Below are 50,358 nucleotides of genomic sequence, written 5' to 3' on the forward strand. Positions count from 1 at the left end.
ATAGAGAAGCGGCACTAGAATCATTAAGGTTTGCTAGTGCCCATAACTTTCCGAAGTTCGTGAAAGGTGCGGGCTGAGCTGCTGTAACACGAACTTCGGAAAGTGGGCACTAGGGGTTTGACCTTTTGACTTGGCGGTGGCTTGCTGAAGGTGGGCCAACCAAAAAGAAGCTTGACGATGGAAACGACCTACGAAATCCACGCACTCCGCTATGCGACGATGTCGCCGCGCACGCCTCACATGAACTACATCACACCGGACCCGCACGAGACCGCGGCGTCTGATCTCGACTATTTCGTCTGGCTGGTCCAGCGGGCCGGCCGCAACATCCTCGTCGATACCGGATTCAATGCGGAAGAAGCAGCGGTGCGAAGCCGCAGGCTCACGCTCAACCCGGCAGAGGCGCTGACCCGCTTCGGGGTCCGCCCGGAAACGATCGATGACGTGATCGTCACCCACCTGCATTATGACCATGCCGGCAATCTCGACCTGTTTCCGAAGGCGCGTTTTCATCTGCAAGATCGCGAGATGAGCTATGCCACCGGGCGGTGCATGTGCTTCGGCCATCTGCGCCATCCGTTTTCGATCGAGCATGTGACGCTGATGGTGAAACATGTCTACGGCGAGCGCGTCACCTTCCATGCGGGCGACGGCGAGGTTGCGCCCGGCGTCACGGTGCATCATGTCGGCGGTCATTCCGACGGATTACAGGTCGTTCGCGTCGCGACCGCGCGCGGCCCGGTCGTTCTGGCGTCCGATGCGGCGCATTTCTACGGCAACCTGCATCGCCGCAACCCGTTTCCGATCGTCTACAATATCGGCGACATGTGCGCGGGGTGGGAGACCGTTGAACGGCTGGCCGGCCATCCCGACCGCGTCATCCCCGGTCACGATCCGCTGGTCGCCGAGCTTTATCCGCGCGCCAGCGACAAGGTCGATGCCTTCGCGCTGCACCGGGCGCCGTCGCGTTCTTTTGCAAAGTAATTCGCGCGATGGCTGCCTATAGCAATCTCGGCTTCGTTGGCCTCGGCGTGATGGGCGAGCCGATCTGCCGCAATCTCGTTCGAAAGAGCGGCGCGCGTGTGACGGTGTTCGATCTTGCGCCGGAGCCGCTGGCGCGGCTGAAGGCGGATGGCGCCGCCATTGCTGCTTCCGTGGCTGAAGTGATCGGCCAATGTGAGGTTCTCTTCATTTGCCTGCCCAGCGCAAAGCATGTGCGTGACGTGTTCGAAGGCGATGGCATTCTGAAGAACATTGGCAAAGGCCAGGTCGTCGTCGATCTCGGCACCTCGTCCGTGAGCCAGACGCGCGATTTCGCCAGCCGCGTGAAGACAAAGGGCGCGGTCTGGGTCGATGCGCCGATCGCGCGAACCCGTCAGGCCGCGCAGGACGGCACGTTGAGCGTCATGGTCGGCGCGACGGCGGAGCTGTTTGCGGCGCTCAAGCCGTTGATCGGGTGCTTCGCCACCGATGTCACGCTTTGCGGCGGCACCGGGGCCGGGCAGGTGACGAAAATTCTCAACAACATGGTGTTGTTTCAGACGGTTAATGCGCTGTCCGAAGCGGTTGCACTCGCCAAACGCAACGATGTCGATCCGGCATTGCTGCTCGACACGCTCTCGAAAGGCTCGGCGGACAGCTTCGCGCTCCGCAATCACGGCATGAAGGCGATTGTGCCCGGCAATTTCCCGGAGCGCGCTTTCTCGACCGAATACGCGCTGAAGGATTTGTCCTACGCGCTTGAGCTCGCGTCGGATGCGGGTTTGAGGATCCGCGGTGCGGAGCTAACCGGCAAAATCCTGCAGGAAGCGGTCGATGCGGGTTCGGGCGGCGCTTACTTTCCAGTCATCGCCAAACATCTCGATGGAGACAAGCGCGCCATGATTGATCGCTTCGCTGGTCTTACGCCGACGCGCAGTCGTGCGGTGGTTCACGACGGCCTGGTACTCACCGTCGCGGTCGCCCCCGATCCCGTGACGCCATCGATGTACGAGCAAACCAGAAAGGCGCTGGCGCGGATAGACGAAAGCCTCGCGCTATGCGGGACCGACAAAGCCAAGATACTGTCGGCCATCGTCTACATCAACGGCATGGCACTGAAGGGCGAGATGAATCGCGCCTGGGACGAATGGGTCGATAAGGCCAATCCGCCTATGCGGGCCTGCATCGGGGTCGAGCTGGAACCGCCGCACATCGTCGAGATCGTCGTAACCGCGGCGAAATAAAGTGCGCGGCGGCGTTTGACGCGCTTTAGAGCGTTTTCGAGCGAAGTGGGAACCGGTTCGCGTGAAGAAAACGCATCACTAGAATCTAGAGCCTGGTTTTGATTCAATCAAAACCAGATAGGCCTTTAGTAGCCGCCGGCTTTTGCGGCCTCCCCGATCGTCTGGGCGAGCCCAAGGCTCTGCTCGATCTTGCCCAGCGCGGCTGCGAGTTCCTTGCGCTCTCCCGCCGACAGGCACGAGAGAATTTCCTGTTCCTTGCGGAGCAGCCGCGGGATCAATTCTTCGTAGAGCTGGCGGCCTTTCGGCGTGAGCTGGAGCGCAAATTCGCGGCGGTCGTCTTCGTTGGCGACCCGCTCGATGATCTTGCGCTGCATCAGCGCCGTGACGGCACGGCTGATCGTCGATTTATGGGTGCGGGTGCAATGAGAAATATATTGAGCGGTGCAGGCGCGCTCGCGGAAGCCCAGCGTTGCCAGCACCCTCCATTCCGGAATGTCCAGGCCATAACGCTCGCGATATTCGACCGATAAGGCCGCGCTCACCTCCGCCGCCAGGCGGTTGAGGCGGAACGGCACGAAGCGGAACAAATCGAGCTGTGTCCTTGCCAAAATGGCTCCAATGCGGGTTGCGCTCGCGGCGCGGCGGGTTTAAGATAGTTGCAAGTGAAACTAATTTAACAGGGCCGGATCGTTCTGGCCAGAGCCTAAGCGCTAGTGAAGTGGATTTGACATTCGCTCTCATCTGGCCGCGGGCTCGCAATGCGAATGTCAAATCCTAAACTTCACTAGCATCTAATATTTGCCAGTGATCCTATGATTCTAACATTCGCAAAAGTAGCCGCCGCGAAGGGATGCGAATGCTAGAATCGGAGCACTAGATGTCGCAGGGCAATAGCCAGACCGACACCCGGGGCCGGACCCGGTTCGGCTATCATCGCCATGCCGACCAGGATCGCGCCGGCAGTGGCATCGCTACCCATCCCGTGGTCGTGGTTGGCGCGGGGCCGGTGGGGCTGTCGCTTGCGATCGATCTGGCGCAGCGCGGCCAGGCGGTCGTGCTGCTGGACGATGCGGACCGCATCGGCGAAGGCTCACGCGCTATCTGCTTCTCGAAGCGCTCGCTCGAATTCTGGGACCGGCTCGGCGTCGGTCAGCGCATGGTCGACAAGGGCGTGGTCTGGCAGGTCGGGAAAATCTTCCACGGCGCTTCGCTGCTCTATCAGTTCGACCTGTTGCCGGAGCAGGGACACAAGCGGCCCGCTTTCATCAATCTTCAGCAGTTCTATGCAGAGGCCTATCTGGTCGATCGCGTCAGTGAATTGCCCGCCATTTCCTTGCGGTGGTGCAACAAGGTCACGGGATTGGAGCAGCGCAACGACCACGTCGTTCTCTCCGTCGAGACGCCGGACGGGCCGTATCGGATCGCTGCGAGCTACGTCGTTGCCTGCGACGGTGCGCGTTCGACGCTGCGGCAAATGGTGGGCGCCGAGTTTGCCGGCCAGGTGTTCGAGGATCAGTTTCTGATCGCCGACGTCAAGATGACAGCGGAATTTCCGACCGAGCGCTGGTTCTGGTTCGATCCGCCGTTTCATGCCGGCAGGTCGGCCTTGCTACACAAGCAGCCGGACGATGTCTGGCGCATCGACCTGCAGCTTGACCGGAACGCCGACCCCGTCGCCGAGAAGCAGCCGGAAAATGTGCGGCCGCGGATCGCGCGCATGCTAGGCCACGACCATTTCGATTTCGAGTGGATTTCGCTTTACAAGTTCCAGTGCCGGCGCATGGCGCGCTTCCTCCACGGCCGCGTGGTCTTTGCAGGCGATGCGGCACATCAGGTTTCGCCATTCGGCGCGCGCGGTGCCAATTCGGGCCTGGAGGACGCCGAAAACCTCGGCTGGAAGCTCGACCGCGTTCTGCGCAAGACCTCGCCGGAAACCTTGCTGGAGAGTTATCACATCGAGCGCAGCCAGGCAGCTGACGAGAATATCCGCGAGTCGACCCGTTCTACCGATTTCATGGCGCCAAATTCGTCTTACGAGGCGCGGCTGCGCAAGACGGTATTGTCGCTCGCCAAGGAAACGGAATTCGGCAAGCGAATGGTCAATGGCGGCCGGTTGTCGGTTCCTTCGATTTATCAAACCTCGCTGTCGACCGTGGATAACGAGGACTGGCGCGGTGGCCCGCGTCCCGGCGCCTCGATGGTCGATGCGCCCATCACGGGATCTATCGGCGAGACCGTCTATCTCACCGATGCGTTCGCGAAAGCAGGCCGGCGCTTCGCTCTGCTCGTCTTCGTAAATGGTGGGGCCATGGACCTTCCCGACGATGTCGCGCTGATCCCGGTCGGAGGCGCGGAATTTTCCGACGCTGCCGGCCATCTGGCCTCACGCTACGATGCGAGGGCTGAAACCGCTTATCTGGTCCGGCCGGACGGCTACGTCGCCGCGCGTTTCCGTCATCCGACGCGAGGCGCCATCGAGGCCGCACTTTTGCGCGCAGCCGGCAACATCTGAGGTGGCTATGGCGTTGGTGACCCGATCGAACTTCGAAAAGCCGGACGATGCGTTTCGCGCCGTCATCGAGGCGCATCGCGGGCTAGGCGACGAGGCGAGCGCCGATCTTGACGCGGCGCTGGTTCTCATTCTCGCCAACCATATCGGCGATCTCGACGTCCTGCGTGAGGCGATCGATCTCGCCAAGCGGCGAATGCTGGAAGCGAGCCAGCAGCAGCAGCAACAACAACAGCAGCAATAACCAACAGGATTGAAGCGATGGCCGAAGGAATTGCAAAGGGATTTGCGTCCACCACCGACATGGCCGAGAAGAAGGTCACCTTCTCCGAGATCGGCACTGACCTTTATGCCTTCACCGCGGAAGGTGACCCCAACACAGCGGTCATTGTCGGCGAAGACGGCTGCCTGGTGTTCGATGCGCAGGCGACGCCCGCGATGGCCAACAAGGTGATCGAGCGTGTGCGCAAGGTCACCGACAAGCCGATCAAATATGTCGTGCTGTCGCATTACCACGCGGTGCGGGTGTTGGGCGGGTCGGCCTACAAGGCGCAAGCCGTGATCGCCTCGCAGGAAACCTATCGGTTGGTTGCCGAGCGCGGCCAGCAGGACTGGGATTCCGAATATGGCCGTTTCCCGCGCTTGTTTCAGGATGCAGAGAGCATTCCCGGGCTGACCTGGCCGACGCTCACTTTCGAAGGCGAGATGTCGATCTATCTCGGCAAGCGCGAGGTGCGCCTGATGCAGCTCGGCGCAGGCCATACCTCGGGTGATATCGTCGCCTGGGTGCCGGATGCGGAAGTGATGTTCTCCGGCGACCTGATCGAATACCACTCGGCCTGCTATTGCGGCGATGCGCATTTGCGGGAGTGGCCAGCGACGCTGAACGAAATCCGCGCCTTCAATCCCAAGGCAATCGCGCCGGGACGCGGCGATGCGCTGAAAGGACTGGCAACCGGGCGAGATGCCATCGCGATGACGCGCGACTTCGTCACGACGCTTTATGGCGCCGCGGAATCTGCGGTCGCCAAGGAACGCAGCCTGAAGGATACCATGGCCGTTGCGCGCGAAGTGATGGATCCGAAGTTTTCGAGCTTTGCCATTTACGAGCACTGCCTGCCGTTCAACGTCTCGCGCGCGTTCGACGAAGCGTCGGGGATCGATGACCCCGTGATCTGGACCGACAAGCGCGACCGGGAAATGTGGGCTTCCTTACAAGGAGGATGATGATGAATATCAATACCTCACCCGGTGCGGTCAGCCGTAGCTCAGCCAACATCACGCCGGGCTACATGTCCGGCTTCGGCAACAGCTTTGAGACCGAGGCGCTCCCCGGTGCTTTGCCGATCGGACGCAACTCGCCGCAGCGTTGCGCCTACGGGCTTTATGCCGAGCAGCTCTCCGGTTCGCCCTTTACTGCGCCGCGCGGCAGCAACGAGCGCTCCTGGCTCTATCGCATTCGTCCCTCCGTTCGGCATTCCGGCCGCTTTGAAAAGGCCGATATCGGGCTGTGGCGGACCGCGCCGTGCCTAGAGCATGAGATGGCGATCGGACAATTGCGCTGGGATCCCGCGCCGATTCCGAAAGCCGAGGTGACCTTCCTGCAAGGCATGCAAACGATGACGACCGCCGGCGACGCCGGCACGCAAGCAGGCATGGCGGCCCATGTGTTCCTGATCACCAAATCTATGGTCGACCAGAATTTCTATAATGCCGATGGCGAAATGCTGTTCGTGACACAGCAGGGCGCCTTGCGCTTCATCACCGAGTTCGGGCGCATCGATGTCGAGCCCGGCGAGATCGCCGTCATTCCGCGCGGCGTGAAATTCCGCGTTGAACTGACCGCAGGCCCGGCGCGTGGTTATGCTTGCGAAAATTACGGCGGCGCCTTCACGCTGCCGGAGCGCGGGCCGATCGGCGCCAATTGCCTTGCCAATGCGCGCGATTTCCTCACACCTGTTGCGGCCTACGAGGACAAGGACACGCCGACCGAATTGTTCGTGAAATGGGGCGGCGCGCTCTATGTGACGAAGCTGCCGCATTCGCCCATCGACGTGGTGGCCTGGCACGGCAATTACGCGCCTTACAAATACGATCTGCGAAGCTTTTCGCCGGTCGGCGCGATCGGGTTCGACCATCCTGATCCGTCGATTTTCACCGTGTTGACCTCACCGTCGGAAACCGCCGGTACCGCCAATATCGACCTCGTGATCTTTCCCGAGCGATGGGCCGTTGCCGAAAACACCTTCCGGCCGCCCTGGTATCACATGAACATCATGTCGGAGTTCATGGGCCTGATCTATGGCGTCTATGACGCCAAGCCGCAGGGGTTCACGCCCGGCGGCATCAGTCTGCACAACATGATGTTGCCGCACGGTCCCGACCGCGAGGCGTTCGATCACGCCAGCAATAGCGAATTGAAGCCGGTCAAGCTGGCGGGCACGATGGCCTTCATGTTCGAGACGCGGTTTCCGCAGCGCGTCACCGCGCATGCGGCGAAATCGGCGACGTTGCAGCATGATTACGCGGATTGCTGGAAAGGCCTCGAGAAGCGGTTCGATCCAGCCAAGCCGTAGTTTTGAGTGCTCGTCATCGCCGGGCTTCACCCGGCGATCCATCGCACTTTTTGAAGGGTGGATGCCCGAGTCATCTAGCGCGAAGACGCGCTTCGCGCTTTTGCCCTGGCATGACGATTTTTCCGATTGGAGAGCTAACTTGTCCCACCCCAACGATCCCGCGCTTCGTTCCTTCATTCCTGTCGATCCGGAATCGGATTTCCCGATCCAGAACCTGCCCTACGGCGTGTTCTCGACGGCGGCGTTAGCTGCGCCGCGGGTCGGCGTTGCGATCGGCGAGTATATTCTCGATCTCTGGGAGCTCGAACAGGATGGCCGGTTGAATTTCGGCGTCGGTCCGGGCGTTTTTGCTGGCAGATTTCTTAATCACTTCATGTCGCTGGGGCCGAAGGTGTGGGCCGCTACGCGCGCGCGGATCAGCGAGCTTCTGCGGCATGACACTGACGAACTGCGCGACAATGAAGCGTTGCGTAAACGTGCGCTGGTGCCGATGAAGGAAGCCAGACTGCACATGCCGATTATGGTTTCCGGCTACACCGATTTTTACGCATCGAAGGAACATGCGAGCAATGTCGGCATCATGTTCCGCGGCAAGGACAATGCGCTGCAGCCGAACTGGCTGCATATGCCGATTGGATATAACGGGCGCGCTTCGACCGTCGTGGTGTCCGGCACCAAGGTGCGGCGGCCGCGCGGGCAATTGAAGCCGCCGGGCGCCGACCTTCCCATCTTTGGGGCCTGCAGGCGGCTCGATTTCGAACTCGAAATGGGCGCCGTGGTCGGACAGGCGTCAGCGATGGGCGAGACTCTGACGGAAGCGCAGGCCGAAGCGATGATCTTCGGCTTTGTGCTGCTGAACGACTGGAGCGCGCGCGATATCCAGCAATGGGAATATGTGCCGCTCGGGCCGTTTCAGGGCAAGGCGTTTGCGACTTCGATCAGTCCATGGGTCGTCACGTCGGCGGCGCTGGAGCCATTCCGCCGCCACGGGCCGAAACAGGATCCGGCGCCGCTGTCCTATTTGCAGCAGATCGAGCCCAACAATTACGACATCGAGCTTGAAGTCGGCTTGCGCGCGGCATCGATGAACAAGCCGGCGCGCATCAGCCGCACCAATTTCAAGTACATGTACTGGTCATCGGTGCAGCAGTTGCTGCACCACGCTTCGTCCGGCTGCGCGATGAATATCGGCGATCTCTTGGGCTCCGGTACGATCTCGGGGCCCGAGAAAGGTCAGCGCGGCAGCCTGCTCGAGATTTCCTGGAACGGCACCGAGCCGGCCGAGATTGCGAGTGGCATCACGCGGACATTTCTCGAAGATGGGGATTCGCTGGTCATGCGCGGCTGGTGCGAGGGCGAAGGCTATCGCGTCGGATTCGGCGAGGTCGAAGGCACGATCATGCCGGCTTGAGCCGTCATTCCGGGTCTGGTCCTTCGGACCATCCCGGAATGACGTACCTCAGCTCACCGTTGTTCCGGCGGGATATCGCGAATCCGCAGCGAGTGTGCGGCGATATCCTCGCGCTCATATTTGAGATGCACGCGCTTGTTGGACGGCGGTTGTTTTGCGACCGAGACGCCCGGCCGCCATTCGCGGGCAGGGCGGATCGGCCGCGGGACAAATCCGCCACCGCAATTCGGGCACACGTTTTCGAGCTTGTTCTGCGCACAGTCCGCGCAGAAGGTACATTCATAGCTGCAAATGCGTGCGTCCGTCGAATGCGGCGGCAGATCGATGTCGCAAGATTCGCAGTTCGGCCGAAGTTGCAGCGCCATATCCTGTCTCCGTGAGAGGCGAGGGATCATCGCAAGCCGCGCCTCTTTTGCGGATGACGGATTTCCCTCGATTCCAGACAATCGTCCTTGGCCGGTTGTGGCAATTCTATCGGGCGGAAGCATCCTTGCCTTGCCACGCTCGGACGAGATCGGCGATATCCGCCTGCGCCGGCTCGCGGATTGCCGACGGGGTGCGCGAGAAGCGCGGCGCCGGCGCCGGCTGCGTGACGCCGTGGCGTTTGACGAAGGTTTTCCGCGCCCTCATGTGAGAATGCTCCGGCGCCTCAGTGATCGTCAGCACCGGTGCGAAGCAGACGTCGGTGCCCTCCATGATCCGGCACCATTCGTCGCGGGTCTTGGTCCTGAAGACGTCAGCCAGTTTTTGGCGGAGGGAGGGCCAGGCCTCGCGTTCCATCTGGGCGTCAAAGGCGGATTCCGACAGCCCCGCGAGGCGGCGCAACAATTCATAAAACTGCGGCTCGATCGAGCCGATGGAGATGAAGTGGCCGCAGCTACATTGGTAGACGCCGTAGAAATGGGCGCCGCCGTCGAGAAAATTGCTTTCCCGTTCGCCGGTCCAGCGACCGATCGCCGCGAAATCGTAAAACATCGACATCAGCGAGGCTGCGCCATCGCACATCGCGGCATCCACGATCTGGCCCTTGCCGGATTTTTTCGCTTCCAGCAGCGCTGCGAGCACGCCAACGACAAGATAGAGTGCGCCGCCGCCGAAATCGCCGACCAGGTTGAGCGGCGGGACCGGCCGCTCGGTGGTGCCGATCGCGGCCAGTGCACCGGTCACCGATATGTAATTGATGTCGTGGCCGGCGGCCTGGGCCAATGGCCCATCCTGCCCCCAACCGGTCATGCGGCCGTAAACCAGCCGCGGGTTTCTGGCGAGCACCACGTCGGGGCCGAGTCCAAGCCGTTCCATCACGCCGGGCCGAAACCCTTCGACCAGAGCATCTGCGTGTTCGAGCAGATCGAGCGCCTGGCCTGTCGTAGCCTCGTTCTTGAGGTCGATCTCGACCACCTTGCGTCCACGCGCCGCCGCCGATTTCTGGTTTTTCGTGACGCCGGGGCGGTCGAGCGTGACGACCTCGGCCCCCATGTCGGCCAGCATCATGCAGGCGAATGGTCCTGGTCCGATGCCGGCAAATTCGACGATGCGGAAGCCGGTCAATGGACCCATGGTCGGCGTCTTGGAATCCGGCGTGTCGGGCACTCGTTTTTCCTTGCTGGCCGGGTGGAGTTGGTTGGCGAGTGTCCGCCAAACGCCCAATATCCGTCAACCGAGCAGATCAGCCGGTTCGCCTACGATGGCACCGTCGGTTCGGCTGAGACCGCTACCAAATGCCGATATCACGGCGCTCGGACGGCCTTCCCCCGGTTTACGAGCTCTTATTCATTCTATTCTAGGTTCCTCGGCACCCGAGGTTCACGTTTCGACGGACCGCCGGGATCTTGGTGTGGCAGGGGGTGGCGGTGAAATTTTTGCAACGTATCAAGCTGGCGTCGTTCAAGCTGCCCACCTTGCGATTTCGCGGTAAAATCAGCCTCGGCTTTGCCATTGTACTTGCGATTTCAGCCGCCAGCATGGGTGTCGCCTATCTTGGCTTCGAGCGCGTTTCGAATGGCGTCACCGCCTATCGGGCGAGCGTGTCGCAATCCGATCAGGCCCAGAACATCGATCGCGATCTGATCGCGTACCGGGCGTTGGCCAAATATTATGTGGTGACCGGCAAGGCGGACGACTCCAAGGCCGCCCTGACGGCGGAAGGCGCGTTGCGCAACGCCATCGGTCAGGCGATGAAGAGCGTCGATATGAATAATAATGAGCGCACCAAGCTGATCGCGCGCCTGCATTCGGAGTTTCACTCCTTCACCAAGGTCTTTGCCGACGTCGTGAGGATCAAGAATGAAAGCGAGCTGATCAGCCAAAACGAGCTGATGCGGAACGGCAACCAGCTGCGCTACAAGCTCGATGACCTGCCAAGCGGGGTCGAAGACGATTCAACGCTGGCCGCCGTCACCATAGCCAGCAAGAAGGCGGCCGCGCTGTTCCAGACCGCGACCGCGCTTGTCGGGACCTTCGTGGTCAATGCCGATCAGTCGATCGCCACCGGCGCTCTCGCCCGGTTGAAGTTCGTCGAGGCTGCGCTGAAGGCCATTCCCGCCGATGAGCCGAAGGTCGCACAAGCAGTGAAGGACGCCTCCGGTTACCTCGAGGATTATCGCAAGTCGGTGACCAAGCTGGTCGACAATGCCAAGGAACTTGACGAGCTCTCGATCGAGATGGCGGACTCTACCGTTGCCATCATGAAGGCATCGAATGCGATGAAGGCCGATCTGCTCGCCGACCAGCAGCGGCTGGATTCCGAATCGGTTGCGACCATCAGCCAGACGCAACGCCTCATCGTTATGCTCGCGATCGGCGGTTTCCTCCTGGGCGCGGTGCTGGCGGTGTTCCTGGGAACGGGAATGTCGCGCCCGATGATTGCAATGTGCAAGGCGATGCGCGAGCTTGCCGGCGGCAATTTCGACGTCGTACTGCCGGGTCTCGGCCGCAAGGACGAACTCGGCGAGATGGCTTCCGCCGTCGAGGAGTTCAAAGTACAGGCAGTCGCGAAGGCCGAACGCGACGCAGCCGCTCTCGACGAACAGAACAGGGCCGCTGCTGCGGGACGCCGCGCCGAACTGATCCGCTTTGCCGATGAATTCGAGGCAGCCGTAGGCAGCATCGTCGCCAATGTTTCGGCTTCGGCCGAGCAGCTCGAGGCGTCCGCGGGCACGCTGACGCGCACGGCGGAGACTACCCAGGATCTGTCAGGTCAGGTGGCCGGCTCATCCGAGCAGGCTTCCAGCGACATGCAATCGGTCGCCGCGGCAACCGAGGAGCTCTCGTCTTCGGTCGGCGAGATCGGACGGCAGGCCCAGGAGTCCAACCGGATCGCCGAGGCGGCGGTGCTCCAGGCCCGGCAGACCGACGGCCGCATCGGCAAGCTCTCGCGCGCCGCGCAGGAAATTGGCGATGTCGTCAAGCTGATCACCGCCATTGCTGAGCAGACCAATCTCCTGGCGCTCAACGCGACCATCGAAGCGGCCCGTGCTGGTGATGCCGGGCGGGGATTTGCCGTCGTCGCCTCCGAAGTCAAGTCGCTGGCGAGCCAGACCGCCAAGGCGACCGACGAGATTTCGACACACATCGCGGGCATGCAGGGCGCTACGCAGGAATCGGTCGCCGCGATCAAGGAAATCGGGGGGACCATCGGGCAGATCTCGAACATTGCCTCGGCAATTGCGAGTGCCGTCGAGGAGCAAAGTTCGGCGACGCAGGAAATTGCGCGCAGCGTGCAAAATGTAGCCGAAGGAACCAGCCAGGCCGCCGTGAATATCATGGAGGTCAACCGGGGCGCGGCGGAAACCGGCTCTGCCTCAACCAACGTTCTGGAAGCGGCGCAGTCGCTGTCTTCCGAAAGCACGCGGCTGCGGGAAGAGCTCGACCGCTTCATGGCCAATATTCGCGCCGCCTGATCTCAACCTGACAGCGCTGGGGGTGTGGCGCCAACGTTCACCTAATTTCTGCAGCTAATCTCTGCCGAATTGACGCTTCAGCTCGACCTTCGCCCGGTTCAAGCGTGGCCGGCAATACGGTTCCTCCTTGCCCATGCGGGGAACCCCATTGCCCGGACGGACGTTAATGGTCTTGGCTGATGGCCTTGCACGCTTGGTGCGGAAAAGGCCTTCTGTTCTCCCGGCAATTCCTGATCGGTTCGGCTCCATGGGTTTGCGGCGACGGCAGGGCGATTTGGACGCTGCGGCCGAGCCTGCGCCAGCGGACGACCCCTCTGTCGTCGAAACCAGCATCCCCTTCCGGCTCGACGCGCTGCGCTGGAGCGGCTTCCATACCCGCGTCGTGCTCGCGCTCGGGATTACCTGGGTGCTCGACGGGCTGGAGGTCACGCTGGCGGGCGCCTTGTCGGGGGCGCTCAAGCAAAGTCCGGTGCTGCATTTCTCGAATTTCGAGGTGGGCTTCGCCAACAGTTGTTATCTTGCCGGCGCGGTGCTTGGCGCGTTTGGCTTCGGCTGGCTGACCGATCGCATCGGCCGCAAGAAGCTGTTCTTCATCACGCTCGCGCTTTATCTCGCCGCCACCGCGGCGACGGCGTTGTCATGGAGTATGGCGAGCTACGCGCTGTTCCGTTTTCTGACGGGCGCGGGCATCGGCGGCGAGTACACCGCGATCAATTCGACCATTCAGGAACTCGTGCCGGCGCGCTATCGCGGATGGACCGACCTTGTCATCAACGGCAGCTTCTGGATCGGCGCAGCGCTCGGTGCCGCCAGCGCCATCGTGCTGCTCGATCCGAACTGGATCGGCGTCGACCTCGGCTGGCGGCTCGCCTATCTCACCGGGGCCTGTCTCGGCCTTGTCGTGTTTGTGATGCGGATATGGATTCCCGAAAGTCCGCGATGGCTGATCATTCACGGCCACCCCGATCAAGCCGATGCGATCATGCGCGGCATCGAGAGTTCGGTTGCGGTGCAAGCGCCGGATCGATCGCCAGTCGATGGAGAAGCGGCGCGGCAACGCGCATGGCCGAAACTTCGGATACGGATGCGCGATCATACGCCGCTGTCGGAGGTTGCGCACACGCTGTTTAAAGTCTACCGCGAGCGCTCGCTGGTCGGCCTGGTGCTGATGATCGCCCAGGCCTTCTTCTACAACGCGATCTTCTTCACTTTCGCGCTGGTCCTGACCGACTTCTATGGAATACCCGCGAGCCAGGTCGGCTGGTACATCCTTCCTTTCGCAGCCGGAAATTTCATGGGGCCGCTGGTGCTCGGGCGCCTGTTCGATACGCTGGGACGCCGTCCGATGATCGCGTTCACCTATGGCATTTCCGGTATCCTGCTCGCGCTCTCGGGCTATTTGTTTGAAATCGGCGTATTGAACGCGACAACGCAAACAATTGCATGGATGGTGATCTTCTTCTGCGCTTCTCCGGCAGCAAGCGCCGCCTATCTGACGGTGAGCGAGAACTTTCCGCTGGAGATCCGTGCGCTCGCGATCGCGGTGTTCTATGCTGTCGGTACCGGAATTGGCGGCCTCGCGGGCCCTATCCTGTTCGGGGCGTTGATCGATACCGGTTCGCGCGGCAGCGTCTTTACGGGTTATCTGTTCGGCGCGCTCCTGATGATGGTGGCCGCCGCAGTCGGATGGCGTTACGCGGTGGCGGCGGAGCGGCGCCCGCTTGAAGCGGTAGCGCCGCCGCTGGCATCGGTGGAGTAACAGGACGATGAAGATCCCGCATGAATGAACATCTAGCCGATCGCGTATTACCCGAGCATCAGGACGCCTGGCCCGCTGACGGCGCTTCGCTCGATCTGATCACCGAGCAGCTCGCGAAGTGCCTCGATCGTTGCGCCATGTTGCTCGATATTGACGGCACGCTTCTGGATCTTGCGCGCACTCCGCGCGAGGTGTGGGTGCCGCCTGGGCTTGCGGCTACGCTGCATGCGCTGCACGATCGGACCAAGGGCGCGCTCGCCCTCGTCAGCGGAAGGTCCCTCAACGACATCGACCTGTTCTTTGCCCCGGATCGATTCCCCGGCGTCGGCGGTCACGGTGCGGAGATGCGGCTCTCGACCGATAGTGAAGCGGTCGCCACGCACGCGCCGCCGCTGGAGCCGGAGCTGAAGCGCCGTCTCGCCGCGATCGCGCGGCTCAGTCCGGGCATTCTGCTGGAAGACAAGGGGTACTCGCTCGCGTTGCACTACCGCCTAGCACCGCATGCCGAGAAGGCGATTTATGAGGCCGTGTCGCTGATCCGGGCCGATTTGCCGAATGCACCGATCGAGGTGTTGCCTGGAAAATGCGTCTGCGAGGTCAAGCAATCGGGCTTCGACAAGGCGAGCGGCGTGCGTGAAGTGATGAAACACGAACCGTTCAGCGGCCGCCGCCCGATTTTTATCGGTGACGACGTAACCGATGAATCGGTCTTTGCAATCATGCCGGAACTTGGCGGGCTCGCCTTTTCCGTCGGCCGTCATGCCAGCGGGGTCGCTGGTCATTTTGACGAACCGGCCGACGTTCGCGCCTGGCTGAAGCGCCTCATTGATGGCAAAGCTTTGTCAGTGCGATGATCGACGGAGCTAAATGTTCTCGCAGCTCAAGGATGCATGAACGAATTTGGCCGTGAACGCGCGCATTTGCGACGTTGCACTGCCTGAATTCGGTTTCAATTCATTGGAAAAGTGAAAAGGAACCATATTGATGAACGGTTGTTAACACGCGAGCGAACCATCAGGAGGGGAACCGGTGAGCCTCGTCGTCGTTTCAAATCGGATCACGCGCGGCAATGCCAATGAACCCATCACGGGAGGCCTCGCCGCAGCGTTACTTCCAATTGTAGAGAAATCGGGCGCGATCTGGGTCGGTTCCAGCGGCCGCGTTCGTGACGGCGTACAGAAAGAGCCGTTTGCCGAAATCGAGGCGCTTGGCGCCGGCGCGCTCGCGATGCTCGACCTGCCGGCCGCGCATTACGAGGGATACTACGAGGGTTTCGCCAATTCGGCGTTGTGGCCGGCGCTGCATTCGCGCGCGGACCTGATCCGCGTCTCGCAGGGCGACTATCTGTCTTATCGCGAAGTCAACGCCTTCATGGCGCGGGCGCTCATGCGATTCCGCAAGCTGGAGACGGCGTTCTGGATCCAGGACTATCATTTCCTCGCGCTGGGCGCCGAATTGCGCGAGCTCGGCGTCTATCAACCGATCGGCTTCTTCCTGCATACGCCGTGGGCTCCGCGCGACGTGATCGAAGGCGTTCCGCACCACCGCGAACTGGTGGAAGCCATGCTGGCCTATGACCTGATCGGCTTTCAGACCGAGGGCGATTGCGAGAATTTTACGAGCTATCTCTCGACCACGCTCGGCCTTGTGGTCGCGGACGGAACTGTCGTGACCCGGCACGGAACGACTCGCCTTGCGGTGTTTCCGATCGGCATCGATGTCGAAAAATTCGCGCGTCAGGCGTCCAAGGCCATTTCGCACCCCGATGTGTCGCGCCTGCGCCGCAGCCTGAATGGTGAAAAGCTCGCCATCGGCGTCGACCGCCTCGATTATTCCAAGGGGCTCGTCAACCGCGTCAAGGCCTTCGACAAGATGTGGGCGCTGCATCCGTCGCTGGCGCGCACGGTGTCGCTGCTTCAGATCGCAACGCCCTCGCGCGGGGCCATCGAGGCCTACGGTCATCTGCAGAGCGAGCTCGCGAAACTTGTCAGCGAAGTCAACGGCCTTCACGGCGAGGTCGACTGGACGCCGATCCGTTATCTCAACAAGGGTTTTAGCCAGACCGTATTGGCCGGTCTTTACCGCACGGCGCAGGTTGGCGTGGTGACGCCGCTGCACGACGGCATGAACCTGGTGGCGAAGGAATATGTCGCCGCGCAGAACCCTGCCGATCCCGGCGTGCTCGTGTTGTCGAAGTTTGCCGGCGCCGCCAACGAACTCGACACGGCGCTTCTGGTCAACCCTCACGATATCGACGGCATGGCGCGAACAATCGCCACCGCGCTATCGATGCCGCTGCTGGAGCGGCGGATGCGCTGGGAGGCGATGATGGTGAAGCTTCGCCGCCGCTCCATCCAGCAATGGTTCGAGAGCTTTGTCGAGGCGTTGGAAAGGGCGCGCACCGAACGCGAGGCAGCGCTAGAGCCTGTCGTGAGGCCGCCGAATTTATGGCCGCTACGGTCTGTCAACGCCTGACCGCACGACGGATTTGACAGGTGAGAGCGAAGGCCAGGGCCGGCCTTCAGGCCCCGGGGCAAGAGTCCGTAAGTTGCAATAAGCCACATCGTCGAGGGCGACGCACCGCGCCTTGCCGGGATCAGCGAGCGGGACCATACCTTTGCCCTGGCGGCCGAACACGCCGGGCCCGACCGTAACCGAGGATTTGTTGCCGATAGCGACGCTGGGGCGAGCGGAGAGCCGCGACCTCATACTGCCAGGCCAGATGATCGTATCTCCCGACCAAACGCCGCGACGTCCGTCGTCGCAGCTCACGTCAACGCCTTCGCGGTGACAATTCTTTGCGTGAACGGATGCCGCATATCCGGCCGCAGCGAGAGTGGCCAGAAATGTCATCGCCTGACGGATCTTCATCTCGTCCTCGCCCGTCACTTCATCTCGCGCGATCAAAGAAGTCGGAGTTTGATGCTTCCCGGTTCAGGATCTCCGTCCGAACTGGCTCTTGTAAAAATTACAAGTAATTTCAACATGTTGTGGAAATGACGTCAGCCACCACAGCGGTGCACTTGCAAAAATCCGCGCGCGCCTCCAAGAGAGGGCCTCTTCGGAGAGATGGCCGAGTGGCTTAAGGCGCACGCTTGGAAAGCGTGTGTGCGGGAAACCGTACCGTGGGTTCGAATCCCACTCTCTCCGCCAGAAAATGAAGAAATACCCATATTTATTGGGCTTTCTGAGATTTCTCTGCTTTTGAAAACCGGGTTTACCCCCGGCTTGGACGCGAGAGCGATAACGGTCGCAGGCGGGCTCCGGCGGGCGGACACGAGTGTCACTGGAGCTTGTGTTCGCAGAAAGCGGCATTACCTCAGCCTGGCTTCGGAAGGGGATTTGGCCCCGCCGAGAAACTGGGCAGGAGGCCCTCTTGAGCAACAATCAGCTTCTACTTAAGCAAGTCGGCGGTTTCTTTTACGGCGAGGAATGGCAGGCCCCTCTCGCGCGTGATCTCGCTGTGAACGAGCGAACAATGCGCCGTTGGGCAGCCGGTACGGAAGAAATTCCACAGGGTGTTTGGCGCGATTTGAGCTCTCGCTTTGAGGTTTACAGCAGAGGGCTTGCCGCTGTTGCTGCCCAAGTTAAGGAGACCGCTGGCCTTGCGTCGGCTCCTGCCCAGGCTACTGACAGTGCGAGCCTCTGGATAACGCACATCGCGCTGCCGAAGGAAAAGCTGCAAGAGCTCACTCCCGGCGAGCGAAGTCTGTTTTTGCTTTTGGGATATGCTTCGAACCAGATCAATGCGCTCTGGAAACTGGTCATCGTCGCTACGAACCCGACGGATGGCATAAACCCTGTCGAGGAAAAGGTCTCGGCGGCTCAGACGCAAATCCACGTGCGGCTGCTCATTGGCATCATGCGTGAGGCACTAAAGCTCATCGAAAAGCGTTTTCTGGGAAGCCCGATTGGAAGGGAATATACGCCTCTTCTGAATGCCCCGACCACCGAAGCTCTAACGCGGCTCAAGAAGCGGTTTGGCGCACCGGATAAATTTGTAATTGTCCGCGACAATTTTGCGTTTCATCATCCGTCGCTTGACGACATGGAAGCTGCCTTTCAGTTGGCCGTCAAATCGGATGGCGATGACACAGACTGGTGCATGTACTTGAACGATGCGCTACTCAACACGTTTTTCTTTGCATCTGATTTTGTTCTTGTCCACGGGATGGCGAACGCAATGGGCGAAGTGGACGTCAACACGGCGCACCAGAAGCTCTTGGGTGACATCGCGCCCATCGCCAACGATGTGTCTACGTTCGCATTTGGCTTTGCGGAAGCGATATTCAAAAAGTATTTCGGCGAGCTAACTGCAACCCGAGTTGCCAATATAGAGGGTGCAGCAAACATCGATGATTTGCGGCTCCCGTGGTTTGTACGAACCACAAGCCTTTCGGCGAGCTAATGACTTGGCTGCGGCATTGCCTACGGGAGAGTCTTCATGAAGCCGATAGCGGACTGGGATGAGGCCTACTTGAATAGTCTTATTCAAGTGGGCGAGCAGGAAAGCCTCACCTTAGACTATAAAGCGTCTGCCGCACTGGCTAAGGGCGATAAGGAGAAAAACGATCTTAGCAAAGATGTCTCGGCGTTCGCTAACTCGGCGGGCGGACTTCTCGTCTATGGGATCGTGGAGGACAAGCACGTCCCCATCGGTATCGACACTGGCGTTGATCGCAACGTGATCACGAAAGAATGGCTCGAAAGCGTTATAAAAAGCAGGATTCAGCCTGTCGTGGACGACTTGGCGATCAAGCAGATCGATCTGCCGAGCAAGGGCGTCGATAAGGTGGCGTATGTCGTAGAAGTGCCCGCGGCCACGTCTCGGGCTCCGCACCAAGCGTACGACCACCGGTACTATAAGCGGTTCAATTTCGAGTCCACTCCGATGGAGGACTACGAAGTCCGCGACCTCATGCGCCGCAGCCTTGAGTTCGGGAAGAAGTATGCCGCCGCATGGGATTTGCTGGTCGAGATACGCCGCATAAGCGCTGCGGCTACCGAGCGGATGGGCCTCGGCAATAACTGGGTGCCGAGAGAGCGCCTGATGGTCGGCGTCTCGCAAGACCTCAGGTCGGCAGGGATCGCGCTAGTATCGCTCGCGAAGCCCGTTCGCGGTCAAGTCTCGCAAATCATTCAGATAGTCGGTCGGTTCAACGCCATCGTCGAGACGGTCGATCCTGGGCAGTTGGAAAACGCCCGCATGTCGGACTCTCTCCGAGAGCAGATCACCAACTTGATAGGGCTGTGCAGTTCGGTCGCCAACGGCCTCACAGAAGTGCTTGAGAGAGAGCCATGAACACGTCGCCTTGGCAAACCGCCGAGCAAACCTACCGCGCCATTGGACGGTTCATCTTCGAGTTCTCTCAACTCGAATATGCGATCCGGCATTACGTCGCGGAAGAGGCGCGTATCGAAGAAAAATTCTTCAATGCCATCATGACGCACGACTTCGCACGGCTATGCACGGGCGCGATTGACGTGTTTCGGGAATCAATACCAAGCGAAGAACGGTTCAAGCGAATGGAGGCGCTGCTAAAGCGGGCGAAAGGCCTGGGCGACGACCGCAATCGGGTCGCGCATGGGCTATGGGTGCCGTTTGTAGAGGGCGGAAAAATCTTTCACGTGCCGAGCAATCTAAAGCAGAAGGTATCGACCGATCAGGTAACGGTGTTGGAGGGGAAAGCGGACCTTGCATGTGAACTGAGGGCGAACATCGAGGCCTGCGCTTTGGACATGGAATGGATGCAGCATCAAGTGTCGAAATCCGGAGCGTAGCTGACCCAACATGAATAAATCATGACGTCCGCTTGTGCCCTGAACTGACGTAGCCGGTGCCTACCGGCAAGTCCGCTTTCGGCGGAAAGCCGGACGCAGATCAAGTGCGCGCGTCACCGGACTGGAAGCGCCGCCTCCGGATCGGAGGTCGGCTAGTTGATGACAATTCGGCAAAGATCGGATGCGCGACGTTTTTCGACGCGCAACTGCTCTACGCATACACTGGGCTTAGCGGCGCAGGCCTAATTCCCGAACCCGACGAATACCGTGGCTTCCTCGACGGACTTTCGCTCCGACACGACTGCGTTTGCCGGAAAGGTTTCATCCGGCCAGCCCAGCGCGATGCTTTTCATGATGACCTGATCGTCGGCTATTCCCGCGTGCTCGCGCACCACGGGTGATTGCATGATGCCCTGGCTGTTGATCACGGCGCCGAGCCCGCGAGACCAGGCGGCATTGACCAGGGCGGTCGCCACGGCACCGCAATCGAAAGGCGTGTCGTCGCTGCCATCAAGCGCTCGGTCATAGGTAATGATCACGCAGACCGGCGCGTCGAATTGACGGAAGCCGCGCAGCACCCAGTCCTGGCGCTTGTCCTTGTTGTCGCGCTCGATCCCCATCGCGGAGAATAATTGCTTGGCGACGCCGACCTGCCGGTCGCGGTGCTTGCCTGCAAAGGGCTGCCCCGTGCGGAATTCGCGCGACTGCGGGATGCCCGCCACCATCCGCTCGGTGTTGCCGGCGCGGATCCGGTCCAGCGGTTCGCCGGTGATGACGTAGAAATTCCACGGCTGGGTGTTCATCGACGACGGTGCGCGCATCGCCAGGCCAATGATTTCCGCAATCAGCGCCTTGGGTACCGGATCAGGCCTGTAACCGCGGATACTCCGGCGACCGAGGATAACGTCATCAAACTGCATCTGTGTGGAATTCCCTGACAACTTTTGAATCAGCCCCGATTTTCGTGGTTTCTGCACCCATGCGCAAGCGACGAGCCGCCACCTGCGCATGGCCCGCGACGGTACCAGCTGGAAAGGCGCGCAGGCTTTTCAGGCCGTTGCTCAAATGGTGGGTTTTGATCGAGGAAGGACGAAAATGCTTTATCTTTCAACAGGAGTTGACTGACACTCTCTCCGCCATTTGTGCGATGTCCGGCCCGGAGACATGGGTAACAGAACGTACCTAAGACATGGGTGACAACCTCGTGCCGATCGGGCTGTCGAGTGGTTGCAAGGTTTTCTGCTCCAGCGGATTGTCAATGTCGACCACCGCCGTATCCAGCAACTCCGATGAACAAGTTCAATAGCCGTCGCAGGCGTGCGGCCGGTCCGGACAGGAACGCGGGAATCCACAGACGCCGACGCTCACAAATCGTTCCCAAACCTTGACCAATCGATACCTGATCCGTGCATCAACCTGGGGCAGCAATTTTGAGCGTTCCCGCGCTCAAAGGCTGCCGACCCCCGCGCTGTTGGCCACTACGACCGACAGCGGCGCATCGATTTCATAGGTCAACCCTGCAGGCGCGAAACTGATCTTTGGTTGCGCACCAAAATCCTCCGCCGCGGCCTTTTCAAGCACCGTACGACCAAAGCCTTGCCGGGTCGGAAGGATGACGGCCGGTCCGTCGCTTTCCAGCCATTGAAACTTGAACCTAGACTCGGCGCCCGCGTCTTCGATCGACCAGCGGATCGAGACCTGGCCGTCAGGCACGGACAGCGCACCGTACTTGGTGGCATTGGTAGCGAGTTCGTGCACAACGAGCGCGAAGGTCTGCGCCACTTTCGGATTCAGCATCACGTCGGGGCCAATAGCCTTGACCCGGTTGGAGAAGGCTTCGAACTCAAGACGGATGATCTCCGCTACGGCAGCACCTTCGAATCCCGTCGTCAGCAGCGCCGATTGACTTTGCGCGAGCGCCTGTATACGGCGCGTGAGCACGTCGCGCGCCTCGGCGAGCGATCGCGTGCCGGACAGGCTGAGTGATGCGATGGATTGAATCACGGCCAGCAGGTTCTTGCCCCGATGCGCAAGTTCCTTCGTGAGGAGCCATTGACGCTCCTCGGCGTTGCGTTCGTTCGTGATGTCGGTGTTGGTGCCGAACCAGCGAACTAAATTGCCGTCGGCGTCTCGTATGGGTACAGCCCGCGAGAGGAACCAACGATAATTACCGTCCTTGCCTCGCAGCGGGAACGTGTCCTCCCAGATTTCGCCGGTTTCCTGAGAATGCGTAACACGGGCCACGACGCGATCAACATGATCGGGGTGTTGTACCTTCCTCCAGCCCCACTCCTTCATTTCCTCGAACGTCGACCCCGTGTAGTCGAACCAACGTTTATTGTACCACGTGACGTCGCCAAGCCGGTCGCATGTCCAGGCGAGTTGCGCCATGTTGTCGGCAAGGATCTGGAATTCCGCGAGACTGTTTCGCGCGGCTTCCTCCGCCCGTTTTCGCTCGGTCAGGTCCACGACGAAAAAAATGCCGATTTCCCCGCCACCTTCGAGACTTCCGCCGCCGATCAGGATTGGAATCCGCCGTCCGTCCTTGTGGAGGAATTCCTTTTCGTAAGGAGCGCAAAAGCCTTTCGCCACGACTTCCGCCACGGCTCGCTGGTCCAAAGCCGCGAATTCAGCCGGTGTCAATTCGGCCCAACTGATTTGACCGGCGGCGAGTTCTTCGCGCGTGTAGCCAATCAGATTGAGCAGCGTATCGTTGGCGTCGGGAACACCGCCATCTTTGGTCCAAAGACCCATGGCCGCCATGTTTCCCGTAAATAGACTGCGAAAACGCGCTTCCGATTCGCGCAGCGCCTTCTCCGCATGTGTACGATCGGTAATATCATTGAACCCGACCAGAATGCCTGCGGGCTGGTCTTCGACTCCCCTCAGCGTGCATGCGTTCACCAGAATGGTGCGCCATCCGATGGATTCGAACTCGTGCGTCACCTCGAATTCGTTAATGACTTTCTTGTTTGGCAAAATTTCTTCGAGCAGTTCGCGCAGCTTCGGAATGTTCCATTGCCGGTTGCCCAGATCGTAGATCAAGCGGCCTTCTGATTTTTCCTCCGATACATGGAATGTGCGGTAGAATGCATCGTTGGCTGTCCGAACGCGCAAATCGGCATCGAGAACCACTAACGGGTTAGGCACGGTGCGAACGATGCTCTCGGCGTAATCACGCGCAGCGCCGACAACCCGTTCCGATCTTTTGAGCGCGTCGATGTCCACCAGCACCAGCACTGCGCCGTCCACTTTGTTGTCGATCGTCAGGTAAGGACGCACGCGCAGGGAATACCAGCGGCCGTCCTTGTCGCGCACCTCGCGCTCGCGCTCGCGGATGGAAGCAATAACTTCGGCAATAAATGTCTCCAGGTCGGTCAGGTCGAGATTGTGCCGTATTTCGCTGATGGGCCTTCCGACATCGGTCGCCATGAGATTGAATTGTTTTTCGGCTTGCGGGCTGAAGCGGCGGATGGTCAGGTCGCGCCCGAACAACACGATGGCCAGGCGAGTCGAGGTCTGGAGATTGGACAGGTCGCTGTTGAGGCGGTTGAGTTCGATGTTGCGGGAGGCCATCTCCTCATTGACGGTGTTCAGCTCCTCGTTCGCCGACTCCAGTTCTTCCTTCGACGTTTCCAGTTCTTCGTTGACGCTCTGCAACTCCTCATTGGCGGACTGGATTTCTTCGTTTGAGGCCTGAAGTTCCTCGTTGGTCGCCTCGTGCTGTTCCTGGATCGATTGCAGGTAATCGCGCGTTTCTGAAAGATTGCGCTCCATGGCCGCGAGACGGCGGGATTCGTCCTTCTTGCGGGCGGGGTGTGGCGTCCTCTTGGCGCCACTCGGCTGCTCGCGGGACGGGACGCCGGGGAACGCGCGGCCTTTTTCGGCATCGTCAAACAGAATCAGGAAGCTACGCTCTTTCAAGCTTTTGAGCGGAATGACTTCCACGTTCACCAGCCGGGTGTCGCCGTTCTGCCCGACCTGCACGTTCTCCTTACGCGCAGGCTTGTTTTCCTTCCTCGCCCTTTTGATGGCGGCGTGCAGCGGCAGCATTAAACCTTCGCGCGCCATTTTCAGCACGTCGAAACTCGCCTTGCCGCTGGGCGGCTCCAGATAAGCGCTGGTCGGGCCGCGGAACTGAAGGACTTGCAGGTCCGCATTCACGAGCACCCCGGGAGGGGCAAATTTATTGACCGTGATGCGGTCGGCCTCGCGCTGCGAGTTCAGTTCGGAGCGGAAACCCTCCGGCCCTGCCTGTCCCCTCTCTGCTGGACGGGGACCGCCCAGCGGGGTCAGCCCCGGAGATCTGCGCTCAGCGAGCCCTTTTCGAACCGCCAGATAAAACGGCGGAGTCGGCGCGGCTTTCCTGGAGTAAATCTTGTGCTTTCGATCTGCCGGCTCAAACAAGTCGGTGAAGCCGCCGATGGATTCCGATTTGCCCAGGAATAGAAACCCCTCCGGTTTCAGCGCATAATGAAACGTAGGAATCAGTTTCTTCTGCAAACCCGACTCAAGATAAATCATCAGGTTGCGGCAACTTACGAGGTCCATGCGCGAGAAAGGTGGGTCGCTCATGAGGTTTTGGCGGGCGAAGACAACCATTTCGCGCAAAGCCTTGTTGATCCGGTAGCCGCCTTCCTCCTCGACAAAAAACCGTCGCAGCCGTTCCGGCGAAACATCCTGCGCGAGGCTTTTGGCGTAAAGACCGTGACGGGCTTTCTCCAGCAACGCATCGTTGAGGTCCGTGGCGAAAACCTGCAGCTTGCGCATGCGGGGCGATTTCTCCGCGGTCTCCACGAACGTCATCGCAATGGAATATGCCTCCTGTCCGGTAGAGCAACCGAGCACCCAAACCCGGCACGGATCATCACCCCGCTGCTGAAGCAGCTTGGGAAACACCTTGCGCTTGAGAATGTCGAAGGCTTCCGGATTGCGGAAAAAACTCGTCACGCTGATGAGCACATCCGAGTACAGGGCGTCGAGTTCCGCGGTGTTGCCCTTCAGGAAAGCGGCATATCCGCCTAGCGTATTGTGCCGGTTCAGCACCATGCGCCGGGTGACGCGCCGCTGAATGGTGGCGGATTTGTAGAGCGCGAAGTCTACCCCGCAATGGTTGCGGAGTACGAGCAGGATCTTTTTGAAACCATCATCTCCTACCCTGCCACGTGCCGCTTCGCTTTCGGCACGAGATTGCTTCGATCCTGTGCGCGGAATCCCGTGACCGCCCGAGGGCAGCGGAGTTTCATCTCCTTCGTGCGAGGTAGCAAACGCCCGATCCGCTTCTGGACGAAATTCAGGGTCATGATGTTGGCCCGCGACATAGGGATGCTTCGCAATGCGAAAGAGTTCTCTCGCGATATTCTCTGGGTCGAGAACAAAATCCACGCATCCTGCCGCAACAGCACTACGCGGCATCGAATTGTAGTGAGCCGTATCATCTTGCGCGAACGTAATCCCGCCCTCGGCCTTGATGGATTCCAATCCCAACGTGCCGTCGGTCGCCGTCCCCGACAGGATCACACCGATTGCGCGCTCGCGCTGGTCCTGTGCCAGCGCATCAAAAAAGAAATCAATGGATCGATGCGCCCCGGCGGTCAGTTGGCGGGGCTGAAGCTTCAGGACGGCATTCGCAATGGTGAGGCTACTGTTGGGGGGAATGACATAGATGTGGTTGGGCTGGACAGGCAGGTCTTTGGTCACCTCGCGCACCGGCAGCGAGGTGACCCGGGACAGCAGGTCCGTCAGCGCGCTTTCCCGGTTCGGGTCGAGATGCTGCACCAGAACAAAGGCCATGCCAGTGTCTGCCGGCAGATGCCGAAGCAACTGCGAGAACGCTTCCAGACCGCCGGCTGACGCACCGATACCGACAATCAGGTGCCGCGTCACCGCGCGGTCAGAAACACGCGTTTTTGTCGCGCGGCCGGACTTCCGAGCGGCTGTTGCCCGGGTCGACTTCTTGCGATGCCGGGTCGCTTTCCCGGCTTGCTTTTTTGCTGCCACCCCTAATACGCCTACTGGCCCTAATAGCGACTGGCTGCCGGTCCGCTGGCAATGTCACTGCGAATGGGCACGCAATTGCCGCCATTATGCATATGGCGGGCCCGGAACATACTCATAATTCGCCGGAGGAACGTCTGGAACTTCATTGAGTGGCTCCTGCCATGGGGTGGCCCCCGCATGTCTTGATCTAATTCCCTCGCGGTCGTCTCCTTCGCCATCGTCGTGCCAATGATCGCAAAAATGCAAAGCTGCGGCAGCTCGACGCTCTGCAGAAATCAAGTTGGCGTCTTGTAAGGCATCGTTCGTTGGAGAGCCGGTTTTCTCGCCTCGCTGGTCCCGTCAAGGGTGAGGACCGCGCAGCGACGGCTGCGCCGTCCTTGATCCCCGTATCTGGATGAGCCACGATGGATTCCCGAACAGATTGGAGGCGAAACGCCAGTTTTCGGCCGTAGCTCAAATGGTGGGTTTTGCCTAAGAAGATCAAAAACGCTTTGTCTTTCAATGAGAGTTGACTGACACTCTCTCCGCCAGCACTCCCTCCCATTTTAAAGCCTCGTGAAATCAGAGACGAGCGCACTCGAAGTAGGCGCGAAACGCGGAGCTTCGGTTCCACAGCCTTTCGGCTCGCCAGTGCGTTATTGTTCTTTCGGGCTCCTGACATGAGAGAGGCGCCGATGTCGAGAAATGGAAAAGCAGCGCCATTGGCTGCGCTCATGCTGAGCCTGTCATTTTGCGGCAGCGTGGCCCAGCCTGTTGGCGCGCCGACGAGCGTTTATGCTCAGGTGGAGACGCCAGCCGGGCGCGAAACGCCCGCCTTGAGCGCCGATGAACGGAAAAAGCTGAGGGAAGAATTGACGAAGGCGCGAGATCGCCAGAACGATCGGGTGAAAGCCAAGGAACCGACGCAAGTGCCTAAATCGAAGCCTGTACCCAGGTCGAAAAAGCCCTGAGAAGCGAGCGGCGGCTTCGCTCGATGGAATTCTACCCGTTCCGAGTGTGCCGCCCGTTAACAGGCGGCTCTTCCATTGGGGTAAATGATCTTGATAGCGGGCCTTCCCGACAGATCAGGATGCAGGCGCGTCCTACTGGCGCAGGAGAAGCGTGTTGCTTCGGGTCTTGCCCGTTTGGCGATAGCCGCGCGATATCATGTCGTCGATACAGTCGTGCTGCCATTCCTCGCGCGACAGGTGCTCGATTACAACGGCGCGCGGCCACAGTGTCTCCGGGGTCTGCGCAAAAAAGCCGGTAAGCACGCGGTCTTCAAAGCCTTCGACGTCGATCTTCAGCGCGTTCATCCGGCCGACGCCGGCGTCCGCGAGAATCTGTTGCAGCGTCAGCGCCGGAACGCGGAAAGCGCGGCTTGAAGATTGGCCGTTGACGATATGGCTCGCGCCGAGATTGTCGCCGTCGGTTTCGATCAGGAGTTCGCCATCGGACGGCCCGGCGGCGGCCGCGACCAGTTTGACCTGCGTGAAACCGGAAGCGGCGTGGTTGAAGGCGAGGCGGGCATGCGCCACCGGATGCGGCTCGACCGCAATGACCGTTCCGCTGCTGCCGACTTTGCAGGCGAGCGTCAGTGCATAGGTGCCGACATTGGCGCCAACGTCGACGAACACGCCGCCATCGGGCGTGTACGCCCGCAGGAAGGAAAGCTCTTCCAGATTGTAGTCGGGATTGAACAGCGCGCCGCGCTCGGTGGCGCTCGCCAGATGGTAAAAGCGAAACGAGGCGCCTTGATACTGCGCATCGACCGGTCCGGCCCGCATCAGGCTGACCAGCCGTGACATCCACGGCCGGAACGCGCCGCGCTTCAGGCCAGAGCGATGCGCCAGCCGGATGATCGCTGCCTGCGCCGCGTTCGGCGCCAACGCTCCGAAGGGCGCGGTGGATCTATCGTTGTCGTGTCGCACGTTAGTGCCCGCTTTCCGAAGTTCGTGCTCCATCGCAGCGCCCACCTTCACGAACTTCGGAAAGTCATGGGCACTAACAAATTTATTGATTCTAGTACCGCTTTATCGATCTGAAGTCCCTGATCGAATTCGCCGCTTGTGGTACAGGGACTTCAGATCGCGGTACTGGAGCTCCGGTTCCGAAGTTCGCAAGATATCGCGGTAGCCTCTGATGCGAACTTCGGAATCAAAGGAGCTCCAGCAACTTATTAATTCTAGTGAAGCTTTGACGCTGACGTTCCTTTGAAAAGGTCGCCGAGAAATTGAAAGGAACGTCAGAGTCGCTTCACTAGGCTCACTGTATCCAGTTCGACGGCTGGAACAGCCGCTTGATCTTCGAGGAGAAGCCGTGACGGCTCTGCTCGCGGTCGACGACAGATTGGTCGGTCACCCAGTTCAGCTGGATGGCGCGGCGCTTGCCCTCAAAGGGGTGATGGCCGTGCCATGAGTTGTCCGACCGTTTGAAGATCAGCAGCGTTCCGCCGGACGGCTCGACTTCGGCGACATAATTTTCGAGATCGGAATCGTTGCGCAACAGGCGCAGGCGGCCGGTCGAACTCTCCCAGGAATCGTCGTTCATGTAGAGCAGGACGGTGATGATCTTGGTCTTGGAGTCCGTATGAATCTGGCCGTCGCGGGTCCGGCAGAAGCCTCGGACCGTGTACATCGTCGGTCGGCCGGCCAGATCGATGTCGAATTTCTCCTCGACGATGCTCCGAAACGATGATCCCAGCAACTCGTCGATGAGGTCCTTGAAATGTCCGGAAATCTTCAGGCCGGCAGGCGGATGGGAGCCGGGACCGGGCACGACGGGATAGTCGGCCAGGACCTCTTTCAGCCGCTGCTGATCGACGAAATTCTTCACGATCAGATATTCGAACGGATCGTGTTCAAGAGGCGTCGAGCGAAGCATGTCGAGTTTCAGCATGGTTCCTCCTGGTACTGGGCCTCGTCCGGATGAACGGAGAGCTTGTTCCCAGCAGCGGTTTGTCGCTCCTTTCGCGACAGGCCAAGCGGTCCTTGTCCTTCGGCCCACAGGCGGTCGTAGACGGCGCGGATGCCGCGAGCCTCGGCCGCAAGCGAGAAGTTCGTGTGCACGAATTCCAGCGCCGCCCGGCCGTGTTCTTTAGCAAGATCGGGGCTGCGAAAATAGGGCTCGATCGCAGCGGTAAGGGCTTCCCCATCGCCCGCAGGCACGATGGCACCGTTGACCCCGGGCCTGATCATCGACGGAAAGGACCCGGCATCGGAGGCGACGACCGCGGTCTGCGAGGCCATCGCCTCCAGAGGCGTCAGGCCAAAGCCTTCCTGGCGCGACGGTGCCACGAACAAGGTGAAGCGCCGATACCATATGGCGATATCGTCGACATCGCCGAGAAGCAGGATGCGCTGCGTCAGGCCCGCGGCCGCGATCTTCGACCTCAGCTCGCGCTCAAAGCCCAAATTGTCGGATGTGGTGCGGCCGGTAATGATCGCGGTCCAGTCCGGATATTGCGGCAGCAGCCGCAACATCGCATCGACGAACAGGTCGGTGCCCTTTTGATGGCGAATCCGCCCCGTACAGCCAACGGCGTATTTGCCCGGCAGACCGGCCACCGAAAAGTCGTCAGCCGGATCGCGCGCGGGGTAGAATTGCTGGAAATCCGTTCCGTGCGGCACCACCGTATACGGTACATCGAGGAAACTTCCCGAACGCTCGCTGGTCGTGATGACGGCGTCCATCCGCCGCAGCATCCAGCGGGTCAGCGGCTTATGCCGGCGCTGGCCGGCCGAATTGAAAATCAGCCGCAGCGGCGCGCGCAGCACGTCTCTTAGCAAAAGGCCCGCCATCATCTCGTTGTTGCGGCGGCAGTGAAAGATTCGGAATGGCCGATGGGCCGGGCGGCGAAACAGCTTTGGAACGTCGCGCCAACGCATGCGCGGGACCCGCGCCGGCAAGTCGAAGCCGAGCGCTGCGATTTTCAACGTCTTCGCCTGCTCCGGCACCAGCTGCACCACCGCGGTCGTGCCGCCGGATCGGCGCCAGTTGAAATTCGTCGCGACCACTTCGATTTCCGAAAAACCGTCCGTCAAGCCGATGATCCCTGTCAGCGCGGTGAGCTATCGCAGGTCATAGCAGCGCCCGACGTGCCGCACAAAGCGATGGGAGGGAAGTCCCCGCCAGAGGCAAAAAGGATTTCATGACGGCCTTCTAAGCCCTGGATTTGGGAAAAACCAAGTAAAAACGTCGCAAAACGTCCGAAAGAGGCCCGCGCTGGGGAAACGCACGAGCCGATTACCGGGCAGGCCGGCTTTTGTCATCAGCACGACAAGGCGTCCGGTTCCCCGGCCAGCTCCGGGCGTCGGTCCTGTCGGCCTGCGCGCGACCGGCCGGCTCGCCCAGAGCGGGAGATGGAGCACCGGTGTGAAGTTGAACCGCCGACGGAAACCCCCGATTGTTCCGGCGCAGATCGGGGGTTCTGAGGATGATCAGTAATGCGGGTCGTACATCTGCTGCTCGATATACCCCATCATGTCATTCGGCCGGGCAGCTGTTGCGAGGCCGCGCTTATAGGCGACCTCGGCGACCGCAGCGGCAATATGGGCCGAGACCTCGCGGATCCGCGGCAGCGAGGGATAAAGGCTGCCCTGCTCGATGTCCTCCTGGGTGACCAGGTAGGCCAGCGTGTGCGCGGCAGCCATGAACATCTCGTCGGTCACGAGCTTCGATCCGCTCGCGATCGCCCCGAGCCCGACGCCCGGAAAGATGTAGGAATTGTTGCCCTGGCGCGGCACGAATGTCTTGTCGTCGAGCTTCACCGGATCGTAGGGACTACCGCATGCGAACAGTGCCCGGCCGCCGCTGTGGCGATAGGCCTCCTCGGCGGAGCATTCCGCCTTCGACGTCGGGTTGGAAAGCGCAAACACGATCGGCCGGTGGTTGATCTCGACCATTGCCTGAAGCACTTCCGGCGTGAAGGCGCCGCCGACAGCGGCGACACCGATGATCGCGGTGGGCTTCAGGGTGCGGATCGCGGTGAGGAAGTCTTTGACCGGCGCGCGATCGTGCGCGTAGCGCTTCTTGTGCTCGGTGAGCCCTTCGCGGTTCTTCACGACAAGGCCGCGTGAATCCACCAGCCAGTTGCGCTCGATCGCCTCAGTTTCCGAGAGGCCATCGGCCATCATCGCCGAGACGATGAGATCGGCGATGCCCGTCGCCGCTTCCCCGGCGCCGAGGAACAGCACCTGTTGATCGGCGAGCTTGCCGCCGCTCACGCGCAAGGCGGAGAACAGTCCGGCCAGCGCGACCGCCGCCGTCCCCTGAATGTCGTCGTTGAAGACCGGAATTTCTTCACGGTATTTGTGCAGCAGACGGAACGCGGAGTGATTGGCAAAATCCTCGAACTGGATCAGCACGCCGGGAAAGGCGGCACGCGCAGCGGTGATGAATTCATCGACGAATTCGTCGTACGCCGCACCGCTCAGGCGCTTCTGGCGCAGGCCGATATAATAGCGGTCGTTGAGGAGGTCCTGGTTGTTGGTGCCGACGTCCAGCATGATCGGCAGGCAATGCTCGGGGTGCACGCCCGCGCAGGCTGCGTAAAGCGAGAGCTTGCCGACCGGAATACCCATGCCGTGGGCTCCGAGGTCACCTAATCCAAGAATGCGTTCGCCGTCGGTCACGACGATCAGCTTGGCGGGATAAGGCCAGTTGCCGAGCAGTTCGGCGATGCGGCCCTTGTCGTTAGCGCTGATGAACATGCCGCGCGGACGCTGGAAGATCAGCCCGTAACGCTGGCAGGCCAGTCCCACCGTCGGGGTGTAGATCAATGGCTGGATTTCATCGATGTTGTCGCAGACCACACGAAAGAACAGCTCTTCGTTGCGGTCGTGCAGCGAATTGAGGGCGATATATTTTTCGAGATCGTTGGGGAGGCTGCGCAGATTGGTCAGAACGCGCGCCACCTGCTCCTCCATCGAGAGCACATGAGCGGGAAGAAAGCCGCGCAAGCCAAGCGCGTCCCGTTCGGCTTCGGTGAAAGCCGTCCCCTTGTTGAGCAGCGGGTCGCGCAACAGCGCGAGGCCATGCGGAGAATCCGGGATTTGAGAATATGGCGTCATCGCCCGAACTGGCGCGATCATGGCGTTTCCTCTCTCGTTCTTGGCTTTCGCCTTATTTGGCTTCGCTGTCCCGCTTTGAAACGGAAGACGGCTAGGTTCAAGAAGAAACCAAATGGCGTCCTTCTGCAATCATTTTGCATTGACCAGAATTCAGGTTTGAAAGCAACCGTGACGGGTCGCAAGTACATGATGACCATATTGCTGGCATATCAGACCTGCCATGAAGGCAATGTATTGCGCCGCGAACCGATTTGACTCCAGATGAAACGATTCTATGACTCTGATCATTATCCGCGCTGCAACAACGTCCCGGGTTTTTGGCCATCGCAGCGCGGAACAAAAACTCGAAGGCTCGTTCATGCGCGTCATCAATGTCGCCGCTGCTCAAATGGGCCCCATTCAGCGCGCCGAGAGCCGTCAAGCCGTGGTCCCGCGCATGGTTGCGCTGATGGATGAGGCCAAGCGCCGCGGGGCCGATCTGATCGTTTATCCGGAACTCGCACTCACCACGTTTTTCCCGCGCTGGTATATGGAAGATCAGGCCGAGGTCGACGCCTGGTTCGAGCGCGAGATGCCGAATGCGGCAACGAAGCCGCTGTTTGCCCGCGCCGCCGAGCATCGAATGGCCATGAGCCTCGGCTACGCAGAACTCACGCCGGGCGGACATCGCTTCAACACCTGCATCCTGACCGACAAGTCCGGCAAGATCGTCGGCAAATATCGCAAGACGCATTTGCCAGGGCATTCCGAATTCGATCCCGCGCGCTCCTTCCAGCATCTGGAAAAGCGCTATTTCGAACCAGGCGACACCGGCTTTCCGGTGTGGCGCGCCATGGGTGGCATTTTCGGCATGGCGATCTGCAACGACCGGCGCTGGCCCGAGACCTACCGCGTGATGGGGCTGCAAGGCGTCGAGATGGTGGTGCTCGGCTACAACACCCCTTCGGTCAATTCGCAGAAGAGCGACGAGGGCCCGGAAACGCGGCTGTTTCACAACCGCCTGTCGGTGCAGGCTGGCGCCTACCAGAATTCAACCTGGGTGGTGGCCGTCGCCAAGGCTGGCGTCGAGGATGGGTTTCCGCTGATCGGCGGCAGTCTCATTGTCGATCCCAACGGCGAGATCGTTGCGGAAGCCAAGACGGAAGGTGATGAATTGCTGCTGCATCCGTGCGATCTCGATGCGACGATCTTCGGCAAGACGACCATCTTCGATTTTGCGCGGCATCGCCGCATCGAGCACTATGGTTTGATCACGAGCCGCGCCGGCGCCGTTCCACCGCCGGAAGCTTGAGACGCCATTCTGTATGTCGACCGCATAGCAGTTCGCGGAACTACTTGGAGCCGATCAACATGACGTTCGCGCTCGACCACGTCGTGATCAATGTCCTGTTCGACATGGACCGTGCCGCAACGCTGATGTCGGAGCTTGGCTTCACGCTGACGCCGCGCGGCTATCATTCGCTCGGTTCGATCAATCATCTTGTCATGTTCGAGCACGATTATGTGGAACTGTTAGGTCTGCCGTCCGGTACGGATAAAGTCCGCAAGGACCTCCTCGAAAGCCCGCGCGGTCTGAACGGGCTGGTGTTCAAAGCCAACGATGCCGACACCACACAACGTACGCTGCGTGACGCTGGCGTTGCCATGCTCGAGCCCCAGAGCTTTTCGCGCCCCGTCACCATCGACGGCGTCGAGCATGAGGCACGCTTTCGGACTGCGCGCACCGCGCCGGAACTATTTGAAGCGGGAAGGGTCTATTACTGCCAGCATTATACGCCGGAATTGGTCTGGCACCGGCCGTGGATGTTGCATACGAACGGCGTTTGCGGACTGAAGGAGCTCGTGATCGTGACCTCGATTGCGGAGGTCGACGTGCTGCGCTACGCGAAAGCGGCGCAATCCTCTCCCTTGAGAGAAGGAGACGACTGGTGGATCGTGCTACCGGGCGGCTTTCGTCTTACCCTGATTTCGCCCGAGCGTTATCGTGCGCGTTATGGCGAACTAGGGGTCCAGGCTGATGGCCGTGGCAGCCTCTTCGGCGCGCTGGTATTCGACGCGCCCGATCTGAAGCGTATCGGCAACCTTGCTTCGTCCATCGCCGATCTGCGCGTTGAAAGCGAGCATGGTTCTCTGCGCGTGCAGGCGCCGTCCCTCAATACCCTGTTCGAGTTTTGCTGAAATCGTCAGGCTGAGGCGGCTGTCCGCCCAAGCCGCTCGGCTGCCATGCCGCGGAGCGTCTTGCGGTCGAGTTTGTTGGTCGATGCCAGCGGAAGACTGTCGACGAACCAGATCGAGCGCGGATGCTGGTAAGCCGGCGCATTGGCGAGCGCAAAAGCCTTCAGCTTCGCTTCATCGAGATCGCTGCCTTCGCGCTTGACCACAAACGCCACCGGTTTGGTTCCCTTGATGTCGTCGTCGACCGGCACGACGCAAGCCTGGATGACGTCGGGATGGGTCTCCAGCATCTTCTCGACCTCGCCGGGGAAGATATTTTCGCCTCCGCTCACGAACATGTCGTCGGTGCGTCCGACAAAGAAGTGGAAACCGTTTTCATCGCGGCGAAAGACGTCACCGGTGACATAGAATCCGTCTGACTTGATCGGCGAGGGGACGTCCGGGCGGTTGTGGTAACCGTTCATGATCGCGGGGCTTTTCATTTCGAGTACGCCGGTATTGGAAGGCTTGCCGTCTTCGCCGATCAAGCGCACCTGCACCTTCGGATGCGGATAGCCGACCGACAAATCGGGCTGGGGCAAGCCTTTCGGATGCGGTCCGAACACGACGGGGCCGCCTTCGGTCGTGCCGTAAGCGTTGGTCACGGCAGCGCGCGGAAGGGCGTGGTGGATCGCGTCCATCAGACTTTGGCTGACCGGCGCCGATCCCATCCGCAAATAGCCCACGCTGGAGAGGTCGGTCGCCGCGAACCGCTCCTTGTCGTTGAGCATCATCGCGATCATGGGCGGCACGGCCGTGAGCCAGGTGCAGCGATAGTTCTCGATGGCCTTGAGGTAGAGTTGGGTCGTGAATTGCGGGAGCAGAACGATCGTTGCGTGGGCCGCATGTGCCAGCTGGCTCATGGCGAGCGCGTTCATATGATAGAGCGGCGCTGCAACCAGGAAACGATGCTGGCTCATGTCCTGCGCGGACATGCGCTGTTCGACCACCCAGATATGGCTCTGATGCGAGAGCACGACGCCCTTCGGCCGCCCGGTCGAGCCCGACGTATAAAGAAACATCGCGGGCTCGCGGTCGGCCGGGATGATCGGCGTAAACGGCCCGGTCTTGAGGAAGGCTGCGAAGTCTTCGCTCCCGTCGCCGCCATCAAAGCCGATGCGCGGCACATCTTTCGGCGCGTTGTTCGATCGCGGCGCGTCGCAGAACACGAGTCTGGCGCCGGAATCGTGAACGATGTAGTCGATCGTCGCCGGCGGGAATTTGAAGTTGACCGGCACCGCGACGAAGCCGGCGCGCATGATGCCGTGCACGGTCGTAAGATATTCGAAGCGATTGGACGACAGGATCGCGACGCGGTCGCCGCGTACCAGACCACGCGCGCCAAGCGCCCGCGCGACGGCATTAGCTTGGGTTTCAAAATCGCGGTAGCTGAAGCGGCGCTCGGGGCTTGTGCCGAGATCGAAAATCGCGATCTTGTCTGGATCGCCCTTTAGAGAGGTCAGGGCTCCCAGATTTGAGAACGAAGGGATAGCAGCCACGACTAGTGGTCCGATTCTAACATTTGCATCCCTTTACAGCGGCCACTTTTGCAAATGTTAGAATTAAAAGGACCACTAGCAAATGTATGTTTCTAGTGGAGTTTTGAATTTGACATTCGCGTTGCGAATTCGTGGTCGGGTTTATCGCGAATGTCAAATCCACTCCACTAGCATTCCCGTCAGGCTGGCGGCGCGGTGAGATAGGTACCGCGGCCGCTGGCGAGCAGACGGCCTTCCTTGTCGAAGACCTTGGCTTCCGCCACCGAGAACTGCTTGCCGAAATTCACGATCTCACCGCGGATCGTCAGGACGCCGGGCATCGCCGCGCGGTGGTAGTCGACGCGCAAATCGATCGTCGGAACGCCGCGGCCGGTCTTCGACACCATGGCCCAGTCCGCCGTAAGGTCGACCAGTGCCGCCAGAATGCCGCCATGGGTATAACCGCGATCGGGATTGACTACCCATTCCTCGCGCCAGGTCGCGGTCAGTTCGATCGTGCCTTCGCCCACCGCAACCACCTTCAGGCCGAGCCACTGATGGTAAGGTCCGCGGGATATCTTGCTCTGGACCTCTTCGACGCTTGGAATGTCACTCATCGTACACACTCTCTATTCTTGCTATTCTTGGTCGTCGTCCTTGGCTGTCGAAAGTTGGCTCTCAAGGTGCGACGACGACCTTGCCGATGACCTCGCGGTCCTGAATGAGACGCAGGCCCTCCGCCGCCTTTTCGAGCGGCAGCACGGCGTCGATGACAGGCGAGATCTTCTTCTCGGCGATCATCTTCATCAAGTCGGTCAGGTTATCCTCGTAGAAGCTGTTGGAGCCGATCACCTTCAGCTCGAAGCTCCAGATATAGCGCAGGTCTTCCTTCGGATCATGTCCGGCGGTGGCGCCGCAGACCAGAAGGCTGCCGCCGCGCTTGAGGCACCGCAGCGACGGCACCCAGGTGTCGCCGCCGGTGAAGTTGATCACGACATCGACGCCGCCTTCATGGGTGCGGCGCTGCGGCTTGCCGAATTTCTCGATCGCCCATTTCGAGAAATCCACTTCCCTGTAGTTGATCGCCTCGTCGGCACCCATCGCCTTGAGCTTTTCGAGCTTGCCGGCGCTGCTCGCACAGGCGATCACTTCGGCGCCCAGCAGCTTGGCAAGGATGACGCAGCCGGTGCCGACGCCGCCGCTCGCGCCCAGGATCAGGACACGGTCGCCCTTCCTGATGGTATTGTGCGTGACCAGCATGCGGTGCGCGGTGCCATAGGCAACGGGCAGCGAGGCGGCTTCCTCGAAGCTGACGCCGTCCGGCATGGCGATCAACTGATCGGCCTCGACAAGACAATATTCCGCCATGCCGCCATCGAGCATTTCGCCCATCAGGCCCTTTTTCTTGTTGAGCGGATTGACGAGCACGCGGCTGCCGACCTTCCAGCCCGACACGCCTTCGCCGATCTCGGTGATCTCGCCCGCCATATCGAGGCCAATCACGACCGGCAGCGGCACCTTGATGCCAGGCATGCCCTTTACCGTAAAAACGTCGTGGTAGTTGAACGATGAGGCACGCACGCGGATCACGGCGCTTCCCGGCTTCGCCTTGGGTCTCGGGTGGTCATTCACCAGCTGAAGATTTTCCAACCCGCCGTGTTGGCGCAGAAGCAGCGCCCGCATCGTTTCTGACATCTCGTGTTCCTGTTTGCTCGCGATCGGGCGGCAAGGCGCCTGATCGCACGGAGCGCAGTTTGCTGAGAGGCGCTGCAAGATCAAGCGCCAATCCTCGCAACCCACCCATTCGAGAAGGATTCCGCACCTTGGGAGGTGAAAGCGCAAAACCCTTCACGTCGCGGGGTCAGGACGCATCCTGCATGGCCGCCTCAAGGATCACCTCGATCGATGAAGAAAGACTGGCGTTGAGCTTGGTTCCTCGCTGTCTGGCGAAGTGCATCGCGACGTCAGTCAGAACGCCGCGAAGCTGGTCCGGCCGCACTACCTCTTGCTGCGCTTGCCTCAACGGCAGACATTCGGCCAACAGCCGATTCTCGATTTTTTCGGCTTCAAGTTCGAGCGCCTTCACCTGCGAACGGAATGGTTCGGTCGCGCTGCCCGGCGCCGGCGCTGGTCCCGTCTTCAATTCGGTGCGGATGGCTCGCAGCTTTCGCATAATCTGCTCGCGCCAGGGGCGACAGGATGCGTCCAGTGCGTTGATCTCGTCCGCCGTCAACGGAATCCGATGTTTGACCGCCGCGAATGCCGACATCAACAATAGCATCACGTCGACGCCCAATTCGCTTTGCAAGGTGAGGCAGGCCTCTGCGACGCCGGGCCGGACATAGATGGCGAGAGCGAAAGCCCAGCTTTCGGCTGCAATCTCGGGCGCCGACCTCATTCGCCGTTCTTGATCGAGTTCAGGCCGCCCCAGCGGCTGACAGCCGTGTTTTCGATCTCAAAGAGGTCAAGCACGCGTCCAAGCGTATGGTCGACCATCTGCTCCAGGCTTGCGGGCCGCGCGTAAAACGCCGGAACCGGCGGGTAGACGATCGCGCCCATTTCAGTCGCCGCCGTCATCGCGCGCAGATGACCAAGATGGAGGGGCGCTTCGCGAACCATCAGCACAAGACGGCGGCGTTCCTTGAGCACGACGTCGGCCGCGCGCGTGACCAGCGAAGAGGTGACGCCGGTTGCAATCTCCGCGAGGCTTCGCATCGAGCACGGTGCGATCACCATGCCCATGGTCTTGAACGATCCGCTGGCGATCGAGGCGCCGATATTGTCGACCGGATGAACCACGCTGGCGAGCGCCGAAACCTCGGCAACATCGATGTCCGTCTCCTGCGTCAGCGTGATCTTGGCCGACCGGCTCATCACGAGATGGGTTTCGATCTCGGTCTCCTGCAACAATCTGAGCAGCCGGACGCCATAGATCGCGCCGGAGGCGCCAGTCAAGCCGACGATTAATCGCTTCGGATGTGAGGTCATCTGAATGAATTTAGGTTAGGTCAAAAACAGCTTCGGCCGCATTAGCATAGTCTCCTCGCGGCGTTAAGCTGATCGCAGTCGCGCAGGTCTTTCGGAGCTTGCTGCCATGGGTTAGCTTGATTGAAATCGGCGACGAAGCGGATGTAAGGAACGCGTCACACCCATCGGCCTTAATCCCGTGGGCGATCGTTCCGAGAATGAGGCGAGGGAGCAGGCGATGGAGGCAAGGCGTTCCAATACAGGCGAGGCGGCGCATCCCGATTTGCGCGACTGGCTGCGCCAGCTTGCCGGCACCGACCGCCTGGCGGTCGCGCACAAGGGCGTTTCGCTGATCGACGAGTTGGCGGCGATCGCCAAGAAGCTTGAGAACGAACGCGCGGTGCTGTTCCCAGAGCCCGGCCAGCACAAGATCCCTGTGATTGCCAATCTCTTCGCCGATCGTGGCTGGATCGCGGATGCGCTCGGCGTGCCGGCTCACGAGCTGCTGTCGACCTTCCAGAATGCCGTGCGCCACCCGCTCCCATGGGTCGAGGTCGCGGCCGGCCCAGTGCAGGAGGTCGTCCACGAGAAGGTCGATCTTCTGAAACAACTACCGATTCCGAAACACAACGAGCACGACAGCGGTCCCTACATCACGGCAGCGCTCCTGATCGCGCGCAATCCGAAGACCGGCATCCAGAACGTTTCGATCCACCGCTGTCAGGTCAGCGGGCCCGACCGTATCGGCGTATTGCTGTTGCCCCGGCACACCCTGCATTATTTCCGGATGGCGGAGGAGGCCGGCGAGAGTCTCGAGATTGCGCTCGCCATCGGCGTGCATCCGGCCTGCATCCTTGCTTCGCAAGCGATCGCAGCCCTCGACAGCGACGAAATGGAAATCGCAGGCGCGCTGCTCGGCCGTCCGATCGAGATGGTGAAGTGCCGCACCAATCGCGTCCGGGTGCCGGCGCATGCTGAGATCGTCATCGAAGGCCGCATTCTGCCGAAAGTGCGCGAGCCTGAGGGCCCCTTTGGCGAATTCCCGCAATATTATGGGTCGCGCGCCGATCGCGAGGTGATCCAGGTCGATGCGATCACCCATCGCAAGAAGCCGATCTTTCACACCATTACCGGCGGCGGCGTCGAACATCTCCTGCTCGGCGGCATTCCGCGCGAGGCGACGCTGCTCGAGCACTTGCAACGAAGTTTTCCGTCTGTGCGCGACGTGCGTCTTACCAGAGGGGGCGCCTGCCGCTATCACCTCGCCGTCAAGATCGACAAGAAAAGCAATGGCGAACCGAAGAACATCATCATGGGTGCGTTCGGCGGTCACTATGACATCAAGCAGGTCGTCGTCGTCGATATGGATGTCAATATCGATGACGAGCGTGAAATCGAATGGGCGGTGGCGACCCGCTTTCAGGCCGACCGCGACCTCGTCCTCGTTTCCGGCGCGCAGGGATCGAAGCTCGATCCGTCCTCGGACAATGGCATTAGCGCCAAGATGGGGATCGACGCCACCAAGCCGCTGTCGACCGACGCGATGGAATTCAAGCGCATTCAGGTCAAGGGCATCGAGAACGTCGACCTCGGCAAGGCGCTCGAGGGCGATCCGAAAGCAGCCTTTGCACGGATTGTCGCAGGTTGACGGCAAGTACGGGCCGTCATCATATAACTGGAATAGCGGCGCGCGGAGCGCGCTATCGGGAACAGTTTCGATGTCGACGGCACTGCGGATTGCGCACGGAGCCTTTGGGCGGGTTGCGCTTCTCGATATGGACTGGTCGCTGGTGCGCCACGCCCATCCGCATTGCCATGTGCTGCTGAAAGTCGAGGGCGCGGATACTCAATTCATCGTCGGCGACCAGGTTTATCCGCTGACCGACAAGGCCGCCGTCCTGGTGAACGGCTGGCAGCCTCACTCCTATGTTCATTATCCGGAGCGGCCGCGCACGATCATCCTCGCGCTCTATATCGAGCCGGAGTGGCTGACAGTGTTCCGGCCCGGCTGGGCGGCGAGCGGCGCCCCCGGCTTCTTCAGCCATCCTTCCGGCGAGGTCTCCGCGCATATCCGCGAACTCGCCATGAATTTGGCCGCCGACATGATGGCTCGTCCGGAGGCGCGCGCCGAGCACGAGGCGCTGCTGTCGGATCTGATGATCGCAGTGATCGAGCGTTTTACGCCGTGGCGAAGCTTTCCGGCCTCGATCCGGGAAATGAGCGCCCGCGCCGGCGATTGGCGTATCCGCAAAGTGGCTGCTTCCATGCGGTCGGAAACCGGACGCGCCGCCGCCCTTGAGACCTTCGCCCGGGAAGCCGGGCTGTCGCGCGCGCATTTTTTCCGTCTGTTCGAGGCGTCCGTCGGCGTGCCGCCGAAGGTCTATCTCAATGTTGTGCGGATGGAGAAGGCGGTCGATGCCGTGCTGCATCAGTCTGCAAGCGTCGCCAATATCGGCCATCAACTCGGGTTTGCCGAGCCTGCCCATTTCACCCGCTTTTTCCGTAACCACGCCGGGGTCTCGCCGCGCGAGTTCCGAAGCGTTTCACGTCTCGCCAGTTGATATTGCGCCGCACATCTTCAACGAATGAGACGGGATGGTAAGTTTCGAGATCACCCGGTATTGCGGGCTCCGAACACCACTGAATAGCATTTCGTGACGCAGGTCATTTGTGCCGGAGAAGCGCTACGGGATGGTGGAAGCCACCAGCTCAGCCAAAGGTCGTCCTGATCCCGGCTCGCCTTGGGTCGGCCAATCGATTGCGCGCGTCGAGGACGCGACGCTGCTCACCGGGCGTGGCCGCTTCATGGACGATATCGGCGTTCATCCCGGCACGCTGCATGCGGCTTTTCTGCGTTCCCCGCACGCCCACGCCGACATCGTTTCGATCGATGTGTCGCAGGCGATGAGCTCGCGCGGCGTCGTCGCTGTTCTCCATGGCGAGGATATCAAGGCGCTGACGTCGAGCCTCGTGGTCGGCGTCAAGGCGCCGGTCGAGTGCTGGCCGATGGCGGTTGGCCGCGCGCGCTATGTCGGCGAACCCGTGGCGATCGCCGTGGCGGCCGATCGCTACCGCGCCGAAGACGCCGTCGATCTCATCGACGTGCGTTATAACGTGCGGCCTGCCGTGGTCGATCCGCGTGCCGCAGTAAAGCCCGAGGCCCCGGTCCTGCACGATGGGTTTGGCGGCAATGTCGCGAGCGATCGCTCGTTTCGCTATGGCGATCCCGAAAGCGCCTTTGCCTCAGCGCCGCATCGGATCAGCATCGACGTCAGCTATCCCCGAAATTCCTGCACGCCGATCGAAACCTACGGCGTGGTCGCCGACTACAACCCCGGTGATGACGCCTACGATGTGCTCGCCAATTTCCAGGGACCCTTCAGCATTCACGCGGTGCTGTCGCGCGCCTTGCGGGTTCCGGGCAATCGTCTGCGCCTGCGCACGCCGCCGGATTCCGGCGGCAGCTTTGGCGTCAAGCAGGGCGTATTCCCCTACATTGTCCTGATCGCGGCCGCCGCCAAGGCAACTGGGCGTCCCGTGAAATGGATCGAGGACCGGCTTGAACATTTGACCGCCTCCGTCTCGGCCACCAATCGCGCGGTTTCGCTGGTCGCCGCAGTCGCAGAAGACGGCCGCATCCTCGCGCTCGATTGGGACCAGATCGAAGACTGTGGCGCACACCTAAGGGCGCCCGAGCCCGCCACGCTCTACCGCATGCATGGCAATCTGACCGGCGCCTACGACATCCGGCATTTGAAAATCCGCAACCGTGTCGTCGTCACCAACAAGACGCCGACCGGATTGAACCGCGGTTTTGGCGGACCGCAAGTCTATTTCGCGCTGGAGCGCCTGGTTCAGCGCATCGCCGTCGAGCTCAATCTCGATCCGCTCGACGTGATCACGCGCAATCTCGTGCTTGCGGATGCATTTCCCTACAAGACGGCAAGCGGCGCCCTGCTCGATTCCGGCAATTATCAGGAAGCATTGCGGCGGGGCGCGCAGGAGGGCGGGCTTGCGGAATTGAAAGCCCGACGTCAAGCGGCGCGCGCGGAGGGGCGTCTTTACGGCATCGGCTATACCGCGGTGGTGGAACCCAGCGTCTCCAACATGGGTTACATCACGACCGTCCTGACGCCGGCCGAGCGTCGCAAGGCAGGACCGAAGAACGGCGCGCAGGCGACTGCAACGATCGCGATCGATCCGGTCGGCAGTGTCAGCGTTCATGTCGCGTCCGTGCCGCAAGGGCAGGGCCACCGCACCGTGCTGTCGCAGGTGGTTGCCGACGTCTTCGGCCTGAAGCCTTCGGACATCCGCGTCAACACCGAGATCGATACCGCCAAGGATGCCTGGTCGATCGCTTCCGGCAACTATGCCAGTCGCTTTGCGCCTGCGGTCGCGGGCACGGCGAAGCTCGCCGCCGAGCGCATCGCCGGACGATTGCGCCGCGTCGCGGCTAGCCAGTTGAATACCGAGACCGACGATATTGCTTTCGTGGACGGTCATGTCGGATCGAAGCGCAATCCCGACAACAGGATTTCGTTCTCGCGTATTGCCGCGCTGAGCCATTGGTCGCCGGCCGCGCTGCCCGACGGCGTCGGTCACACCATCCGCGAGACCGTGTTCTGGACGCCGCCGGAACTGACCGCGCCCGACGAGGATGACCAGATCAACTCCTCGCTGTGCCACGGCTTCATTTTCGACTTCTGCGGCGTCGAGGTCGATCGCACCACGCTGCAGACGCGGATCGATCGCTATGTCACCATGCACGATTGCGGGACCATCCTGCATCCGGCCATGGTCGACGGGCAGGTGCGCGGCGGCTTTGCGCAGGCGCTTGGTGCCGCGCTCTACGAAGAATATGCCTATGCCGAGGACGGCAGCTTCCTGACGGGGACGCTGGCCGACTATCTGCTGCCGACCGTGGCGGAAGTGCCGACGCCGATTATCCTGCACATGGAGACGCCGTCGCCTTTCACGCCGCTCGGATCGAAAGGCGTCGGCGAAGGCAATTGCATGTCGACGCCGGTGTGCATTGCCAATGCAGTGGCCGATGCGATTGGTGCCAAAGATGTCGTGCTGCCGCTGGTGCCTGCGAAACTTGCCGAGATTGTTCGCGGCGCCGAGCCGGCGCCACCAGCACGCCGGACCTCCTCAACGCAAGCAAAGCGCGGCGGCGATCGCAAGCTGCGCGGCGAGGGCGAGGCGGTCGTCAAGGCCAATGCGCAGCAGGTCTGGGACATGCTGCTCGATCCCAACACGCTCGCCGCCGTCATTCCCGGCTGCCATGGCGTCGAAAAGATCTCCGGCACGCACTTCCGCGCCGATGTAACGCTCGGCATCGGCCCGGTGAAAGGACGCTACCGCGCCGAAGTGAAGCTATCCGATCTCGATCCGCCAAAGGCCGTGACGCTCACGGGCAGCGCGGAGGGCGGGCTCGGCTTTGGCAACGGCGAGGGCCGTATCACGCTTGGCCCCACGCCAGATGGCGGCACCACGATCCACTACACTTATGAAGCCGGCATCGGCGGCAAGGTCGCGAGCATCGGCGGTCGTCTTCTGGATGGTGCCACAAGGGTCATCATCGGGCAGTTCTTTGTTTCCCTGGCGCGCCAGGCTGGTGGCGGCGAGCCGGCATCCGGCGGGCTTTCGTGGTTCGCGCGCCTGCGGCGATGGTTCGGGGGGGCGCCATGAAGCCCGCCGCCTTCGACTATGTCCGCGCCGAACATCTCGACGAAGTACTGGACGGGCTCACCCGCGAGGGCGGCGACGCGCGCATCATCGCCGGCGGACAGTCGCTGATGCCGATGCTCAACATGCGTCTCGCCAGGCCGAAGACACTGATCGACATTATGCGCCTTCCCGAGCTAGCGCGCATCGAACGCAAGGGCGGCAGCGTGACGGTCGGTGCCGGCGTGCGTCAGGCGACGCTGCTGGCGTGGCCTGAACTTGGCAAGACCTTGCCGTTGGTGGCCCAGGCGCTGCCCTGGACCGGTCATGTCCAAACCCGAAGCCGGGGCACGGTATGCGGATCAATCGCGCATGCAGATCCCAGCGCGGAATTGCCGCTGGTGCTGTCTGCGCTTGGCGGCGAAGTGCATCTGCGCAGCACCAAAAAGCGACGTCGCGTTCCGGCCGGGGAGTTCTTTGCCGGCATGATGGTGACCGCCCGAGCCGACGATGAACTGATCGAGGCGATTTCGCTGCCGGCCAATCAGCGCGCTTGCGCCTTTCGCGAGGTCGCGCGCCGGCACGGCGACTTCGCCATTGTCGCCTGCGCGGCGGTCGCAACCGACAAAGGCGTTCGGCTTGCCATCGGCGGCGTCGCCGACATGCCGGTGACGCGGGAGTTTCCCCGGCTCGAATCGGGCGCGCTCGATGACGTCTTGAATACGTTCGCCTACGAGCTGGATGCCCGCGACGACGTGCATGCCTCGGCGCGATACCGGCGCGATCTGGTTCGTTTGCTCGGTGCCGAGCTGATCCGGGAGGTGCTGTCATGAGCCGCCTGCCTGCGGATCAGCATCACGCCGTTCGGCTCATGCTCAACGGCAAGCCGTGCAGCGGCGACGCTGAGCCTCGGATGCTCCTTACCGACTTTCTGCGTCACGAGATCGGCGCCACCGGGACCCATGTCGGCTGCGAGCATGGGGTTTGCGGCGCCTGCACGGTCGAGATCGATGGCAAACTGGCACGCGCCTGTCTGACGCTGGCGGTCCAAGTCGATGGCTGCGCGGTACGGACGGTCGAGGGCCTTGCGCCTGCGCCCGATCGCCTTGGCCTGCTGCAGGCGGCGTTCAAACGAAATCACGCATTGCAGTGCGGATTTTGTACCGCGGGGATCCTGATGTCGCTCGATCATTTCCTGCGAGAAGTTCCGAAGCCCAGCGAGCAGGAAGTCCGCGATCTCCTGACGGGGCATCTGTGTCGTTGCACCGGATACACGCCAATCCTGCGCGCGGCCATGGAAGCCGCCGCGGAATTGGCAGGCGAGCCAGCGAAGGAGAAATCCGATGCTTGATTTGGGAACCAGCTTTATCGGCAGCGTCGCGCGCGATCCAAATGCGCTGGCCATCGTTCACGACGATGTCCGGCTGACTTATGCGCAATGGTATCGGCGCATCTCCTCCGTCGTGGCGTCGTTCGACCGCATCGGGCTGAAGGGTGGAGACCACATCGTCACCGTGCTGCAGAATTGCGAGGCGGCCGCGACCCTGCATTGGGCCTGCCAACTCGCTGGCCTTGTGATCACGCCGGTGAACTGGCGCGCCAAGGATGACGAACTCGATTTCTGCATCGAAAATTCCGAAGCGCGCGCCGTCGTCTACCAGGACGTTTCGGCGCAGGCGGTCGCCAGGTCGAAGCGCGCGCCCAGCCTGCCGCGCATCGCGGTCGGCTATGACGACGCCGGCGTGATCGCCTTCTCGCGCATCGTCGCCGAACCGTCCGCGGACGCGACGCCTCGCGCCGGCGCCGAAGACTGGTCGGTCATGCTTTATACATCCGGCACGACATCGCGACCGAAAGGCGTGCCGCGGCGGCATCGCGCCGAACGCGCCGCCGGCGTCGCCCATGTGGCACAAAATCTCTACCGCCGCGGCGAACGGACGCTCGGTGTCATGCCGCTCTATCACACCATGGGCGTGCGCTCGCTGATCGCAATGTCGCTGATCGGCGGCACGTTCGTGTGCCTGCCGCGCTATGACGCAAGGAGGGCGCTGGCGCTGATCGAGGCAGAAAAGGTCACCAATCTCTATCTGGTCCCGACGCTGTACCACGATCTGGTTTACGCCCGCGAGTTCGCCTCGACCGATGTATCGAGCGTGCGAAAGCTCGGCTTTGCCGGCGCGCCGATGACGGACGGCCTGCTGAAGCAGCTCGACGGGGCATTCCGGCCCGATCTGTTCGTCAATCACTACGGTAGCTCGGAAATCTACACCTTCACCATCGACCAGAATGCGCCGGCCAAGCCGGGATCGGCGGGCAAGGCCGGGATCAACGAGGAAATCAGGGTCGTTAAGTTGAACGCGGCCTCGGTGACCGATCTCGCCGCGCCAGAAGAGGAGGGTGAGATCATTGCGCGCCTGGCAAGCGATGAATCCTTCGATGGATACTGGCGTCGGCCGGAAGCCGACGCGAAAGCCCTGCGCGAGGGTTGGTATTTTACCGGCGACACCGGCTTCGTCGATCGCGACGGCGATCTGTTTGTCACCGGCCGCGCCGACGACATGATCATCACCGGCGGCGAAAATGTCTCGCCGGTCGAGATCGAGAGCTGCCTCTCGCTGCATCCGGCCGTGCTGGAAGTCGCCGTCGTCGGTCTGCCGGACGAAAAATGGGGCAAGGTCGTCACCGCCTTTGTCAAGCGCAAGGTTCAGGTCGGCGACACCGAACTCGATCAGTTCTGCCGCACGTCGGGGCTTGCCGATTTCAAGCGCCCGCGGCGCTTCGTCTTTGTCGACTCTTTACCGAAATCTCCGGTTGGAAAATTGCTCCGTCGCCTGCTTGTCGCCGGCGATTATCAGCCGGAACACGCGCCGCCGTCCAGCGCGGCCTAAGAGAAAGGAAACACGATGGCTTCCGCTTATACCTTCGCAGACCCGAGGCTCACCAAGCTGGACGGCTTTCAGGTCGAGATCGACGAAGCGCATGAGCGCGCCGACATCATTCTCGATCGGCCGCCGCTCAATGTTGTCTCGATGCCGGAACGCGACCAGCTTCGCCTGGTATTCGAGACGCTGGACGAGGATGCGCGGGTGCGCGTGATTGTCGTGCGCTCGGTCGGCGAGCATTTTTCCTCAGGCGGCAATATCGGTGGCTTCATGGAGGCCACTCCTGAAACAGTTTCCAAGCTCGCCTGGAATATCGCCTCGCCGGCGCGCTGCTCCAAGCCGGTGATCGTTGCCAATCGCGGTTATTGTTTCGGCGTCGGCTTCGAGTTGTCGCTCGCCTGCGACTTCCGCCTCGCCTCCGAGACTGCGCTGTACGCGCTCCCGGAACAGAAGCTCGGGCAAATCCCGGGCTCCGGCGGCTCGGCGCGATTGCAGAAGATGATCGGCATCACCCGCACCAGGGACATCGTGATGCGTTCCAAGCGCATTTCGGCGAAGCAAGCCTTCGACTGGGGCATCGTGACCGAGTGCGTACCTGATGCCGAGCTTGAGAAGACGACCGACAAGCTGGTCGATGAGTTGCGCACCTTCGCGCCGCTGGCGCAACGGACGGCGAAGAAACTTCTCAACGATACCGAGGACTCGACGCTGTCGATCGCGATCGAACTTGAAGGTCATTGCTACAGCCGTCTTCGCCAGTCGGATGACTTCAAGGAGGGCGTCGAGGCATTCAATGCCAAGCGGCCGCCGAAATTCACGGGGCACTGAATTTAAGTCGTAGTTCCAAGGGAAAATTTGGAGGGGGAAAAATGTCGGTTGCGGAGACCAGGGATATTGAAGTCGCGCCGCCCGCGGGCGCGATGTCCGGCGGCAATTTCCGCTGAGCGCGCGAAGCCTCGATCGGTAGAGACCTACAGGCCCGCGGCGCGCAGCGCAGAAGCGACGGTCATGACGGCAATGTTACGCTTTGCTGCGGCATCGAGCGCATGCCGCAACAGATCCGGGGTGCAGCCAAAGGGGCTCGGCTCGGCCGCGACATCGTGACCGTAGAAGATCAGCCAGCCGTTGCCATCGGCGAGTTCGTCGAGCGCACGATCGATGCCATCGCCGTCGATGAGGCCATTGATCAGTGGCGTCGAGCGCAGATATTGCAAGTCCACGGTGCCGCTGTTGATGCCGGGAATGATGCCGCGTGAGGACTGGAATGTCCTTGCCAGCTGGTTCTTGCGCCACACGGACCCCAGGCCGTAAGGATAGGCGAAGTTCTCGATTCTCATCGAAGGGTCGAGGCCGAGCAGGTAACGGCGGTTTTCCTCGATCTCGCTGGCGAGGCGTGTCGCATCGAGGTCGGACGTGCGCACGTGGGAAAATGTGTGGCAGGCGATCTCATGGCCGCGCCGATGCAAGTCCACGATGGTATCGGCGCGCGCGCCTTGCCAATGGCCAGACCATTTATCGACCTCGCCGCCGGCGACATAGAACGTCGCTTTGGCGTCATATCGGTCGAGAATGGGGCCGCCGGCCGAGGCCGCGTTCTCGGGAAAATCATCGAAGGTGAAACTGACGATCGGCTGCTGGTTGCGCAGCGTGAACGGTGTCGCGCAGAAATGCCGTGACAAGCGGTTTTCGGCACGTGCTTTCAGGTCGGGCCAGTGGGTTTGCGCGGTCATCTCCGTCGCCCGATCAAACGCTTGCTTCTGGCGACGCGGTTCGAGCGCGCTCGAACAGGAAATCGAGCCAGCTGCGGAACATCACGGCTGCTGCCGCGCCGGTTGCGATATCCTGCCGAAGGTTGCGCGCGGGCAATTCCGCGCTCAGTGCCGGTCGCCGCTCGGTCTGCGCGCGCATGGCAAAGGCGGCGAGCTTCTGCTCGGTCTCGACGTCGAAATAGCCGACGGGAATGCCCGGATAGCGGTCGCGTTCACCGGCGAGAAAACGGGCGATGTCGCGAAGATATTCGCGTTCCAGTGACAGCGCCTCGTATTCCGGATGTCCCTGGAAGAAGATGAATTGACTGCCGAAATCCTTGGCGAAGCTGTCGACGCCGCCTTTGCCCGATCGCGACAGCAATTGATAGCCGTTTGCCGAGAGATCCTCGACGCGCAATTCGTTGAGACGCGAATGTGCAATCTTGAAGGGGGCTGGAAGGCCGCCCGTCAGCCAGTGAGACGAGACGCTGATGCAGTCAAAGATGCCGGAGCACTTGGTTTCGAGCCGCTTGCGCTCGATGCCGTCGAGATGCAGCACCGCGGCATGGGCGGCGAGGCAGGACCAGATCGTCGATCGCGTGTTGTGCTTCGCCCAGTCGATGACGTCGGTGAGATCGCGCCAATAGGCTTCGTCGCTCAAGTTGGCGGCGTAGGGCTCGGCGCCGGTAACGATCAGCCCGTCGATCGGCAACCGGTCGAGGTCGGCGATATCGGTATATTGCGTTTCGACGCGCCCTTTCGTCGATTGCGAGCGTCGCACCGACGGCAGGGAGAAGCAGTGAAAATCGATCCTGATGTCGCCGGCTGCCTGCCTCAGCAGGCGCATGAACTGGCGCTCGGTCGCCTGCAGCGCGGTGTCCGGCATGTTGTTGACGAGGCCGATCGTGAGGTCGACGTCGACGTCTTTCGGATGGCCGAACTTGTCCTCTCGCCGCTGCTGCGCCGGTGCGAGGCCGGGACTGACGATCAGTCGCCGTTTTTCCAACAGAACGGTCATGTCGCGCCAATTATGTGATCCTAGTGCGGTTTGGAATTTGAAGTTCCTATGACGAGGTTGCCGCGAAACTGATAGGAACTTCAAATTCACCGCACTAGTCAGTTCATTCCGCTGCTTCGAACCGGGCAGCCTGCGCACTCGCCTTGGCCAGGGCCTGATCGAGATCTGCGATGA

Annotated in this window: 39 protein-coding genes, 1 tRNA gene and 2 pseudogenes; 26 read left to right on the top strand and 16 right to left on the bottom strand. The window is 61.2% G+C overall.

The genetic code is table 11. The features are described from left to right. The first annotated feature begins 177 nt into the window (after positions 1-177). The 3 genes and pseudogenes from M6D32_RS24435 to M6D32_RS24445 all read left to right on the top strand — a co-directional run bounded on the left by M6D32_RS24435 (position 178) and on the right by M6D32_RS24445 (position 2,225). On the top strand, positions 178-984 hold the full coding sequence (locus M6D32_RS24435; RefSeq protein ID WP_298261157.1) for an N-acyl homoserine lactonase family protein: 807 nt from the start codon (positions 178-180) through the stop codon (positions 982-984). A gap of 8 nt (positions 985-992) precedes the next feature. Next, positions 993-1,865 (top strand): annotated as a pseudogene (locus M6D32_RS24440) (NAD(P)-dependent oxidoreductase); the annotation flags it as partial. A 120-nt stretch (positions 1,866-1,985) separates the two neighbouring features. Next, positions 1,986-2,225, top strand: a complete 240-nt coding sequence (locus M6D32_RS24445; protein ID WP_298261226.1) for a RidA family protein — start codon at positions 1,986-1,988, stop codon at positions 2,223-2,225. Positions 2,226-2,350: 125 nt separating this feature from the next. On the opposite strand, the gene M6D32_RS24450 is transcribed toward M6D32_RS24445, so the two are convergent. Beyond that, entirely contained in the window at positions 2,351-2,833 is a 483-nt protein-coding gene (locus M6D32_RS24450; RefSeq protein ID WP_298261159.1) for a MarR family transcriptional regulator, read from the bottom strand. A gap of 269 nt (positions 2,834-3,102) precedes the next feature. Here M6D32_RS24450 and M6D32_RS24455 point away from each other — a divergent pair, with 269 nt between their 5' ends. From M6D32_RS24455 to fahA, 5 genes are all read left to right on the top strand, one after another. Further along, complete coding sequence (locus tag M6D32_RS24455; RefSeq protein WP_298261161.1) at positions 3,103-4,737, top strand: FAD-dependent oxidoreductase; 1,635 nt, start codon at positions 3,103-3,105, stop codon at positions 4,735-4,737. 7 nt (positions 4,738-4,744) lie between these two features. Then, positions 4,745-4,978 (top strand): DUF2783 domain-containing protein, encoded by a 234-nt coding sequence (locus M6D32_RS24460; protein ID WP_298261163.1) that lies wholly within the window; start codon positions 4,745-4,747, stop codon positions 4,976-4,978. Between the two features lie 29 nt (positions 4,979-5,007). Beyond that, a complete protein-coding gene (locus M6D32_RS24465; protein WP_298261228.1) occupies positions 5,008-5,961 on the top strand; it encodes an MBL fold metallo-hydrolase in 954 nt (317 codons plus the stop codon). Between the two features lie 2 nt (positions 5,962-5,963). Beyond that, complete coding sequence (gene hmgA, locus M6D32_RS24470; RefSeq protein WP_298261165.1) at positions 5,964-7,310, top strand: homogentisate 1,2-dioxygenase; 1,347 nt, start codon at positions 5,964-5,966, stop codon at positions 7,308-7,310. A 139-nt stretch (positions 7,311-7,449) separates the two neighbouring features. Then, positions 7,450-8,721: a fumarylacetoacetase gene (gene fahA, locus M6D32_RS24475; protein ID WP_298261167.1), complete on the top strand. Its 1,272-nt coding sequence runs from the start codon at positions 7,450-7,452 to the stop codon at positions 8,719-8,721. A 53-nt stretch (positions 8,722-8,774) separates the two neighbouring features. Here fahA and M6D32_RS24480 read toward each other — a convergent pair whose 3' ends face one another. Then, entirely contained in the window at positions 8,775-9,086 is a 312-nt protein-coding gene (locus M6D32_RS24480) for a DUF1272 domain-containing protein (RefSeq protein WP_298261169.1), read from the bottom strand. Positions 9,087-9,192: 106 nt separating this feature from the next. After that, complete coding sequence (locus M6D32_RS24485) at positions 9,193-10,278, bottom strand: CaiB/BaiF CoA-transferase family protein (protein ID WP_298261230.1); 1,086 nt, start codon at positions 10,276-10,278, stop codon at positions 9,193-9,195. 293 nt (positions 10,279-10,571) lie between these two features. Here M6D32_RS24485 and M6D32_RS24490 point away from each other — a divergent pair, with 293 nt between their 5' ends. The 8 genes from M6D32_RS24490 (at position 10,572) to M6D32_RS24530 (ending at position 20,160) form a co-directional block, all read left to right on the top strand. Then, positions 10,572-12,620 (top strand): methyl-accepting chemotaxis protein, encoded by a 2,049-nt coding sequence (locus M6D32_RS24490; protein ID WP_298261171.1) that lies wholly within the window; start codon positions 10,572-10,574, stop codon positions 12,618-12,620. A gap of 274 nt (positions 12,621-12,894) precedes the next feature. After that, complete coding sequence (locus tag M6D32_RS24495; RefSeq protein WP_298261173.1) at positions 12,895-14,379, top strand: MFS transporter; 1,485 nt, start codon at positions 12,895-12,897, stop codon at positions 14,377-14,379. Between the two features lie 20 nt (positions 14,380-14,399). Further along, the gene (otsB, locus tag M6D32_RS24500) at positions 14,400-15,233 is read left to right on the top strand and encodes a trehalose-phosphatase (RefSeq protein ID WP_298261175.1); all 834 of its coding nucleotides are present in this window, start codon (positions 14,400-14,402) and stop codon (positions 15,231-15,233) included. A gap of 175 nt (positions 15,234-15,408) precedes the next feature. Then, complete coding sequence (locus tag M6D32_RS24505) at positions 15,409-16,854, top strand: trehalose-6-phosphate synthase (RefSeq protein ID WP_298261177.1); 1,446 nt, start codon at positions 15,409-15,411, stop codon at positions 16,852-16,854. Positions 16,855-17,442: 588 nt separating this feature from the next. Next, positions 17,443-17,532, top strand: a tRNA-Ser gene (locus M6D32_RS24515). A 223-nt stretch (positions 17,533-17,755) separates the two neighbouring features. Continuing rightward, positions 17,756-18,787, top strand: coding sequence for a hypothetical protein (locus tag M6D32_RS24520; RefSeq protein ID WP_298261179.1), 1,032 nt, complete (start codon positions 17,756-17,758; stop codon positions 18,785-18,787). 36 nt (positions 18,788-18,823) lie between these two features. Then, positions 18,824-19,681 carry an RNA-binding domain-containing protein gene (locus M6D32_RS24525; protein WP_298261181.1) on the top strand — a complete coding sequence of 286 codons (858 nt, stop codon included), beginning with the start codon at positions 18,824-18,826 and terminating at the stop codon, positions 19,679-19,681. Further along, positions 19,678-20,160 carry a hypothetical protein gene (locus tag M6D32_RS24530; protein WP_298261184.1) on the top strand — a complete coding sequence of 161 codons (483 nt, stop codon included), beginning with the start codon at positions 19,678-19,680 and terminating at the stop codon, positions 20,158-20,160. The genes M6D32_RS24525 and M6D32_RS24530 overlap by 4 nt, the downstream gene beginning before the upstream one ends. 242 nt (positions 20,161-20,402) lie before the next feature. Here the strand turns inward: M6D32_RS24530 and M6D32_RS24535 are convergent, their stop codons facing one another. Both M6D32_RS24535 and M6D32_RS24540 read right to left on the bottom strand, forming a co-directional pair. Continuing rightward, positions 20,403-21,080 carry a nitroreductase gene (locus tag M6D32_RS24535; RefSeq protein ID WP_298261186.1) on the bottom strand — a complete coding sequence of 226 codons (678 nt, stop codon included), beginning with the start codon at positions 21,078-21,080 and terminating at the stop codon, positions 20,403-20,405. Positions 21,081-21,606: 526 nt separating this feature from the next. Beyond that, on the bottom strand, positions 21,607-26,160 hold the full coding sequence (locus M6D32_RS24540) for a chemotaxis protein CheB (protein ID WP_298261188.1): 4,554 nt from the start codon (positions 26,158-26,160) through the stop codon (positions 21,607-21,609). Between the two features lie 674 nt (positions 26,161-26,834). On the opposite strand from M6D32_RS24540, the gene M6D32_RS24545 reads away from it, so the two are divergent. Then, complete coding sequence (locus tag M6D32_RS24545) at positions 26,835-27,110, top strand: hypothetical protein (protein ID WP_298261190.1); 276 nt, start codon at positions 26,835-26,837, stop codon at positions 27,108-27,110. Between the two features lie 132 nt (positions 27,111-27,242). On the opposite strand, the gene M6D32_RS24550 is transcribed toward M6D32_RS24545, so the two are convergent. The 4 genes and pseudogenes from M6D32_RS24550 to M6D32_RS24565 form a co-directional block, all read right to left on the bottom strand. Further along, a complete protein-coding gene (locus M6D32_RS24550; RefSeq protein WP_298261193.1) occupies positions 27,243-28,070 on the bottom strand; it encodes an FkbM family methyltransferase in 828 nt (275 codons plus the stop codon). A 334-nt stretch (positions 28,071-28,404) separates the two neighbouring features. Next, complete coding sequence (locus M6D32_RS24555; RefSeq protein WP_298261196.1) at positions 28,405-29,037, bottom strand: 2OG-Fe(II) oxygenase; 633 nt, start codon at positions 29,035-29,037, stop codon at positions 28,405-28,407. Positions 29,038-29,129: 92 nt separating this feature from the next. Further along, a pseudogene (locus M6D32_RS24560) lies at positions 29,130-30,182 on the bottom strand (glycosyltransferase family 4 protein); the annotation flags it as partial. A gap of 396 nt (positions 30,183-30,578) precedes the next feature. After that, positions 30,579-32,231, bottom strand: coding sequence for an NAD-dependent malic enzyme (locus M6D32_RS24565; RefSeq protein ID WP_298261198.1), 1,653 nt, complete (start codon positions 32,229-32,231; stop codon positions 30,579-30,581). A 337-nt stretch (positions 32,232-32,568) separates the two neighbouring features. Between M6D32_RS24565 and M6D32_RS24570 the strand changes: the two genes are divergently transcribed. Beyond that, entirely contained in the window at positions 32,569-33,501 is a 933-nt protein-coding gene (locus M6D32_RS24570) for an N-carbamoyl-D-amino-acid hydrolase (RefSeq protein WP_298261232.1), read from the top strand. Between the two features lie 59 nt (positions 33,502-33,560). Continuing rightward, positions 33,561-34,388: a VOC family protein gene (locus tag M6D32_RS24575; protein WP_298261200.1), complete on the top strand. Its 828-nt coding sequence runs from the start codon at positions 33,561-33,563 to the stop codon at positions 34,386-34,388. Between the two features lie 5 nt (positions 34,389-34,393). On the opposite strand, the gene M6D32_RS24580 is transcribed toward M6D32_RS24575, so the two are convergent. The 5 genes from M6D32_RS24580 to M6D32_RS24600 all read right to left on the bottom strand — a co-directional run bounded on the left by M6D32_RS24580 (position 34,394) and on the right by M6D32_RS24600 (position 38,890). After that, positions 34,394-35,923, bottom strand: coding sequence for a class I adenylate-forming enzyme family protein (locus M6D32_RS24580; protein WP_298261202.1), 1,530 nt, complete (start codon positions 35,921-35,923; stop codon positions 34,394-34,396). Between the two features lie 179 nt (positions 35,924-36,102). Then, positions 36,103-36,519 carry a PaaI family thioesterase gene (locus M6D32_RS24585; protein ID WP_298261204.1) on the bottom strand — a complete coding sequence of 139 codons (417 nt, stop codon included), beginning with the start codon at positions 36,517-36,519 and terminating at the stop codon, positions 36,103-36,105. 61 nt (positions 36,520-36,580) lie between these two features. Then, positions 36,581-37,597 (bottom strand): zinc-binding dehydrogenase, encoded by a 1,017-nt coding sequence (locus M6D32_RS24590; RefSeq protein WP_298261206.1) that lies wholly within the window; start codon positions 37,595-37,597, stop codon positions 36,581-36,583. A gap of 166 nt (positions 37,598-37,763) precedes the next feature. After that, positions 37,764-38,300 carry a TIGR02444 family protein gene (locus tag M6D32_RS24595; RefSeq protein WP_298261208.1) on the bottom strand — a complete coding sequence of 179 codons (537 nt, stop codon included), beginning with the start codon at positions 38,298-38,300 and terminating at the stop codon, positions 37,764-37,766. Further along, on the bottom strand, positions 38,297-38,890 hold the full coding sequence (locus tag M6D32_RS24600; RefSeq protein WP_298261210.1) for a UbiX family flavin prenyltransferase: 594 nt from the start codon (positions 38,888-38,890) through the stop codon (positions 38,297-38,299). The genes M6D32_RS24595 and M6D32_RS24600 overlap by 4 nt, the downstream gene beginning before the upstream one ends. A 217-nt stretch (positions 38,891-39,107) precedes the next feature. Between M6D32_RS24600 and M6D32_RS24605 the strand changes: the two genes are divergently transcribed. From M6D32_RS24605 to M6D32_RS24635, 7 genes are all read left to right on the top strand, one after another. Further along, complete coding sequence (locus tag M6D32_RS24605) at positions 39,108-40,517, top strand: UbiD family decarboxylase (RefSeq protein WP_298261234.1); 1,410 nt, start codon at positions 39,108-39,110, stop codon at positions 40,515-40,517. 70 nt (positions 40,518-40,587) lie between these two features. Beyond that, the gene (locus tag M6D32_RS24610) at positions 40,588-41,430 is read left to right on the top strand and encodes an AraC family transcriptional regulator (RefSeq protein ID WP_298261212.1); all 843 of its coding nucleotides are present in this window, start codon (positions 40,588-40,590) and stop codon (positions 41,428-41,430) included. 130 nt (positions 41,431-41,560) lie between these two features. Continuing rightward, positions 41,561-44,560, top strand: coding sequence for a molybdopterin cofactor-binding domain-containing protein (locus tag M6D32_RS24615; RefSeq protein ID WP_298261236.1), 3,000 nt, complete (start codon positions 41,561-41,563; stop codon positions 44,558-44,560). Further along, complete coding sequence (locus M6D32_RS24620) at positions 44,557-45,369, top strand: FAD binding domain-containing protein (RefSeq protein ID WP_298261214.1); 813 nt, start codon at positions 44,557-44,559, stop codon at positions 45,367-45,369. The genes M6D32_RS24615 and M6D32_RS24620 overlap by 4 nt, the downstream gene beginning before the upstream one ends. Then, positions 45,366-45,887 (top strand): (2Fe-2S)-binding protein, encoded by a 522-nt coding sequence (locus M6D32_RS24625; protein WP_298261216.1) that lies wholly within the window; start codon positions 45,366-45,368, stop codon positions 45,885-45,887. Before M6D32_RS24620 ends, M6D32_RS24625 begins: the two co-directional genes overlap by 4 nt. After that, a complete protein-coding gene (locus tag M6D32_RS24630; protein ID WP_298261218.1) occupies positions 45,880-47,424 on the top strand; it encodes an AMP-binding protein in 1,545 nt (514 codons plus the stop codon). The genes M6D32_RS24625 and M6D32_RS24630 overlap by 8 nt, the downstream gene beginning before the upstream one ends. Before the next feature lie 15 nt (positions 47,425-47,439). After that, the gene (locus M6D32_RS24635) at positions 47,440-48,246 is read left to right on the top strand and encodes an enoyl-CoA hydratase-related protein (RefSeq protein ID WP_298261220.1); all 807 of its coding nucleotides are present in this window, start codon (positions 47,440-47,442) and stop codon (positions 48,244-48,246) included. A 143-nt stretch (positions 48,247-48,389) separates the two neighbouring features. On the opposite strand, the gene M6D32_RS24640 is transcribed toward M6D32_RS24635, so the two are convergent. Next, entirely contained in the window at positions 48,390-49,148 is a 759-nt protein-coding gene (locus M6D32_RS24640) for a polysaccharide deacetylase family protein (RefSeq protein WP_298261222.1), read from the bottom strand. Positions 49,149-49,161: 13 nt separating this feature from the next. Then, positions 49,162-50,184: a homoserine O-succinyltransferase gene (locus tag M6D32_RS24645; protein WP_298261224.1), complete on the bottom strand. Its 1,023-nt coding sequence runs from the start codon at positions 50,182-50,184 to the stop codon at positions 49,162-49,164. Positions 50,185-50,358 lie beyond the last annotated feature (174 nt).

It is taken from the genome of Bradyrhizobium sp. (genome assembly GCF_027307225.1).
In the GTDB taxonomy this organism is placed as follows: domain Bacteria; phylum Pseudomonadota; class Alphaproteobacteria; order Rhizobiales; family Xanthobacteraceae; genus Bradyrhizobium.

Excerpts from the sequence above, each read along its gene's own strand:
- otsB (WP_298261175.1), top strand. The coding sequence starts at position 14,400 with ATGAATGAACATCTAGCCGATCGCGTATTACCCGAGCATCAGGACGCC.
- hmgA (WP_298261165.1), top strand. The coding sequence starts at position 5,964 with ATGAATATCAATACCTCACCCGGTGCGGTCAGCCGTAGCTCAGCCAAC.
- M6D32_RS24525 (WP_298261181.1), top strand. The coding sequence starts at position 18,824 with ATGAAGCCGATAGCGGACTGGGATGAGGCCTACTTGAATAGTCTTATT.
- M6D32_RS24535 (WP_298261186.1), bottom strand. The coding sequence starts at position 21,080 with ATGCAGTTTGATGACGTTATCCTCGGTCGCCGGAGTATCCGCGGTTAC.
- M6D32_RS24600 (WP_298261210.1), bottom strand. The coding sequence starts at position 38,890 with ATGACCTCACATCCGAAGCGATTAATCGTCGGCTTGACTGGCGCCTCC.
- M6D32_RS24570 (WP_298261232.1), top strand. The coding sequence starts at position 32,569 with ATGCGCGTCATCAATGTCGCCGCTGCTCAAATGGGCCCCATTCAGCGC.
- M6D32_RS24545 (WP_298261190.1), top strand. The coding sequence starts at position 26,835 with ATGTCGAGAAATGGAAAAGCAGCGCCATTGGCTGCGCTCATGCTGAGC.
- M6D32_RS24635 (WP_298261220.1), top strand. The coding sequence starts at position 47,440 with ATGGCTTCCGCTTATACCTTCGCAGACCCGAGGCTCACCAAGCTGGAC.
- M6D32_RS24455 (WP_298261161.1), top strand. The coding sequence starts at position 3,103 with ATGTCGCAGGGCAATAGCCAGACCGACACCCGGGGCCGGACCCGGTTC.
- M6D32_RS24485 (WP_298261230.1), bottom strand. The coding sequence starts at position 10,278 with ATGGGTCCATTGACCGGCTTCCGCATCGTCGAATTTGCCGGCATCGGA.
- M6D32_RS24640 (WP_298261222.1), bottom strand. The coding sequence starts at position 49,148 with ATGACCGCGCAAACCCACTGGCCCGACCTGAAAGCACGTGCCGAAAAC.
- M6D32_RS24605 (WP_298261234.1), top strand. The coding sequence starts at position 39,108 with ATGGAGGCAAGGCGTTCCAATACAGGCGAGGCGGCGCATCCCGATTTG.
- M6D32_RS24480 (WP_298261169.1), bottom strand. The coding sequence starts at position 9,086 with ATGGCGCTGCAACTTCGGCCGAACTGCGAATCTTGCGACATCGATCTG.
- M6D32_RS24555 (WP_298261196.1), bottom strand. The coding sequence starts at position 29,037 with ATGCTGAAACTCGACATGCTTCGCTCGACGCCTCTTGAACACGATCCG.
- M6D32_RS24585 (WP_298261204.1), bottom strand. The coding sequence starts at position 36,519 with ATGAGTGACATTCCAAGCGTCGAAGAGGTCCAGAGCAAGATATCCCGC.
- M6D32_RS24575 (WP_298261200.1), top strand. The coding sequence starts at position 33,561 with ATGACGTTCGCGCTCGACCACGTCGTGATCAATGTCCTGTTCGACATG.
- M6D32_RS24620 (WP_298261214.1), top strand. The coding sequence starts at position 44,557 with ATGAAGCCCGCCGCCTTCGACTATGTCCGCGCCGAACATCTCGACGAA.
- M6D32_RS24625 (WP_298261216.1), top strand. The coding sequence starts at position 45,366 with ATGAGCCGCCTGCCTGCGGATCAGCATCACGCCGTTCGGCTCATGCTC.
- M6D32_RS24645 (WP_298261224.1), bottom strand. The coding sequence starts at position 50,184 with ATGACCGTTCTGTTGGAAAAACGGCGACTGATCGTCAGTCCCGGCCTC.
- M6D32_RS24460 (WP_298261163.1), top strand. The coding sequence starts at position 4,745 with ATGGCGTTGGTGACCCGATCGAACTTCGAAAAGCCGGACGATGCGTTT.
- M6D32_RS24530 (WP_298261184.1), top strand. The coding sequence starts at position 19,678 with ATGAACACGTCGCCTTGGCAAACCGCCGAGCAAACCTACCGCGCCATT.
- M6D32_RS24445 (WP_298261226.1), top strand. The coding sequence starts at position 1,986 with ATGTACGAGCAAACCAGAAAGGCGCTGGCGCGGATAGACGAAAGCCTC.
- M6D32_RS24590 (WP_298261206.1), bottom strand. The coding sequence starts at position 37,597 with ATGTCAGAAACGATGCGGGCGCTGCTTCTGCGCCAACACGGCGGGTTG.
- M6D32_RS24595 (WP_298261208.1), bottom strand. The coding sequence starts at position 38,300 with ATGAGGTCGGCGCCCGAGATTGCAGCCGAAAGCTGGGCTTTCGCTCTC.
- M6D32_RS24435 (WP_298261157.1), top strand. The coding sequence starts at position 178 with ATGGAAACGACCTACGAAATCCACGCACTCCGCTATGCGACGATGTCG.
- M6D32_RS24630 (WP_298261218.1), top strand. The coding sequence starts at position 45,880 with ATGCTTGATTTGGGAACCAGCTTTATCGGCAGCGTCGCGCGCGATCCA.
- M6D32_RS24615 (WP_298261236.1), top strand. The coding sequence starts at position 41,561 with ATGGTGGAAGCCACCAGCTCAGCCAAAGGTCGTCCTGATCCCGGCTCG.
- M6D32_RS24610 (WP_298261212.1), top strand. The coding sequence starts at position 40,588 with ATGTCGACGGCACTGCGGATTGCGCACGGAGCCTTTGGGCGGGTTGCG.
- M6D32_RS24565 (WP_298261198.1), bottom strand. The coding sequence starts at position 32,231 with ATGATCGCGCCAGTTCGGGCGATGACGCCATATTCTCAAATCCCGGAT.